Origin of the sequence: Neochlamydia sp. EPS4, assembly GCF_000813665.1 — a bacterium.
Lineage (GTDB): Bacteria > Chlamydiota > Chlamydiia > Chlamydiales > Parachlamydiaceae > Neochlamydia.
This window is the reverse complement of sequence record NZ_JSDQ01000037.1, coordinates 57,672-115,342: the sequence shown is the minus strand read 5'-3', so window position 1 is coordinate 115,342 and position 57,671 is coordinate 57,672. Positions and strand designations below refer to the sequence as shown.

General features: G+C 38.3%; 46 protein-coding genes, 1 tRNA gene and 2 pseudogenes (2 of these 49 cut by a window edge). 28 read left to right on the top strand and 21 right to left on the bottom strand.

Going from position 1 to position 57,671, the window contains the following annotated elements:
• Both glmS and glmM read right to left on the bottom strand, forming a co-directional pair.
• A protein-coding gene (gene glmS, locus DB42_RS03500; protein WP_044881751.1) for a glutamine--fructose-6-phosphate transaminase (isomerizing) crosses the window boundary here: on the bottom strand, nucleotides 1–154 show its beginning. Its footprint begins 1,676 nt before the window's first position; the window shows 154 of its 1,830 coding nt (coding positions 1–154); the start codon lies at nucleotides 152–154; its stop codon lies off the left edge, out of view.
• Nucleotides 155–175: 21 nt separating this feature from the next.
• The gene (glmM, locus tag DB42_RS03495) at nucleotides 176–1,543 is read right to left on the bottom strand and encodes a phosphoglucosamine mutase (RefSeq protein ID WP_044881750.1); all 1,368 of its coding nucleotides are present in this window, start codon (nucleotides 1,541–1,543) and stop codon (nucleotides 176–178) included.
• Nucleotides 1,544–1,904: 361 nt separating this feature from the next.
• Here glmM and pcnB point away from each other — a divergent pair, with 361 nt between their 5' ends.
• The 7 genes from pcnB (at nucleotide 1,905) to DB42_RS03460 (ending at nucleotide 7,984) form a co-directional block, all read left to right on the top strand.
• On the top strand, nucleotides 1,905–3,179 hold the full coding sequence (gene pcnB, locus DB42_RS03490; protein WP_044881749.1) for a polynucleotide adenylyltransferase PcnB: 1,275 nt from the start codon (nucleotides 1,905–1,907) through the stop codon (nucleotides 3,177–3,179).
• 20 nt (nucleotides 3,180–3,199) lie between these two features.
• Complete coding sequence (locus tag DB42_RS03485; protein ID WP_042243104.1) at nucleotides 3,200–3,943, top strand: prolyl oligopeptidase family serine peptidase; 744 nt, start codon at nucleotides 3,200–3,202, stop codon at nucleotides 3,941–3,943.
• Between the two features lie 212 nt (nucleotides 3,944–4,155).
• Complete coding sequence (locus tag DB42_RS03480; protein ID WP_044881747.1) at nucleotides 4,156–4,872, top strand: glycosyltransferase; 717 nt, start codon at nucleotides 4,156–4,158, stop codon at nucleotides 4,870–4,872.
• Nucleotides 4,869–5,573 (top strand): lipid-A-disaccharide synthase N-terminal domain-containing protein, encoded by a 705-nt coding sequence (locus tag DB42_RS03475; RefSeq protein WP_044881746.1) that lies wholly within the window; start codon nucleotides 4,869–4,871, stop codon nucleotides 5,571–5,573. The genes DB42_RS03480 and DB42_RS03475 overlap by 4 nt, the downstream gene beginning before the upstream one ends.
• Nucleotides 5,563–6,726 carry a lipid-A-disaccharide synthase gene (gene lpxB, locus DB42_RS03470; protein WP_044881745.1) on the top strand — a complete coding sequence of 388 codons (1,164 nt, stop codon included), beginning with the start codon at nucleotides 5,563–5,565 and terminating at the stop codon, nucleotides 6,724–6,726. The genes DB42_RS03475 and lpxB overlap by 11 nt, the downstream gene beginning before the upstream one ends.
• On the top strand, nucleotides 6,723–7,406 hold the full coding sequence (locus tag DB42_RS03465) for a lysophospholipid acyltransferase family protein (RefSeq protein WP_052435954.1): 684 nt from the start codon (nucleotides 6,723–6,725) through the stop codon (nucleotides 7,404–7,406). Before lpxB ends, DB42_RS03465 begins: the two co-directional genes overlap by 4 nt.
• Before the next feature lie 119 nt (nucleotides 7,407–7,525).
• The gene (locus DB42_RS03460) at nucleotides 7,526–7,984 is read left to right on the top strand and encodes a LexA family transcriptional regulator (RefSeq protein WP_044881743.1); all 459 of its coding nucleotides are present in this window, start codon (nucleotides 7,526–7,528) and stop codon (nucleotides 7,982–7,984) included.
• A gap of 142 nt (nucleotides 7,985–8,126) precedes the next feature.
• Here DB42_RS03460 and plsX read toward each other — a convergent pair whose 3' ends face one another.
• The 3 genes from plsX to DB42_RS03445 are packed head-to-tail and all read right to left on the bottom strand — an operon-like array spanning nucleotide 8,127 to nucleotide 9,842.
• On the bottom strand, nucleotides 8,127–9,143 hold the full coding sequence (gene plsX / locus DB42_RS03455) for a phosphate acyltransferase PlsX (RefSeq protein WP_155117407.1): 1,017 nt from the start codon (nucleotides 9,141–9,143) through the stop codon (nucleotides 8,127–8,129).
• Nucleotides 9,144–9,163: 20 nt separating this feature from the next.
• Complete coding sequence (gene rpmF, locus DB42_RS03450; protein ID WP_039386081.1) at nucleotides 9,164–9,343, bottom strand: 50S ribosomal protein L32; 180 nt, start codon at nucleotides 9,341–9,343, stop codon at nucleotides 9,164–9,166.
• 31 nt (nucleotides 9,344–9,374) lie between these two features.
• Nucleotides 9,375–9,842: a DUF177 domain-containing protein gene (locus DB42_RS03445; protein ID WP_039386093.1), complete on the bottom strand. Its 468-nt coding sequence runs from the start codon at nucleotides 9,840–9,842 to the stop codon at nucleotides 9,375–9,377.
• 539 nt (nucleotides 9,843–10,381) lie between these two features.
• On the opposite strand from DB42_RS03445, the gene DB42_RS03440 reads away from it, so the two are divergent.
• Both DB42_RS03440 and DB42_RS03435 read left to right on the top strand, forming a co-directional pair.
• Nucleotides 10,382–11,923 carry an Rne/Rng family ribonuclease gene (locus DB42_RS03440; RefSeq protein WP_044881742.1) on the top strand — a complete coding sequence of 514 codons (1,542 nt, stop codon included), beginning with the start codon at nucleotides 10,382–10,384 and terminating at the stop codon, nucleotides 11,921–11,923.
• Nucleotides 11,924–11,940: 17 nt separating this feature from the next.
• Entirely contained in the window at nucleotides 11,941–12,963 is a 1,023-nt protein-coding gene (locus DB42_RS03435; protein ID WP_238578982.1) for a 1-acyl-sn-glycerol-3-phosphate acyltransferase, read from the top strand.
• An 82-nt stretch (nucleotides 12,964–13,045) separates the two neighbouring features.
• On the opposite strand, the gene DB42_RS03430 is transcribed toward DB42_RS03435, so the two are convergent.
• Nucleotides 13,046–15,958 (bottom strand): insulinase family protein, encoded by a 2,913-nt coding sequence (locus DB42_RS03430; protein WP_238578981.1) that lies wholly within the window; start codon nucleotides 15,956–15,958, stop codon nucleotides 13,046–13,048.
• A 286-nt stretch (nucleotides 15,959–16,244) separates the two neighbouring features.
• Here DB42_RS03430 and serS point away from each other — a divergent pair, with 286 nt between their 5' ends.
• Both serS and DB42_RS03420 read left to right on the top strand, forming a co-directional pair.
• Nucleotides 16,245–17,522 (top strand): serine--tRNA ligase, encoded by a 1,278-nt coding sequence (serS, locus tag DB42_RS03425; protein ID WP_044881739.1) that lies wholly within the window; start codon nucleotides 16,245–16,247, stop codon nucleotides 17,520–17,522.
• 364 nt (nucleotides 17,523–17,886) lie between these two features.
• Nucleotides 17,887–19,164: a M18 family aminopeptidase gene (locus tag DB42_RS03420; RefSeq protein WP_044881738.1), complete on the top strand. Its 1,278-nt coding sequence runs from the start codon at nucleotides 17,887–17,889 to the stop codon at nucleotides 19,162–19,164.
• Between the two features lie 1,007 nt (nucleotides 19,165–20,171).
• Here DB42_RS03420 and DB42_RS10310 read toward each other — a convergent pair.
• The 6 genes from DB42_RS10310 to DB42_RS03380 all read right to left on the bottom strand — a co-directional run bounded on the left by DB42_RS10310 (nucleotide 20,172) and on the right by DB42_RS03380 (nucleotide 31,810).
• Nucleotides 20,172–21,236 carry a leucine-rich repeat domain-containing protein gene (locus tag DB42_RS10310; RefSeq protein WP_052435951.1) on the bottom strand — a complete coding sequence of 355 codons (1,065 nt, stop codon included), beginning with the start codon at nucleotides 21,234–21,236 and terminating at the stop codon, nucleotides 20,172–20,174.
• Nucleotides 21,237–21,523: 287 nt separating this feature from the next.
• A complete protein-coding gene (locus DB42_RS03405) occupies nucleotides 21,524–23,284 on the bottom strand; it encodes a leucine-rich repeat domain-containing protein (protein WP_202965070.1) in 1,761 nt (586 codons plus the stop codon).
• 387 nt (nucleotides 23,285–23,671) lie between these two features.
• The gene (locus DB42_RS03400; RefSeq protein ID WP_044881736.1) at nucleotides 23,672–24,145 is read right to left on the bottom strand and encodes a YkgJ family cysteine cluster protein; all 474 of its coding nucleotides are present in this window, start codon (nucleotides 24,143–24,145) and stop codon (nucleotides 23,672–23,674) included.
• Nucleotides 24,146–24,242: 97 nt separating this feature from the next.
• A complete protein-coding gene (epmA, locus tag DB42_RS03395) occupies nucleotides 24,243–25,196 on the bottom strand; it encodes an EF-P lysine aminoacylase EpmA (protein WP_042241411.1) in 954 nt (317 codons plus the stop codon).
• Complete coding sequence (gene efp, locus DB42_RS03390) at nucleotides 25,197–25,766, bottom strand: elongation factor P (RefSeq protein WP_039386112.1); 570 nt, start codon at nucleotides 25,764–25,766, stop codon at nucleotides 25,197–25,199.
• A gap of 623 nt (nucleotides 25,767–26,389) precedes the next feature.
• Nucleotides 26,390–31,810 (bottom strand): hypothetical protein, encoded by a 5,421-nt coding sequence (locus tag DB42_RS03380; protein ID WP_044881734.1) that lies wholly within the window; start codon nucleotides 31,808–31,810, stop codon nucleotides 26,390–26,392.
• A gap of 1,232 nt (nucleotides 31,811–33,042) precedes the next feature.
• Between DB42_RS03380 and DB42_RS10825 the strand changes: the two genes are divergently transcribed.
• The 4 genes from DB42_RS10825 (at nucleotide 33,043) to DB42_RS03370 (ending at nucleotide 36,140) form a co-directional block, all read left to right on the top strand.
• A complete protein-coding gene (locus DB42_RS10825; RefSeq protein ID WP_079979973.1) occupies nucleotides 33,043–33,219 on the top strand; it encodes a DUF1328 domain-containing protein in 177 nt (58 codons plus the stop codon).
• Between the two features lie 665 nt (nucleotides 33,220–33,884).
• A complete protein-coding gene (locus DB42_RS03375) occupies nucleotides 33,885–34,586 on the top strand; it encodes an MgtC/SapB family protein (RefSeq protein ID WP_044881733.1) in 702 nt (233 codons plus the stop codon).
• Nucleotides 34,587–34,757: 171 nt separating this feature from the next.
• Nucleotides 34,758–34,901, top strand: a complete 144-nt coding sequence (locus tag DB42_RS11155; protein WP_155117406.1) for a hypothetical protein — start codon at nucleotides 34,758–34,760, stop codon at nucleotides 34,899–34,901.
• A 459-nt stretch (nucleotides 34,902–35,360) separates the two neighbouring features.
• A complete protein-coding gene (locus tag DB42_RS03370; RefSeq protein ID WP_044881732.1) occupies nucleotides 35,361–36,140 on the top strand; it encodes a hypothetical protein in 780 nt (259 codons plus the stop codon).
• A 162-nt stretch (nucleotides 36,141–36,302) separates the two neighbouring features.
• Here the strand turns inward: DB42_RS03370 and DB42_RS03365 are convergent, their stop codons facing one another.
• From DB42_RS03365 to DB42_RS03350, 4 genes are all read right to left on the bottom strand, one after another.
• Nucleotides 36,303–37,775: an efflux transporter outer membrane subunit gene (locus DB42_RS03365; protein WP_044881731.1), complete on the bottom strand. Its 1,473-nt coding sequence runs from the start codon at nucleotides 37,773–37,775 to the stop codon at nucleotides 36,303–36,305.
• The gene (locus DB42_RS03360; RefSeq protein WP_044881730.1) at nucleotides 37,768–38,841 is read right to left on the bottom strand and encodes an HlyD family secretion protein; all 1,074 of its coding nucleotides are present in this window, start codon (nucleotides 38,839–38,841) and stop codon (nucleotides 37,768–37,770) included. The genes DB42_RS03365 and DB42_RS03360 overlap by 8 nt, the downstream gene beginning before the upstream one ends.
• A gap of 231 nt (nucleotides 38,842–39,072) precedes the next feature.
• Nucleotides 39,073–39,759 carry an ABC transporter ATP-binding protein gene (locus tag DB42_RS03355; RefSeq protein ID WP_042242691.1) on the bottom strand — a complete coding sequence of 229 codons (687 nt, stop codon included), beginning with the start codon at nucleotides 39,757–39,759 and terminating at the stop codon, nucleotides 39,073–39,075.
• 8 nt (nucleotides 39,760–39,767) lie between these two features.
• Nucleotides 39,768–40,925 carry an ABC transporter permease gene (locus DB42_RS03350; RefSeq protein WP_044881729.1) on the bottom strand — a complete coding sequence of 386 codons (1,158 nt, stop codon included), beginning with the start codon at nucleotides 40,923–40,925 and terminating at the stop codon, nucleotides 39,768–39,770.
• Nucleotides 40,926–41,139: 214 nt separating this feature from the next.
• Between DB42_RS03350 and DB42_RS03345 the strand changes: the two genes are divergently transcribed.
• From DB42_RS03345 to DB42_RS03335, 3 genes are read left to right on the top strand one after another with little or no spacing between them, the layout of a single operon-like run.
• The gene (locus tag DB42_RS03345) at nucleotides 41,140–42,075 is read left to right on the top strand and encodes an ABC transporter ATP-binding protein (RefSeq protein ID WP_052435950.1); all 936 of its coding nucleotides are present in this window, start codon (nucleotides 41,140–41,142) and stop codon (nucleotides 42,073–42,075) included.
• Complete coding sequence (locus DB42_RS03340; RefSeq protein WP_044881728.1) at nucleotides 42,065–42,847, top strand: ABC transporter permease; 783 nt, start codon at nucleotides 42,065–42,067, stop codon at nucleotides 42,845–42,847. Before DB42_RS03345 ends, DB42_RS03340 begins: the two co-directional genes overlap by 11 nt.
• A gap of 40 nt (nucleotides 42,848–42,887) precedes the next feature.
• A complete protein-coding gene (locus DB42_RS03335; protein WP_044881727.1) occupies nucleotides 42,888–43,166 on the top strand; it encodes a translation initiation factor in 279 nt (92 codons plus the stop codon).
• Between the two features lie 262 nt (nucleotides 43,167–43,428).
• Here DB42_RS03335 and DB42_RS03330 read toward each other — a convergent pair whose 3' ends face one another.
• Entirely contained in the window at nucleotides 43,429–43,842 is a 414-nt protein-coding gene (locus DB42_RS03330; protein WP_044881726.1) for a hypothetical protein, read from the bottom strand.
• 145 nt (nucleotides 43,843–43,987) lie between these two features.
• Nucleotides 43,988–44,275, bottom strand: a complete 288-nt coding sequence (locus DB42_RS03325; RefSeq protein WP_044881725.1) for a hypothetical protein — start codon at nucleotides 44,273–44,275, stop codon at nucleotides 43,988–43,990.
• A 73-nt stretch (nucleotides 44,276–44,348) separates the two neighbouring features.
• Between DB42_RS03325 and DB42_RS11685 the strand changes: the two genes are divergently transcribed.
• The 5 genes and pseudogenes from DB42_RS11685 to DB42_RS03305 all read left to right on the top strand — a co-directional run bounded on the left by DB42_RS11685 (nucleotide 44,349) and on the right by DB42_RS03305 (nucleotide 47,853).
• On the top strand, nucleotides 44,349–44,477 hold the full coding sequence (locus DB42_RS11685) for a hypothetical protein (protein ID WP_255359353.1): 129 nt from the start codon (nucleotides 44,349–44,351) through the stop codon (nucleotides 44,475–44,477).
• 217 nt (nucleotides 44,478–44,694) lie between these two features.
• A pseudogene (locus DB42_RS03320) lies at nucleotides 44,695–45,158 on the top strand (helix-turn-helix domain-containing protein).
• A pseudogene (locus tag DB42_RS11825) lies at nucleotides 45,159–45,726 on the top strand (PIN domain-containing protein).
• A 688-nt stretch (nucleotides 45,727–46,414) separates the two neighbouring features.
• Entirely contained in the window at nucleotides 46,415–47,002 is a 588-nt protein-coding gene (locus tag DB42_RS03310; protein WP_044881724.1) for a type IV toxin-antitoxin system AbiEi family antitoxin domain-containing protein, read from the top strand.
• A gap of 107 nt (nucleotides 47,003–47,109) precedes the next feature.
• A complete protein-coding gene (locus tag DB42_RS03305) occupies nucleotides 47,110–47,853 on the top strand; it encodes a nucleotidyl transferase AbiEii/AbiGii toxin family protein (RefSeq protein ID WP_044881723.1) in 744 nt (247 codons plus the stop codon).
• A 432-nt stretch (nucleotides 47,854–48,285) separates the two neighbouring features.
• Here DB42_RS03305 and DB42_RS03295 read toward each other — a convergent pair.
• From DB42_RS03295 to DB42_RS03285, 3 genes are all read right to left on the bottom strand, one after another.
• A tRNA-Leu gene (locus tag DB42_RS03295) sits at nucleotides 48,286–48,368 on the bottom strand.
• A 139-nt stretch (nucleotides 48,369–48,507) separates the two neighbouring features.
• Nucleotides 48,508–49,908 carry a hypothetical protein gene (locus DB42_RS03290; protein ID WP_044881721.1) on the bottom strand — a complete coding sequence of 467 codons (1,401 nt, stop codon included), beginning with the start codon at nucleotides 49,906–49,908 and terminating at the stop codon, nucleotides 48,508–48,510.
• A 93-nt stretch (nucleotides 49,909–50,001) separates the two neighbouring features.
• Entirely contained in the window at nucleotides 50,002–51,171 is a 1,170-nt protein-coding gene (locus DB42_RS03285; protein ID WP_044881720.1) for an SAM-dependent methyltransferase, read from the bottom strand.
• Between the two features lie 100 nt (nucleotides 51,172–51,271).
• Here DB42_RS03285 and DB42_RS03280 point away from each other — a divergent pair, with 100 nt between their 5' ends.
• From DB42_RS03280 to rho, 5 genes are all read left to right on the top strand, one after another.
• Nucleotides 51,272–51,964 carry a CADD family putative folate metabolism protein gene (locus DB42_RS03280; RefSeq protein WP_044881719.1) on the top strand — a complete coding sequence of 231 codons (693 nt, stop codon included), beginning with the start codon at nucleotides 51,272–51,274 and terminating at the stop codon, nucleotides 51,962–51,964.
• 33 nt (nucleotides 51,965–51,997) lie between these two features.
• Nucleotides 51,998–53,029, top strand: coding sequence for a S49 family peptidase (locus tag DB42_RS03275; RefSeq protein ID WP_044881718.1), 1,032 nt, complete (start codon nucleotides 51,998–52,000; stop codon nucleotides 53,027–53,029).
• A 161-nt stretch (nucleotides 53,030–53,190) separates the two neighbouring features.
• Nucleotides 53,191–55,875 carry a DNA polymerase I gene (gene polA, locus DB42_RS03270; protein WP_238578980.1) on the top strand — a complete coding sequence of 895 codons (2,685 nt, stop codon included), beginning with the start codon at nucleotides 53,191–53,193 and terminating at the stop codon, nucleotides 55,873–55,875.
• Nucleotides 55,869–56,474 (top strand): dephospho-CoA kinase, encoded by a 606-nt coding sequence (gene coaE, locus DB42_RS03265; protein ID WP_044881716.1) that lies wholly within the window; start codon nucleotides 55,869–55,871, stop codon nucleotides 56,472–56,474. Before polA ends, coaE begins: the two co-directional genes overlap by 7 nt.
• A 21-nt stretch (nucleotides 56,475–56,495) precedes the next feature.
• Nucleotides 56,496–57,671, top strand: partial view of a transcription termination factor Rho gene (rho, locus tag DB42_RS03260; RefSeq protein WP_039386142.1) — the 5' portion only. Its footprint extends 192 nt past the window's final position; 1,176 of the gene's 1,368 nt are visible here — the first part of the coding sequence; it begins with the start codon at nucleotides 56,496–56,498; the stop codon falls past the right edge of the window.

Sequence of the window (57,671 nt, the reverse complement as noted above, 5' to 3'; positions counted from 1 at the left end):
ATATTTTGCCTAGTTCTTTGCAATAGGCAATCTGTCCTTCTTTGATACCAGCCACACCCGCGGAGTCATAGCCACGATATTCAATTTTCTTTAGTCCCTCTAAAGCTATTTCAAGCGAGTTTCTAAAGCCTATATAAGCAAATATTCCGCACATAAATCATTCCTTTGAAGTCGGTTAAGAAGATCCTATTTCTTCTCTAACGCTGTTGCTGATCGTAAGCGCCATTTGCTGCACTTGTTTTAACTTAGGACCTTCTACCATTACTCGGCAAATATTTTCCGTGCCTGAATAGCGTACTAACACGCGACCTGCATCGCCCAGCATTTTTTCCACATTAGCGATAGCTTCTTGCACATTTTTAAGTTCATTTAAAGGGGGTTTGGACTGAATGCTTACATTGATGCAAGACTGAGGGTAACGTTGTACGATTAAAGCTAAATCTGACAGCTTAGAATCGGTCTCTATCATGATACGCAAAACTTGTAGGGCACAAACTAGCCCATCACCGGTAGTATTATGGTCTAAGAAAATCATATGTCCACTTTGCTCACCACCTAGATTAGCCTCATGCTTCAGCATATCTTGAAGGACATAACGATCTCCCACTTGCGAGCAAACCACTTCTATCTGTTCAGCTCTCATAGCCTTGACAAAGCCAAAATTTGACATCACAGTCGCTATTACTTTGTTATTCTTGAGAAGACCTTGTTTTTTTAAGTCCCGTGCACAAATTGCCAATATAGTATCTCCATCTACAATCTGCGCATTCTCATCCACCATAATCACGCGATCTGCATCCCCGTCTAAGGCTATCCCTACATCTGCCCGGTGATCGATCACAGCTTTTTGCACAGTCTCAGGATGTAAAGAGCCGCAAGCATCATTGATATTTAGACCATTCGGGCTATTACCATACACAAATACTTGGGCATCAAGCTCCCTAAATACTAAAGGTGCCACTTTATAACCTGCCCCATTAGCACAATCTAAAGCGATCTTTAAATTTTTAAGAGATAAACGACGAGGAAAAGTGGCTTTTACAAATTCTATATACCGTCCATCCGCATCGTTAATTTTGCTATTTTTTCCTATATCAAACTCAAGAGGGAGGCTATCTTCAAAGCTATTGGTAGTGATCAACTCTTCCATTTCAGCTTCCCAAGCATCTGGTAATTTAAAGCCTTCGGAAGAGAAAAACTTAATTCCATTATCATAATAAGCATTATGAGAAGCTGAAATAACAATACCAGCATCTGCACGGTAAGCTCTTGTAATAAAAGCTACCCCTGGAGTAGGGAGAGGCCCTACCATCAAAGTATCTACTCCCATGGAGCATAAACCAGCTATTAAAGCATTTTCAAACATATAACAAGATAGACGTGTATCTTTGCCAATGACTACCCTATGTTTACCATTGTGACGTCGAAAAATCTTACCTGCCGCTCGGCCCAAAGCTAAGGCAATCTCTACTGTCATAGGAGTATAATTTGCACGTCCCCGCACACCGTCTGTTCCAAAGACTTTTGTCCTTTTCTTTGTCATCAACCTCTCCCTAAAACTATAAATTAATCAAAAATCTAGACGGCAATCAAGAAAAATGATAGGTGAGTATATACAATTTTCTATTTATCCTACACTTTCTTTATGATAAAACTCATGGAGAAAAAAAATGATTTTGAAAATGGGCAGTAAAGAAGCTGGTTTATTTTTGAGTTTTATTAAACTAAGGGTTTGAAGTTGACTTTTGCGCATGGCTTGCTTAAAATATCATCTCATTGATTGAATAAGTTTTTTATAAAAGCTTTTTTATTACCTTAAGACCTTGTATAAAAGAGCGTGACAAAAGAAATAAACTTGACAACCTCATTATCTATAAACAGTTGATTAAGGAGAGCTAAAGTCTTTGCAAGCTAAAATTTTTCATGCGACAGACCATGAGATCGAGCATCACTTGATTGATAAAGATGCCCTTTATGTAATCAACCGATTGAAAGAAGCTGGCTTTAAAGCTTATTTAGTAGGTGGGGGTGTCCGTGACCTTCTTATCAAGAAAACTCCGAAAGATTTTGATATCTCTACCTCGGCCAAGCCCGAACAAATTAAGCAACTTTTCGGTAGAAGCTGTCTTTTAATTGGCCGCCGTTTTCGATTGGCGCATGTACGATTTGGACCTAAAATCTTAGAGGTAGCCACTTTTCGTTCAGGAGAAAATGATAGTGATCTAATCATTCAAGACAACGTATGGGGCACACCCGAAGAAGATGTCTTGCGCCGCGACTTTACTATTAACGGCTTATTTTATGATCCTACTAATCATAGCGTGATTGATTATGTGGGTGGATGGGAAGATATTCATCAAAGAATTTTAAGAACGATAGGTGAGCCTTCTACCCGTTTCAAGCAGGACCCCGTGCGCATGATCCGCTTATTGAAATTTCAAGCGCGCTACAACTTTACCGTCGTTCCCGAAGTACAAACAGCCCTACTTGAATGCAAAAAGGAGTTAATTAAAAGTTCACCTGCAAGGATTTTGGAAGAAATATTTCGCATGCTAGAATCAGGTTATTCCTCGTCTTTTTTTCACCTGATGTCCCAAGCTGGCCTATTAGAGCTTATTTTTCCCTGCTTGGCTCATTTTATTCAAAGCCATCAAGGAAACGAGATTTACCGCTATCTAACAACTGCTGACCAAATCAATCTTTATAGCAAAAGGACTCTAGATCGTTCTCTCCTAACCAGCAATATGCTTTTCCCTATCTTAGAGCAAGAAATTAAAACCCAATACCTTGACAAAGGACGTCACCCTCATATGGGTGAGATCACGATGCTTACATCCTCTCTCATTAAGGGATTTGTCACCTCCTCGTTTTCTCATTTTCCTCGCCGCCATAGCGCCGTGATGAATTTTATCCTGTCCACGCAATACCGTCTCACTCCTTTTTCTGGCAAGCGGCATTTACGGACAAAATTAGTTCACAATAAAGAATTTGAAGCCTCTCTTATTTTTCTAAAAATTCGTGCAAGCATACAGCCCCACCTGCAAGAAGCGTACATATATTGGCGAGACCAATACAAAAATGCAGGCCGCTCTTCTCAGGTTAATCGTTATTCGCATCCTCCAAAAAAGAGGCGATACGGCCGCCCTCCTCAACCTCAAAAAAAAGATGTCAAAGCTTAAGAAAATGATGAATAGAATCCATGAAGCGCAAAGAGGTTATAGCTTCTCCTACAACTTTACCCATCTATATGCAAGGAGAACCTCTTGCTGCCGGTCCTTTACCCGCTTTTTTTTATTTTGCTCTTTCAGCGGAAGAGAGTCTTTATCAAGAGCCTTACAATCAACCTATACTTTTTCTAGAAAAATTTCCTATACGCTGCTATTCGTTTACGCTTCCTTTTCATGGTCAGGGGTATGATTCTAATCAGGCGCTAGCCCTATGGATGCAGGAATTTGCAACTCATCCGCATTCTTTTTCTCATTTCCTACAAAGCTGTATAAAAAATATAGAGTATCTTATTCAACAAGGTTTCGTAGATGAAGAAAGGATAGCTGTAGGGGGGCTCTCGCGTGGAGCATTTATAGCTACCCATCTAGCTGCCCGAGAACCGCGCCTCAAATATGTCCTAGGTTTTGCTCCTATGACTAAACTTTCATCTTTAGAAAAAACAAACCACTTAGAGAAAGAATGGGACTTACATGGCCTTATCTATCAGCTAGTGAATAAACAATTTCGCTTTTATATAGGCAACCGTGACAACCGAGTTGGCACCTACGCCTGCTTTGATTTTATCCACCAGCTAGCTGAGGCCGCTTACCAGCAAGGGCACCGCTCTCCTGCTATAGAACTAATCATTTCTGCTTCTATAGGTTACAAAGGCCATGGAACTTTACCTCCTATCTTTAAAGAGGGAGCCGAGTGGGTTAAACATAAATTAATTTAGCAAAAATTTTAGCTTTATAACTGCATTTTAAGCTCTTTTACAGGATGCCAAGTGGGAAGAAGAAGATAAATTTAAGGCTAGCATTTTTTATTCCTCTTTTGCTTAATCTCGCCAGGTTTGCCTAACTTTAGATTCCTATTAAAAAACTTCTTGTCTAGGTAAACCTTAAGATGATATGATGCTTTCTTATTCATTAAAAGCCTAAGCTATCCATGACCATTCAATACTCAGTCGTTATCCCTCTTAAAAATGAGGAGGACAATATTGTTGAGCTCATTGAAGAACTTGAGCCCATCATGCTCAGTTTAAAAAAACCTTGGGAGCTTATTTGTGTAGATGATGGATCTACAGATCAAACGCTTGCTCTTTTAACTCACTTATTGCATAAAAAAAATTATCTAAAGCTGCTAATTTTTAAAGAAAACTATGGACAATCTAGCGCCTTTGCTGCAGGTTTTAAAGCCGCTAAAGGAGAATTTGTAATCACCTTAGACGGAGATCGACAAAATGATCCTGCAGATATTCCTAAACTCGTGGAAGCAATCAACAATTGTGACTTGGTATGTGGAGTACGCGTCAATCGTAAAGACCCTTTGTCAAAAAAGCTTATCTCCACAGTAGCTAACTTGATTCGGCGTTCAATTTGTGAAGATGGCGTAAGCGATACAGGTTGCTCTTTAAAGATCTATCGCACCTCTGCTTTGCATAGAATCAAAATGTATAATGGCATGCACCGTTTTCTTCCGGCCCTTTTTAAAATTGAAGGATTGGAAGTACAAGAAGTTGCTGTTAACCACCGCGAGCGTATAAAAGGCAAAACTAAATATAATTTTTTTAATCGATCTTTTAATACGATTGCAGATCTTGCAGCTGTACGCTGGATGAAAAAACGTCAGCTAAAATATCAGATTAATAAAGAATTACCATGAACGAGCAGTGGCGTGAGATCTTTTATCCCTTAGGATTTATAGCCTCTTTAGCTTTTGGAGCACGCTTTATCATTCAATGGCTTAGAAGCGAAATTAGCAGAAAAAGTGTAGTTACGCCTCTTTTTTGGAAGCTATCCCTGCTGGGAAATCTCCTTTTACTTATTCATTCCTTTATTCAGATGCAATTTCATGTAGGCATTGTTCAAGTCATAAATGCTGTTATCTCCTGGCGTAATCTTAATCTCATGAAAGAAACTTCACAGAGCATGCCCACAGTAAGGGTGATAGAAATCATGCTAAGCTTTCTGGCACTAACGACTTTAGCTTTTTATTTTCAGCACCTTTACTTAGCCGAGAATAAATCTGCCTGGTTACGTCTACCTAGTCATGCATGGAGTTCTAATAGCTTGCCTATCCATAATTCTTGGCATATTGTTGGCTTTATAGGCCTCCTTCTATTCAATTGTCGTTTTTGGATACAATGGTGGCAAGTTGAAAAGACGCATACAAGCCAACTCGGCGCTTCATTTTGGTGGATTAGCCTTTTAGGAGCTTCTTTTTCAATCGTTTACTTTATTCGGATCTATGATCCGGTTAATATTATAGGCCCTGCTCTAGGCATTGTCCCTTATATTCGTAATCTTATGCTTCTTTCTAAAAATCCTACGTATGAAACATGTGGGGAGGCTTATGAAAAGTAATGACAATCTCCATCCACATCTTTTTATTTTTGCTGGAGAGCCTAGTGGGGATTTACATGGTGCTCACTTAGTGAAAGCTTTTAAGGAGCTATATCCTAGCTGCTGGTTCAGTGGCGTGGCTGGCCCTGCTCTGCGAGAAGAGGGGATTGTCAATATTATGCCCATGGAAAAATTTGCTGTCATGGGTTTCTCAGATGTCATTAAAGCTTTGCCTAGTCTTTATAAACAATTTTATTATATACGCGATTATGTGTTAAGCACTTGTCCTGAATTAGTAATTTTCATCGACTATCCAGGCTTTAATTTACGCATGGCTCGTGCTCTGCGAAAAGCAGGATATAAAGGTAAGCTCGTCCATTACATCTGCCCTTCTGTATGGGCGTGGGGCAAAAAGCGTATCCAACATATGGCTAAAACATTGGATATGTTACTCACCATTTATCCTTTTGAAAACATAAGCTTTAAACCTACTTCCCTTAAAGTCCAATATGTCGGTAATCCCCTTCAAGAGTATATTTCCCAACATCTTTACGCCCCTTCTTGGAAAAGTCGCTTTTGCCCACCCGAGCATTTATTGATTTCCATCTTTCCTGGCAGCCGAGAAGCTGAAATCAAAAATAATCTTTCTAAGCAATTAGAGGCAGCTCTCCTTTTTCAAAAAGAAAATCCTTCTACAGCTTTTGGTATCTCTTGTTCTAACGCATCCCTTAAACCGCTTATTGAAAAGATCCTTAAAAAGCATCGCTTGCTTCATGCTTTTATTGTGGATAAAGCACACACCTATGATTTGATGCGTAATAGTCATAGTGCCATAGCCAAATCAGGAACAGTTACCCTTGAATTAGCACTCCACTGCTGCCCTACAGTGGTGGTCTATCAGCTCTCTACCCTTAATTGGTTGATTGCTAAATTTATAATTAAATTAAATCTACCTTACTATTGTATCGTTAATATACTCACTGGCCAGCGTTTATTTCCCGAGCTTATAGCAGAGGGTTTTACCCCTAAGAAGGTCGCAAAAGAGCTAGAAGACATTCATGCAGGCTCTTCAAGAGCACGTTGCCTAGAAGGCTGCCAGCAAATTGTTGAGCTTTTCCAAGGAACCCATGCCAGCCAGAATGCCGCGCAAGCTATACATTCTTTATTATCATGAAAGCTATTAAACGCTATTTTTCTCATTATTTGGTCCCTCGTGTACTTGCTTATGCCGGTAAAGCTTTTTTAAAACTTTTACTGATGACCTGTCGCATTCAATTGGAAGGACTGGAGGAATTTTGTAAACATGCTAAGCAGGGAAATTGTATTCTTATGCTTTGGCATAATCGCTTGATGTTGGTAGCGACTATTTTTCAGAGCTACACTCCGCAATTTAATTATACGGCTTTTATTAGCCAAAGTCGTGATGGGGAACCCTTAGCATTATTCGCGAATAGTTTTAAAAATGGGCGTACTATACGTGTTAAGCACAATGCAAAGCATGAAGCTTTAAAGGAAATGATCAACAGATTAAAAAATAGTTTGGATATAGTTTTAATTACTCCGGATGGCCCACGCGGGCCACGTTATCAAGTTAAGCCCGGTCTTGCTTTAGCAGCTAAACAGACAGCTGCTACCGTATTCCCTTTCAGCTGGTCAGCTAACCGCTTATGGCAATTAAAAAGTTGGGATAAAATGATGCTTCCTCAGCCTTTTTCAAAGATTTGTATGAAGATTGGCTCCCCTATATCCTATCCTGCTCACATTAATCTAGACCATTATTCTCATATGCTCGAAAATGCTCTTATAGATACCGATCAATCAGCTTATCTACATTTTAGCAATAAGCCTTTATAAATGATGATGAAACATTTTGATTCTTAGGGTGCCAGGCAACTAAAATCTATTGACAACAAGGTAATGATGAGTCATAACCATTCATTAAAACAGTTATTTTTTTTAAGAGTAGAAGATTTATGGAAGAGACTAAAGCTATTCAAGTGCCAGCAAGTGAAATTCAAAATATTTTAAAATTTATACAAAATAAATTTTATCGTATACCTCTTTACCAATATCGCATTAATGCTGGATTTCCCTCCTTCGGTGAAGGAGATATCGAAAAGAAAATTGATTTAAATGAACTTTTGATTAAAGAACCGGATGTCACTTTTCTTTTAAAGGTGTGTGGAGACTCGATGATCAATGCAGGGATTCATCATAATGATATTATAGTCGTTGATCGAAGTATAGAGCCCTCGGAAGGAAAAATTGTTATCGCTTCTTTGAATGGTGAATTAACTGTCAAACGTCTACGTCGCGTAGCGGATAGGCTGATGCTAGTCGCTGAAAACAAAGCTTATGCCCCTATTGAAATCACTGAGGATACAGAATTACGCATCTGGGGAGTGGCAATAAGCGTTATTCACGCTCTTTAAGAGCTACGTTAAAGAAAATAAAGCTTAACTAAAGACATGATCGGTAAGATGTTCAAGCTTTTCTTAAGCTCTTAATTTCATGGCTTTTAAGAGCTTTATCAAGAAAAAGTGTTTCCTTGTATTAAATGGATTAGAAAAATGCTCAATTTAAAGCATCCCTGATCTGCATTAAAAGATTATTTTTAATCATATGGCTAACACCTTTAATGCTATTAAAAAAAGCTTTAGTATTAGAATGTCCATGGCATTTAATAACAAGGCCTTCTACCCCACATAAAAGAGCTCCTTGGTATTCAGCATAATAGAAAAGAGTTTGTAAATACTCTAAAGGCTCTTGTAAAAAGTTTAGAGGATGATCCTGCCGAGTTTCCCTTAAATATTCAAAAATAAAATCCGCAAGTCCTTCGCTCGTTTTGACAAGAATATTACCTGTAAATCCATCCGTTACTAATACATCTACCTTTCCATAGAAAACTTCCCGTCCCTCTATATTGCCATGAAATTCCATGTAAGGAACCCCATCTATAGAGTGCTGGCAGACATCTTTTAAAAGTTGATAAGCTTTACGAACGACAGAAGTCCCTTTTTTAGATTCCGACCCAATATTCAGCAGCCCAATTTTAGGTATTTTTATGCCGCTCGTGCATTTTTGATAGGCAGCTCCCATGTAAGCATACTTTACCAAATGCTCTGCTTTACAGGAGACATTGCCTCCTACATCCACAATAGCTAAGGAGCCATTTTTTGTAGGCAAAGTTGCTAATAGAGCAGGTCGTGTGATACCAGGCAGTTTAGGCAAAGAAAGAGTCGCACTAGCAACTAAAGCGCCTGTATTACCAGCAGAAACTAAGGCATCTATCTGTTTTTTTTTGAGAAGCTTGATTCCTATAGCGATCGATGATCTTTTTTTCTGGCGTAGAGCAATCAGGGGGTCTTCCCCCATTTCTATGAAATTGGCCACAGGTAAAAAAGTTAAGCGATTGAACTTTTCTGCAGGCAGGCTTGTTTTTGCTTTAGCCCTATGCTCGTCGATAACGGATTGAGTAGCTAACGCTATAAGCCTAAGAGAGGGATCTAATTGATCAAGCGCTTGAATAAGAGCATCAAAAATTATCGTTGGCGAGCTATCGCTCCCCATTAAATCAATCCCGATGCGCAATATTCAAGTTCTCCTTTAAACTAAGCTTTTCGAGCCATGACAACACGCCCATTATATTGTCCACAAGAAGGACAAACTACATGCGGCAGCTTAGGAGATTGACAGTTAGAGCAATTAGCTAATTGTTTAGGCTTTTTTGCATGGTGTGCGCGCTTAGAATTTTTGCGGGCATTAGAGTGACGGTTACGTGGTACTGCCATGGGGTGTTAACTCCTCATCAAATTATTAAGTTTATAAGTGGGCAAAGGGACGGTACCCTTCATCTTCTGAATTACCGTCGGGAGAATCGCTATCTCGAAAAAATTTATTAAGCTCGCCCCGATGAGGGCATTGGCCGTTATTGCATTCCGCAAAAAAAGGAGCGGTCAGCAAAATGTTTTCTCTTAGCATCTCCTGAAAGTTGTAAATTCCCGATTTTATTTCTTCTGCCGGCACGGTATGATAAAAATTTTCTAATTTTATCGGTGTTTTTACCGCTTCATTGCAGATCACACACGGGAGAGTGGCAAACGTTTGAATGTCAAAATGTAAGACCAAATCGTTTTCTGCTAAATAAGCTTCCCCTTCTACGACCACTGGGTCAACAAAGCTTAACTCTTTTTCATGAATATCTAAAAACTCAGGGCCAAGCTTTTCAACAATAGCTTCTGCATGGCCATCTCTAAGTTGTTCAACATATATTTTAAATGCTTCGTTCATTCTTAAAATTCTACTCAAAGAGTGGATTTTTATCCAGTAAAAAAGCAAGCCTAGCTTTCCTAAGCTTGCTAAAGTCTGCCAAAGCCATCCACTTCTACTCATCTTGGTCTAAAAATTAACCTTATATTCTTAATAGTCTTAGCAATTAATTTTTTAAAAAGCAGAGGGTTGCTTTTTAATTATCCATTTTCCAAAGAAGCTTATTGGAATGATCGACCTTACTCTTTTTTCTAGCTAATAACGGCTTTATCGGCTATGATAGCTCTTTAAATCACGAAAGGTGTAAGGGCTTTTTCAATAGCCTAAATGCTAGGATGTTAATACCATAAAAGTTCAACATGTATCCAGGCATTTATTGTCTTTGGTAGATCACTTGAGTAAGCTTTTGGCCAGGCAAGGATGCTCCTACAGTTTTGCAAAGCTATCATGTTTTTCATACATAATCATGAAAGACGCTTAAGATAAAATGATCCTAGCCTATTGATCTCTAGACATCGCACGACTTAGCTCAAACACTTTTCGTCCAAAATTAGGTAATTATAATGGACGAAATCCTTTTAAATATTGAATCCAAAGAAATCCGCTATGCTCATCTGCGCCATGGCCAACTACATGACTTAATCGTAGAAAGAAAAAAAGAAAGACAGTTAACGGGCAACATCTACCGGGGCCAAGTTACTAATATTCTTCATAACATTCAATCTGCTTTTATTGATATTAATGAAGGAGAAAATGGTTTTATTCACATCTCTGACATCATTGAAAACACTAAAAAATTCGAGCAAGTTTATGAGATGGATTTTGATCTAGATTATGACATCAAAACTCTAGACGATAAGCAGCAGCAAAATTTAGATATCGAGCAGGTCATGAAAATTGACCAGAATGTTCTAGTACAAGTGGTCAAAGAGCCTATTGGTTCAAAAGGTGCACGTTTAACCTCTAACATTTCCATCGCCGGGCGCTATTTAGTCCTGCTTCCCAACTCCATTCACCGGGGTGTTTCTCGTAAAATTGAGGATCGCAATGTGCGTGAAAGATTAAAAAAGTTAATTCGCGCTTTTGAAATGCCCAAAGATATGGGCTTAATCTGTCGAACGGCTAGCGCGATTGCCACTCCTGAGATGTTGATTGAAGAAGCTAATGATTTGCTCAACACCTGGAATAATATCATGGAGAATTTCAAAAAATCCAGTGAACCCAATCTTTTATTTGCTGAATCCGATATTATCAAGCGTGCAGTGATCCATGCGGTCGATAAACGTTATGAAAGAATACTGGTAGATGACTATAACGTTTATCAAACATGCAAGCGCTTATACAGCCGCTACGCCAATGAGCATGCTCTATGCGTCGAATATTATCGGGATAAAGTACCTATGTTTGAGCGCTTTAATGTAGAGAGGGAAATAGAGAAAACTTTACGCCGTAAAATTTGGCTACCTAGCGGGGGTTACCTCTATTTCGATCGTACCGAAGCCATGCATACGATCGATGTCAATTCTGGGAGAAGCTCTAGTAACAAGACAGACGTAGAAGAATCGTTAGTAAGGATCAACTTAGAAGCTACGGAAGAAATTGCGCGGCAATTACGTTTGCGCAACGTGGGAGGGCTAGTCATTTGCGATTTTATCGATATGCGTTTACGTAAAAATCAACGCCGAGTTTTAGAACGCCTCAAAGAATTTATGAAAGAGGATTCGGCAAAATGCACAATTTTAGGAATGAGCGAATTTGGCTTAGTTGAGATGACACGCCAACGTAATCGAGGTTCTCTACACCAGACTATCTTCTGCAGCTGTCCTTATTGCGGAGGCAGTGGCCTTGTTAAAACGCACGAAAGCATCTCTATCGAGATTGAAAGGGCCCTTAAAAAAGTAATTGGATGCCATCAGCAGTTTGCTTTAAAACTGATCATTCATCCTGAACTAGAAAAATACTTAAAAGTTATTGACCAACAGTATTTATTTAAGCTGGCCGAAGAATTAAATGCGCACCTTCAAATTGCTACTGATGACAATATGCACATCAACGATTATCATTTCCTATCCACGATAAATAATAAAAAAATAGATGTCTGAGGTTTGGCATGGGCTACATGAAACTATTGAAGAGCCTAAAAAGCGAGGAAGCCCTTAACTCCAAACAATATGAAATTCTTGAAGGCTTTTACCTAAGTTTTACTCAAGCTGTCACTGAAAATAATAAGCCTATGTCAGCTTATGAACCTATTATCACCCAATATCTACAATTTGTCATTCAGGAAAACCAACAACCTTATGCATTTGAGCCTTATCATCGTGCCATTCGCACTCCCTATGACTACTACCGTCTGGGATTAGAAATGATGCGCCCTCTTATTGTCTTTGCTCATTCTAAAATCCACCACGCCCGATACATTGAAGAAATTGAAACGCATTTAGCTAATCAAGAAAATGTTATATTATTAGCTAATCACCAAATCGAACCTGATCCTCAAGTTATTTGTCTAATGCTAGAAAAAGACCATACTCGTTTAGCGGAGGAAATGATTTTTGTAGCGGGACATCGAGTTATTACTGATCCTCTAGCCATTCCGTTTAGTAAAGGGTGTAATTTATTATGTATTTTTTCTAAAAAACATGTAGAAAATCCTCCCGAAAAGAAACAAGAAAAGCTTCTTTATAATCAACGTGTCATGCATCAAATGAGCCAACTGCTTGCTGAAGGCGGCAAATGCATTTATGTCGCCCCCAGTGGCGGCAGGGACCGTGCCAATATAAATACCGGCCAAGTAGAAATAGCTCCTTTTGATGCTCATAGTATTGAGATGTTTTGGTTAATGGCTCAGCATTCTGGGAAAAAAGCCCATTTTTATCCTTTAAGCTTGTCCACATACGATTTATTACCGCCTCCTCAAAGTGTCGAGAAAGAATTAGGAGAAAGGCGCCAGGCAAAATGCGCTCCAGTACATTTATCTTTTGGACAGGAAATAGATATGATTAATTTTCCTGGGAGCCAACACTTAGATAAAAAAACTAGGCGCATAGCTCGTGCTCAATACATCTGGGAGCTTGTTATGCAGCAGTACTGTCTTACCAGAAGCTGCGCCCCTCTCCACCCTTTACGAGCAAGCTCATAGCAAGCATCTGATTGGTTTCCCTCTATAACCAATATCCTAGTAGCGCCCTCCTATTATCTTCAAAGATTTAAAATGCTTTTAATCATTCAAGCTTACGTTCCTTTTCCTCATTTCCCCAGCTAGAGGAAAATGTACTTTTTTGCTTAAGTTGCTCAGGCGTATTGATCAGAGTGTAATAAAGCCCCTTGGCTTTATCCATATGCCCTTTTATAAGCAAGCCTAGACGGCGTTTATTGTCTTTGCCTATACAGGCATGCGTAAAGCTTAGCAACTCACCATGCGTGAGTGCTCTAAGCGCTTGAATTCGTTTATCTATCCAATCAAAACGTCCCTCATACTTGAAGGCTAAGCTATGTAAAAGAGCTCCCAAGGATTCCATATTATGGGGAGGTTTCTCCAGCTCTTCTAAAAGAGAATTTTTAATTATTTCAAAATTTTTGAGAGTTAAATAGTTTTTTTCAATTCCCTGCAAAAAGCTTTCAATAAACAGTTCAAAGCGTGCTAAAAGATCGCGAGGATCATGAGTATTAGATTGTACAACAAATGCTAGAAATAGTTTACGTTCAATTTCTTCGGCTGCGCTAGAAATAAGATAACCTGTCTGCTGCCGAGTGCGTAACTCAGCAAAAAAGGGCTCCTTCATCGCTTTCATCAATATCTGCTGAGCAGCACGTTCTTTAAGTGTAAAGCTAGAATTTTCGATAGCTAATAAAGTGGCACTGCCTTGGACGGGAATTTTCATTTCCAAGAGAAGAGGGCCTTCCGCTGAAGATAAATTAATGATTTCAGCGTGTTTGTGCATTTGCTTGGGATAAGGCGCGCTATCTAAAGTTTTGATTAAGTTATCTGCATATTCTTTAGCCTGATTTTCAGTGACGTTTCCGTAAATCAATCCTTCGACAAAAGACTGCCTAAATAACGACTGGACATCTTCCTGGAACTTAGCAAAGGAAAGTTTACGTATTGCGCTTATTTTCTGATGCTCCGCGGCATATTTTTTATAAATCGTTTGTTGAAAGAGCTCTTTAGCTCTTTTTAAAGGGGCTCTCTTATTAAAGTTTTGATAACGCCTTAGCAGTGATTGTTTAATTATCTTAAACGCTTGTTCTGAAAGCTTTAGATCTTTTAGCTGTTTAAGAATTTCTTCAAATAAAAGAAAAGCATGGTCATTATAACCGGTGATTTTGAAAGCTAGCCCATACTCGGTACGTGCCACACTAAAATTTAAACCTGCCACAGTGGCCGCATAGCTAAATTTGCTAAGATTTTCTTCCACTGCTTTAATATAGATATCGCCCATCACAATTTTATTAGCATCCCCTATATCTATCGCAGGAGTTCTAATATTAAAATTCAAATAAAGTTGAGGAATAAGGAAATGCTGATCTTTTGCATAGTAAATCGTACCATGTTCTGAGTCTTCAATGAGGTGAGGGTGAGGCAGACGGGAAAGGTGTGTCTCCTTGCTAGGTAAGGCATGAAGCAAATCCAAAGATTTAGGTAAAAAAGGATTGGGAAGAGGCAAAGTAATCTCAGCAATAGGGGTAGCAGATGCCCATTCTTGCATTTTAAAAGGCTCTATAGCTTTCATTGCATAAGCCACCTGTAGCCACTCTTCTTGATGGGTAGGTTCTACTCCGGTCAAGGAAGAGGGCGCTTGAATCAAAAAACGACAGTTGGAGGGAGTCAAATAGTCCAATAAATTCTGAACATCTGCCTGGCTAAATTTTTGAATCACTTTAGTTTGCTCAGGATAAGTGGCTATATTTTCTCTAACTAAAAGGTCGGCATTTTTCATAGCCGCTGTGAACACCTCCTCGCGTTGTTGATATTCATAGTTGAGTAAGTTAATTTGTCTAACTTCATCATAGATATAACGAGGAAAAGGCTTTTCTTTCATCAGCGCTAGAGTTTGAAAACAACGTAAGATTATCCGATCAATAGATTGAACGCCTTTATCAGTAAGCTCCATTTGCACAAACAAAACTAAATTTTTTTCTCCTAGATTAAAGGTGCTGCATCCTAAATTTTCTGCTAATTTTTCGCGTTTCAATTGCGCTAATAAGCTCTCCTTACCTTCATGTCCTAATACCTGGCAAATCAAACGATCAGGGTAGGTATCTTTCATTTCAGCAAATTCTTGGGGTAAATCCCACACCAACGTCAATTTGCGTATATTTTGGATAGGGGTGATATAAAAAAGTTTAGCTTCCATGTCAGGATTGTTTAGATCCATAGGAGGAACATAACAAACCTTATGCTTATCAGCGACATCACCAAATTCATCAACCGTTAACCGTGTCATTTCTTCTAAAGGTAAGTTAGATACAAGTAATAAACGCATAATATTAGAGCTGTAATGCTCGTTATACCATGCTTTTAAGATCTCTTGCGAAGCGGCTTTTAAAGTAGTGGAATTTCCTATGTTAAAACGGTAATTAGGATGTCGAGGATTCTGTATATGCTTCATGACCATCACCTCGCGAACGTCATCGTTTTCATAGTTTTTAGCATATTCCTGATCAATAGCGTTCAATTCTCGCACAATCCCTGACACGTTAAATAAAGGCTCTTTAAAAAAGCTGGCAAAGCGATCTAGCGCTTGAGGAAAAGCTTCATTATCGATGGAAAACATATAAGCGGTGTGATCATTAGCAGTAAAAGCATTAGAAAATCCGCCATGTTCTGTAATAAAACGTTGAAATTCTGATTCGTTAGGATACTTCTTTGTCCCTAGAAAAAGCATATGTTCCACAAAATGAGCAAGGCCAGGATATGGGTCGGGATCTTGCCAACTACCTGCTCCTACAACCAGAGTTGCAGAGGATTGATCTGTTTGAGGATCGGAAATCAAAACGGCTTGTAGCCCATTGTTAAGTTTGATTTTAAGTACTTGTGTTTGAGAAAAGGTAGGAGTTTTGACCTTCAGTAAAGCTTTATCTTCAATCAAGGTATAGCCCTTATTTTCCAACGCTGGTAAAAGAGGGAAACCCAATAAAGAGCCTATACATCCTAAGGTAATTATTAAATAATTAATCTTCATAGCTTTGATGGTAGAAGGTTTAAAAAAAATCGAATATAGGGGATCGGACAAAGAGACTCAAGAAAAAATTGAGAAAATAGAAGAGTAGAAAATAGAATTAAAAAAGTTTAAGTTTAAGAGATGCGACGTCTGTCCTAGCTAAAACAAGTCTCGCTTGCTTCTTCTCTCCTCTCCTTGCCTTTTAAAGGTTTTACATTTTATAATAAACGAAAAAAAATAATCGAGGATGTTATCCCTTATGCTGGACATTAAGCTACTACGCAAAGATGCTAAAGGAATAGAGGCTAAACTAAAAACAAAAGATCCTAGCATCAATTTAACTATTGTGATGGATCTGGATACGCAATTGCGTACTCTAAAAACACAATTAGAGGCTTTAAAGGCCACACGCAATGAATTTTCTCAAAAAATTGGAGAGATGCGTCGCTTCAACCAAGATGCCAGCGAAATGGTTAAAGAAGTGGCTTCAATGGCCGATGAGATCCATTCGCTTGAGCATCAATGCCAGCAAGTAGAATATTCTTTTAATTACGAAATTTCTAAACTTCCTAACGTTCCCATGGAGGATATTAAGATTTCTGCTGATCCTAAGGAGAATGTTATCTTTAAAGAGGTAGGAAATAAAAGAGATTTTGATTTTGCTTTCAAAAATCATGTCGAACTTAATGAAAAATTAAAACTATTTGATTTTGAACGCGGTGCCAAAATCTCTGGCTCCGGATGGCCTGTATATCGAGGCTTAGGAGCACGTTTAGAGTGGGCACTTATTCAATATATGCTTAGTGTGCAAATCAAAAATGGTTTTGAACAATGGATACCCCCTCTTTTGGTAAGAAAGGAAATTGCGTATGGATCCGGGCAACTGCCTAAGTTTGAAAATCAACAATTTAAAATTCATGATGAAGATTACAATCTTTATTTGATACCTACCGCAGAAGTCCCTTTAAATGGACTTCATGCTCAAGAAATTTTAAATCCAGAAGAGCTTCCTCTGAAATATACTGCTTACACGCCATGCTTTCGCCGGGAGGCCGGAGCTGCAGGCTCTAACGAGAGAGGCTTAATTCGCGTCCATCAATTTAACAAAGTAGAAATGTTTTGCTTTTGCTCCCCTGAGCAAAGTTCTCTTCTTTTTGAAGAAATGTTAAAAAACGCAGAAGAAATTTTGCAAGGACTAGAACTTCACTATCGCATGGCCTTGCTAGTAACAGGAGACATGTCCTATGCTTCGGCTCGTACTGTGGATATTGAAGCTTGGCTGCCAGGACAGAATCGGTATTATGAGGTCTCTTCTGTCTCCAATTGCACGGATTTTCAAGCCAGACGTTCAAATATCCGCTTTCGCCGGGAAAAGGAAGGAAAACCTGAATTTGTTCATACACTCAACGGTTCTGGCTTAGCTACTTCGCGTTTAATGGTTTCTTTGCTCGAAAACAATCAAAATGTGGATGGCTCTGTTACTATCCCTAAAGTATTGCAAAGCTATCTAGGAGTAGAAAAGTTAGTCCCTCATTAAGATGGTAAACTACTTAAAACCCAAGCTTAATAAATATGATCTAAACTTTGCTAAGAAGATGAAAATTAAAAGCCACATCTCTTCATGTTTTTTTCACTGGGTTACAGGTAGACTTCTAAGGTTTAAAGCCTTCCTGCAGAGGCTAAAAATATTTGTGTGGTAGCTTTGTCTTAAGCTCCTTGAATGAGACTGGATAGGATAACCAAGAATGAAAAATTTAGGTAAATAATAAAAAAGATTAGAGAGATATAAATTAAAACTTTTATGTTTATTTCTTATCTTTTACTCTCGCTGATAGGCCATAGAAAATAAATTTTCTAAAAAGCTAATTTCCCCTAACTTATATAAAAAACGGACTCTCATCATGTCTAACTCGCTTATTGACGATTTAATGCTTTTACTCGATCAAGCTCCCACAGCTTGGCATGCAGTAGATTATATAGGCAGATCTCTTCTTGCTGAAGGATTTACTGAACTGGAAGAAGCCCAAGAATGGGAACTAGAAAAAGGCAAAGGCTATTTTCTTAAACGTAATGGGTCTTCTATTTGTGCTTTTATTATTCCTCAAGACTCGTTTAAAAAAGCCCACCTTATTGCCTCACATACAGACAGCCCCGGCTTCAAATTAAAACCTAACCCTGAATTTCGCCGCGATAATATGACGATGCTTGCGACCGAAATTTATGGAGCGCCTCTTCTCACCTCCTGGTTCAACCGAGACTTAGGCCTAGCGGGAAGGGTCTTTTTAGCTCATTCTAATAATGCAATTAAACAGGCGTTAGTCAATATTGATAGCCATCCATTAATCATTCCTCAACTTGCTATCCACCTTGACCGTGAAGCTAATGAAAGAGGCCCCTATTTTAACAAACAAGAGCATTTTTCAGCCTTGGCCGCTTTAGATGCAGATCCTCAGCAATCATACCTTTTGAAAATATTGGAAGATAATATAAAAGATTCTTTCGAGTATATCTTGAGCCATGATTTATTCTTATATCCTTTAGAGAAAGCTAAGCTTATAGGCCCTGAAATGCTTAGCGGTTATCGCCTAGATAGTTTGGCCAGCGTGCATGCAGGTTTGACAGCCCTTAAAACCAGCCATCCGCAAAAAAATATTCTGAATTTAGCTGTTTTTTGGAACAATGAAGAAATAGGCTCAAAAACAGCCCAGGGAGCTGACTCCCCTTTTCTTCTACAGATTTTAGAACGTATTGCCATAGCTTTAAAGCTTTCTAGAGAACAATTTTTGGCTCTGTTACCTCAATCTTTATGTTTATCTGTAGATTTAGCCCATGCCTTGCATCCCAATTACATGGAAAAACACGATCCGCGTCATGCTCCTTTAATGAACAAGGGCCCTGTAATTAAATACAATGCAAATCAACGCTATGCCAGCGACGCTCAATCTTCAGCTAGCATCGTCCATTTATGCGAAAAGCATGCCATTCCTTATCAATTCTTTTCATGTCGCAATGATATTCCTTGTGGTTCTACCATTGGCCCCCTCCAAGCTTCTCAAACGGGTATTACAACAGTTGATATAGGCTCACCTCAGCTAAGTATGCACTCTGCTCGTGAGCTTATTGCTACCCAGGATCATCTAGAAATGTGTCGCTTGCTAGCAGCTTTTTTGCAAAGTTAATTTAAATGAATGGAATGAAGAGATAAGAATAAAAGGGATGCCAATAATAGCTATTTTTATTGAGCCGTTTAATTTAATGAATAGGCCAAAAAATCTATAGTCTTTGCCTTCCTGCAAAATCTTCATTGTGCGACCTATTACTACTTCGTTAGGTTTAAGAGGTATCAAAAAATAGCCTTTTAGATGAGTCATGAATAGCTTGGCAAAAAGGGCAAATAGTAATGCAAAATAAGCTGTTAATTAATCTTCTTACTTGAGGCAGAGTCATAGAGATTTTTTTTTATCTTTTGCCTGGTATTTCAGTAAGGTTAAGAAGCTATAAGCCATAAAACATAACGTCAGATTAGGTCATCTGTCTTTTTTATAGATTTTCCGTTTAAAAAAAAATCTATAAAAAAGACAGATGAGCTAATCGAAAATTCGAGAAAAATTGCGAGAAAATGGTGAGAACTTCTTAAATCAGCTTAAGAAACCTACGCAAAAGCCAACAACACGCTGGGTGTTTTTCTGTTTTCTAGGCCTCCATATGGTCTTTATTGACCATAAAAAATTGCAAATTACCAATCTGAAAGAACGCCATAGAATTATCCTTAGATGCTTAGGGCCTCCTTACCAAAAATTCTATTATTCTGAAATGCGGTGAGAAATCACGGCTTTAAGTACCCCTTAGGTAGATGTTCAATGGTGCTAGAAGAGATAAGATTCATTGTATGGCCTCTTTTTAAGTTTTATGCATGCTTCTTGGTGGCTCGTAAGAGGCATTTATATACATGGAGAATAAGACAAAACAGGCAAATAACATCTAAAAGCAACTTAGCGGCATGCTTAGGCAAGCTAGCACCATAAAAACCATTAAAAATTCTTCTTATCCTTTATCAGAGAAGCATTAACTTCGGATGCTAATGGTTCTATAATAAGTCGGAAGGCTATCTATATTCTCAGAACCTTCTGGACCTATAGATATCTTCATTTTAACAAGCTAAATGCTGCAAATACATACTCTCCATTTATAACCTAAAACGTTGCTTTATTTTGTTAGGAATATTTTCCAGTGGATTTCGATCTAGATAAAGATTTAACTCGTTTGGCAGATGGCCTATTTCTGCTGGAAGGGAGGTAAGCTGGTTGCTGCTTAATTTAAGTTTTTCTAGCCGAGTAAGCTGCCCTATTTCTGTTGGAAGAGTGGTAAGCTGATTATTGTCTAATTTAAGCCTTTGCAGCTGCGATAACCGCCATATCTCTGCCGGAAGGGTGGTGAGTTGGTTCTTGTTTAAGTAAAGCCTTTGCAGCTGCGATAGCTGTCTTATCTCTGCAGGAAGGTTGGTAAGCTGGTTGTTTTCTAAGTGAAGTCTTTGTAGCTGAGATAGCTGCCCTATTTCTGCTGGAAGGGTGGTAAGATAGTTGTTTTCTAAGTAAAGGCATTGCAGCTGAGACAGCTGCCTTATCTCTGCAGGAATGGTGGTAAGCTGGTTGTTGCTTAATTCAAGCGTTTGCAGCTGAGATAACTGCCCTATCTCTGAAGGTAATAAGGTTAAGCCTATCCTTGCTACATTTAACTTCCTAATATCTTTGCTATAGCTTTCAATCCACTCCTTAAAAAGCCTGCCTCTTTCTTTTAAAGGTAAATTTTTAATTTCTTCTTTCCCTAAATATTCTTCTCCTCCCCGAAGTTCTTTCCATATTAAAAGTCGATTAATGTTTACAAGGTAAGAGCGGTAATTAGTGAGGGTAAAATCTCTTTTTTCTTCGATGCTTCCCTTAAATTCTAAAGGAGAAATAGACCTAGCTTGGGTAAAGGTTTGCCTGAAAATTGCATTTACCTTTGCTGCCTTTGAAAGCTCTTCTTCTAGCTTATAAATCCTATCTAAAACAAAAGTCTGCTTGTTAACGTCTCCTGCAAGAAAATGCATCTTACTTATTTGCTTATAGAGGGAAGGCATGACTTCTGTAGCCAGCAAATGTCGCCATCTCGTACAAACGCTAGACAAGGAAGGTGCGGCGCAAACCTTTAAAATAGGAACTAATATTTCATTAGGTAGATGTTCAATGGTAATAGAAGAGCAAGGATTCATAGCATGGTCTCCTTCTAAGCTTTATGCCTATTTTTATTTATCTTTTAGGGACATTCATATACATGGAAAAAGCAAAATAGGCAAGCTAGATTTAAAAACAGTTTAGCGGCTTGCTTAGGCAGGCTAGCAATGCAAAAGACCATTAGAAATTGTTTCTATCTTTTAGCAGAGTGACATCCTCTCCACCTCGGGATGCTATCGGAAGCTTAGCTATATTCTCAGCATCTTCTAAGCTCATCAATTTATTTCTTTACTACATAAGTTGTTGCAAATGCAAATTTTTCCAGTTATAGCCTAAAACGTTGCTTTATTTTCTCCGGAATACTTTCCAGTGGATTTCCATTTAGATTAACATTTAACCAGTCTGGCAGGTAACCTATTTCCGCAGGAAGAGAGCTAAGTCGATTATTATTCAAGTTAAGGTCTAACAGCTGGGATAGCTGCCCTATCTCTGCTGGAAGAGTCGTGAGCTGGTTGTTGTGTAAGTGAAGCCATAGCAGCCGTGATAACTGCCCTATCTCTGCTGGAAGAGTGGTGAGCCGGTTATTGTGTAAGTAAAGCCATTGCAACTGAGATAATTGCCCTATCTCTACTGGAAGAGTGGTAAGTTGATTGTTATTTAAGAAAAGGTATTGCAGCTGCGATAGATACCCTATCTCTGCAGGAAGAGCCGTAAGCTGGTTGCTGTTTAATTCAAGTCTTTGCAGTTGAGACAGCTGCCCTATCTCTGCCGGAAGAGTGCTAAGTTGGTTGTTTTGTAAATGAAGGCTATGCAGCTGTGATACCTGCCCTATCTCTACTGGAAGAGTGGTAAGTTGGTTATTATTTAATCGTAACTCTCGTAGCCGCGGTAGTTGCCTTATTTCTGCAGGAAGAGTGGCAAGGTGGTTATTATTTAAGTAAAGGATGTAGAGATTTGGTAGCTGTCCTATCTCTGCAGGAAGGGAGGTAAGCTGGTTGCTGTCTAAGTAAAGCCCTTCTAGCTGCGATAGCTTCCCTATCTCTGAAGGAAGGGCGGTAAGTTGGTTATTATTTAAGTAAAGGTATTGTAGCTGTGATAGATACCCTATCTCTGCAGGAAGAGTGATAAGCTTGTTGCTATCTAAGTAAAGTCCTTTTAGCTCCGATAGCTGCACTATCTCTGAGGGAAGAGTGGTAAGCTGGTTGTTTTTTAAGTAAAGCCATTGCAGCTGAGGAAGCTGCCCTATCTCTACCGGAAGAATGGTCAGTTGGTTATTATCTAAGTAAAGCTCTTCTAGCTGAAATAGCTGCCCTATTTCTGCCGGAAGAGTGGCAAGCTGGTTGCCTCCTAATTTAAGGGATTGCAGTTGCGATAACTGTCCTATTTCTATAGGAAGAGTAGTGAGCTGGTTATTATCTAAGTAAAGCTCTTCTAGCTGAAATAGATGCCCTATCTCTACGGGAAGAGTGGTAAGCTGGTTATTGTTTAAATTAAGCTTTTTCAGCTGCGATAAACACCCTATCTCTGGGAGTAGAAAGGTCAGGCCAGATTCAGTTAAATCTAAGCTTGTAATATCTTTGCCATATCTTTCAATCCAATCTCTAAATAGCTTTCCTTTTGCTTGCAAAGGCAAATATTTGATTGCTTCTTGGCCTAAGTGTTCTTCTCCACCAGGGATTTTTTTCCACATTAAAAGGCGGTTAATGTTTACAAGATAAGAGCAGTAATTAGTTAGAGTAATATATCTTTTTTCCTTAGGTTTATCTTTAAGCTCTAAATCTAAAGGTGAAAGAGGGCTAGCTAAAACAAAGGTTTGTCTAAAGATTGCATTTACCTTTTCTGTTACAGAAAGATCTTCTTCTAGCTTATAAATCCTATCTATAATAAAAGCCTGCTTGTAAACATCACCATGGGGAACATGCATCTTACCTATTTGCTTATAAAGGGTGGGCATGACTTCTGTAGCTAGTAAATGTCGCCATCTTGTACAAACGCTAAATAAGGAAGGTGTGACGCAAGCTTCTAAAATAGGAGCAAGTATTTCATTAGGTAGATGTTCAAGGGTGATAGATGAGCTAGGATTCATGGTAGGGTCTCCTTTAAGCTTTATGCCTATTTTTAGTTGCTTTTTAGAGGTATTCATATACATGGAAAAAGCAAAATAGGCAAGCTAGATATAAAAACAGTCTAGCGGCTTGCTTAGGCAAACTAGTCCTATAAAAGCCATTAGAAAAGTCTATGAGGTGCTTTTTTATAGAACATACCAGCTTTTTCATTGGATATCTATAGGCCATGGAGATGGAAGTTATAGAAAAAGCTTATAGCAGATCACAAAAACTACCCACCCTGGCACCAGCTATGATTGATGATAGTTCCATCCTAAGATAAAAAATTTAATGAATGAGCATCGATCAGCCAATAGCAAAGGTGGGACTATTTAAGCTTACCTAACAGCAATCTTAAATAAAAGCATTTAGCTTTTCTGTATCAATGAATTTTGATTGAGGTGGAGTTGTTGTTCAATTTTTTCATAAGGAACAAGGGCAGCTTCCTCATGGATGCCTTCGCAATATTGTGCCGCTGCTTTCCAACTCTCTTCCGAAGCAAGATTCTCTTTCCACCACGGAAAGGTGCGACATTGCCGTGGGCGTTCTTGATAGATAGAACATTTTTTATCTTTTAAAAAAATACAATCATATTCATTGTTAAAGTTTTTCTTTTCAATTAGTGAGTATCGATTCTCGCGCTGACGGGTGTATTTTTTCTTAAACATCTCTAAAGACATCTTTAACAGCTTAGCAACTGCCTGCATCTCTAGTTCTGTTATCCATACGTATCCTGGCGAGCCTGTGCAGCATTTACCACATTCAGTACATTGAAAACGTAAGCCTTCTTTATACCAAGGTAAGGATTTAGAAGTTTGGGTACTATCATTATTTTTATCCATTGCGTCCTCCTGCGACAGCCTTAAACAAATTTAAGCCCTATAAAACATAATAAGGTCTACCTATCAATGGCCAAACAATAGATCTAGCGGCAATTTCTTAAGCTGTAGCCCAAGCAAAGGGAATGACCTCGGCAATCGTAGAAGCCTGATGGCGTAGCATCATCAAGCGATCAAAACCTATTGCAACGCCACAAGCATCAGGAAAACCTTTTTTTAAGGCTTCCAAAAAAGCTTCATCAATGGGTAGCTGATTTTTGCCTAAACTATCCCTTATTTGATTTGCTTCCATCAAACGCTTACGCTGCTCACCTACATCTCCCAGCTCATGATAGCCGTTAGCAAGTTCTAAGCCGGCGTAATAAATCTCAAACCGTTCCGCGATCTGCTCGTCATTTTGCCATTTTGTCTGAGCGAGAGCCGCTTGGGTGGCAGGATAGTCAGTCAAAACACAAAGCTTATCTTTTCCTAATTGCGGTTCAACCACCATAGCTAAAATAAGATTTAAAAGAGCATCTTTCCCTTCTTTTTCAATCTGGACGTAGGGTTGAATACCTCTATTCTGCAAATATTCTATCAAATCAGGAATAGAAGCTTTAACATAATCTAAATTAGCGTATTCCTGCAGAGCTTCACGATAACTTATGGTGTAAGCAGGCAAGGGACCCAAGAACAGACGAACAAAATCTAAAGCTTCTGCAATCATAAATTCATAAGAGACACCTAAACGATACCACTCGGCCATCATAAATTCAGGGTTATGCTTACAGCTAAATTCAGCGTCACGAAAAACATGTGATAGCTGATAAATATCACTCATTCCTTCTGCAAGAAGCCTTTTCATCCCATATTCTGGGGAAGAATGCATATAGCGTATTTCAAGGTTTGCATAGCGGGCAGGAATTAAATCGATATTAGCATCAATAGAAGCCCCTTGAGTAAGAATAGGACAATCCACTTCTAGGATTTGTTGCTTGGCAAAAAACTCTCGTGCTTGGGCTAGCATGTAGGCCCGATCCCTAAGGATCTTGACTCTATTTAACTGGGCAGCCATCTATGAAACGCGAGAAACATATTCGCCAGTGCGCGTATCAACTTTAACTTTTTCACCCTGTTCCACAAAGATAGGCACCTGAATTTTAGCGCCACTTTCTACCACAGCAGGCTTCAACACACGACCAGAAGCTGTATTTCCTCGCGCTCCTGGAGAGGTTTCAGTTACAATCATGTCGATGAAAGTAGGAGGTTCTAGTGTAACCGGCTGCCCTTTGTAAAATACTATAAAATACAAATGATCTTCCATTAACCACTGAGCATTATCGCCTATGCTTACAAAAGGGATTTTAACCTGGTCAAATGTTTTATCATCCATAAAGACTACCCCATCGGCCTCTTTGTAAAGCATGCGCATTTCAGCTTCAACTACATCGGCCACATCTGCTTTATCTCCTGATTTAAAAGTCTGCTCAATCGTACGGCCTGTAGTAAGATGCTTTAATTTCACACGATTAAAAGCTTGTCCTTTGCCGGGCTTAACAAATTCATTGCTTACAATTGTATAAGGTTGTCCATCCACTTCCACTTTTATCCCAGCTTTGAACTCATTTGTACTAATTTGTGCCATAAAAATTCCTTAAACTCTGCTTTTTTTTAAATAATAGATAACAATTTACCATAAGTGAGATAGATTTGTCCAGTTGTACAAACAATAGATTACTTAAGTAGACGCTGTTACATTTTCTTGCTCCTGGCAAATGGCTATATGGCCAACGAAGACAAAAATTAATCTACCAGGCGATTAACTCCTAAACTTTAAGCCCCTTAATGTTATATTTACGCCTGCGCAAATTTAAGCTAATGATTAGCAGCTAGAAGCTTTCCCAAATATATTGGGGAGCATGAGTGCTCCTACTATGCTAGATCGGGCTTTTTCCAGCCTTCATCAATCTTTTAAGTACTTACTCTACCATCCTTCTGGCCAATTTGATAGTAGGTGTCCTGAAGCTAAAGGATAAACATCTTATCGACACCAAACTTCTGCTACGAAAAAAATGGATGATTAAAATAGTGAACGCGCTAGGGAAAAAACATATCTCTAATGAAATTCCCCTTTTCTTAAAAAGTGGGGGTCTAGCGAAAATCTATGAAGCCTACCCAAGAAGGCGAACTATGGAAGAAAATCGAAAATTTACAAAAGAAACCCTGGCTTACGTAAGGGAGGATAATAAAATGAAGCGAAAATTTATCTTAAATGAGAGTATTCTTATTCCTTAATAATAAGGAGGTTAGGGATTTTATAACCTCCGCATCGTCTACCAAATTGTGCAAAATATCGACATGAGTGAGCGACCTATTGCTTTCCACAAGGTTAGCTAAAGCAGTAGCGCCTTTGTCGCGTATCAGGTTAATCTTAAGAATAAGCTCGCTGATTGAAGGATTGTATTTTAAGGCTTTAGATAAAGCAAGAGCACCTTCATCCTCTATGCGATTATTTTCGAGAACAAGCTTAGTAATTGAGGTCTTGCCCTTTAGGGATTTAGCTAAAGCAATAGCGCCTCCATCTGCCAGTTGATTATTAGAGAAGTTTAGCTCTGTGAGCGAATAGTTTCTTTCTAAACTTTTAGCAAAAACGATAGATCCTTCTTCATTTAGTTGATTATCACTAAGTTCAAGAATGGCAAGCGAGGAATTACTTTTTATCCCCTCAGCAAAAGCCATGATACTTTGAGAGTCTAACGGTATATCATAGAGTCTTAAATGGGTAATTGAAGGTTTACCCTTTAGAGCTTTTGCTAAAGGGATTGCTGCCGGATAAGCTATCTCATTACCCCAGAAGCTCAGCCGATTGAGCGTCTGGTTATTTTCTATGACCTGTGCTAAAGCCATAGCAAATGGATAAGTTATTGGAAAGCCGGAAAGGTCTACCTCTTGAAGCGAAGAATTTAGCCTAAGACCCTCTTTTAAAGCTTTACATTCTTCTTCTGAGAGAAGCTCTTGGGTAATCTGAAGAGTGCGAAGAGTATTCTCAAATAAGGCTCTAACTTGCAAGGTAATCGCTAAAGAAGAAGGAGGGAGATTGTACCGCATTAGCAAGGAAGGATCGCGGTGAGGTAACGTTAAACTTCTAAGACGTGGATAGGTCTCGATGAGCAATGCAACCTGATGGGCAGGAAGATTTACGCATCCTTCTAAATCAAGCTCTTCTAGAGAAGGGGCTTCTAGCTGTAGAGAGGTTAATGCTGCATTATTTTTTAAAGCAAGAAAACGCAAGTTGGGAGCTTTTAAAGCCAGCTTAGAAAGACGCTTACAATTAGACAAATCAAGATAATTTAAGCAAGGCAATTCTACAAAAGAAAAAGATTTTAAGGCATCGCAATGACTAGCATCTAACTTGGTAAGAACCTTAGAAGCTTCTAATAACCGTTTTAAAAGAGATCTATCTAAAGATTTACAATTTTTTAAAGACAAACTGTTGAAAGAAGAAGCAGCCATAGCTTTAAGCAAAGCTAGCTCTTGCTTTTGCTTAGAAATTTTTAAGAAAGCTAGGGCAGCTTCACGTAAGCCATCGGTTAAAAGTTCTTGAAAAGGTTCGATATTTCCTTTTTTTATAGCAGCGGCGACCGCTTGAAGATGGCGAGGACAGCTTTGGCTGATCAGCATCTCTAGTTCTTTTAAAGCCTCTTGAGGCAAATAGCGCTTTTCATGCCTGGTTAGATCTTTAGCGGGTATATTGCTTGATTTTAAAAGTGAATTGGTAGTACTACTAGTTACTAAGCATTGCTGAGCTTTATCATAGAAATGTCCTGGTCCCTTCAGAAAGCGCTCGTAAGGAGAAGCTGTTGTATCTTGCAAAAGGTGGGCATAATATTTTCCCAGTGAAGGATCTAAGCGGAAGAGAAGTTCTAGAGGAGTTATCACGGCATTGCTTTCTATAGCATGCTGCATACAGGTAAGTTTTTGGTAAATTCTAACAATAGTTTTTGGAGGCAAAAGAATAGAAATCACAGGTTTTTGCTTGTTATAAGCATACACATAATCTCGTTCTTTTTCGTTAAAGAGACTCTCATAGCGCTGCTGCTGCTCATTGAGATTCTTTAGCCAAGTTTGCAATATTTCTAGGGGCTTAATTTTTAGGAAAAGTTTTCTCGTTTCAGAATGAAGAGCAGTGTGCATTTGATTTAAGCAAAATAAGATACATTTAACTTTCAGTTTTCCATCCTTGGAAAAAGAGGGAAGAAAAGCATGGTCGTTATCGATACTTACGATTTGGTCTTTTTTCTCACCTTGATGATTAGTAAAGGATTGCAAGATGTAATTATCGGGTTTACCATCCTCCGGATTAACTAACATAGCTAAGAGCATCATATTGTGCACCCGATGCAAATCTAGATTGGTTAAAGTGCTGCCTGCTTTTAAGACCTCATCTAAATTCTTTCCTTCACTTGTTTCTGAAACTAACAGAGGATAAGGGTGATGACGAATATTGTAGCATTTGAATAATTCAGTCTCGGGAACGCCATGCCCAATAATCAAGCGATGAAGCCTTCCTACCGCATACTCCATTCCTGCCATCTCAGGATAAGGCTTAAAATGAAGCTTACGATGCAGATAGCTAACCGCTACAACAGCACTGCGTCCATATGTACGAGGAAGTTTATAAAATTCTAAGCCTGCATCAAGCGGAAGTTGCTGCACGACGTGGGGATGTAACTTTGCTTTTCCGGAATCGACGCCTTCCCATTCAAATCCTTGACCCGTAGCTCTTGAAGTAAAGACAGCAAGAGAGCGTAGGTAAGCGAAGGCTGGTAATTGAGCTTCAAGGCAGGAAAGAACTTGCTCGAGATGAGGGTCATGGGCATGTTTATTAACAAATTTTAAAATCTTAGAGGGATGGGCTTTAGCACCAGCCCCATTTTTAGCTAGCTCAATGAATATAAAGAGGTTGTCTTCAGCCATAGCTTTTTCTAACGGCGTCTCCTCTTGACGAAGAAGATCTGGGTAGTCCAAATCCGCTCCCCTCTTAACTAGCTTGGCTAATAAAACACTAAAGCGGCAAGATGCATAAGAGGCACGGTTAATTAAAGGAAAAATAGGAGGAGAGCTCTGTCCGTCTAAAACATTAGGATCAAGCTTTTCGTGTGCCAACAAAAGTTCTGCGATTAAGAAAATCTGCGCTTCCTCCAAGTTAGGTAAGTGATAGATGCGCATAAGCTTATGTAAAGCTGTTTGTCCTGCTTCATCGGCTTGATTGATTTCAGCTCCTAGTTGAAGAGCTAGCTTAACCAAAGAAGCCCTACCTAGGTCGATAGCCGTAAACAACAAATTTTGCTTTTGTGCCAAGGAAAGAGGCAAAGGCGGACAAAACGAAAGATTAGCAACAGCTTTTAGTGGAGTAAGCTGGGTAAGAATACGATTGGACCAATCTAATGAGGATAAAAAAGCACCCACTTCTTCTTCAAGGGAGATCAGATACGGTAAAGCTTTGAGGGAAGATAAATGTGCAGAGCCGACCAGAGCTTCAACAGTTGTGCTTTGATGGTGCAGAGATAGTAAGGCGTCGAGTGGATTGGCATGTGTTTGCATAAGAACTTGGTAGCAGGCAAAGGCGGTCGGCTCTAAAACCTTAAAAAGATCATGGTGAGTGACTAAATCTTGCTTAAGCTTATCCTGCAATAGCTGCAGTTTTTTAAAAAATATAGTCAATAGTCCCTTCGGCAATAAAAGGGGAATATCCAACTTTTTTTCAGCTGTCTCATCTAAAAAATCTTTGTTTGTTAACTGCTTTTGGAGAATAAGCCTTTTATATTGTTGATTTCTTTGGTCTAGTCGCTTAATCCAGTGCAGCAAAAAATCGAGGGGGTTTAAATTTTTTAGAAATTCTTTATTTAAGGGGGCAATAGGTTGGTCCATGCATCCTTTCAGCAATAGAGGCAGGCATTTTAAATGAATTTCATGCCCTTTTTCTGCTGGAATAATCGCAGGCTCAAAAGCTTGATCATTATCAATGCAGACAAGCTTTAAGCCTTCTAGCTCTTGATCTTTCCAAACAAGTTCTACAATATAGTTATCGGCTTTGCCATCATTAGGTAGGATAAAGAGACTGGCCAGGATTAAGCTGCTAAAAGCCTCTTTATCAATTTTTTGTAATAAAGGTGGAAGATGACGAAAAAGCTCTTTTATAGATTTTTTAGGAAAAAGCTTAGCGATCCAGCGTAAAGCTAAAGGTAGCTCAACTAAAGAAGCTAAAGAAGCATTTGCAGCTAGCGTAGGATGTAACTTTAGTATGGTTAAAAGCTGCCAAAAATTATTTTCTTCCTTATTTTCTAAAAAGTCTTTACGAAAAATGTCCAGGCCTTGCTCGTCAGATTTTAAGCTAAAATCTCCTGTGCAGGAAAATTCTTTTAAACGCAACTCTTCTGGCAGCTGCTCCACCCATGTTTTATAAGCATGGAAAAGCTTTTCAGGAGCAGATGAGTAAGGCTTATGTGCTTCTTCTAAGAAATAAGGCCAGCTTTCAATAAGCTCTTCAGCCGTTAGTTCATCGCATAATAAATCAAAGATTTCTAAGATACTGATGAGGTCTACGAGCAAAATTGCTGGAGGGCGTTCGGCTTCAAGAGAATGACCTATTGTATAGCCCACCTGCACTGTATAAGACTCGTAGTCAGTAGCTTTACATAATCTCTCTGTAAGCTGAGGGTATTCTTTAAAGATCTGAAAAGAGGTTTTGCCTTGCCATAATTGCTCATTAAAGATCTGTTTGGCTTCCTCATCTGGTGAGGCGTGCCAATTGAAAATCCTAATATTTGAAATTTTAAGGAAAGAGGTAGGCGCGGCAATTAGAGATTTTGGCGAAAAAGCTTGGGTTAAAGAAGTAGCAGCATACTCCCAAGCCGGCTTCAAATAATCAGAAATAATTGCCGCTTTAGGATTACCTTTGCAATGTAAACCGCCTAAAGAAGCAACTGCATGCCTACCATGCGTATTGGTACGGCAAGGCAGCCCTAGATCATCCATAGAGAGCATAGCAAGAGCTTTATTTATATCGAGGAGAAGAAAACCCACAGAATCTCCACAGACCTGGGCTTTCAAGGCTAGTAAAGCTTCTCGCTTCTCTAAGGTGGAAGCCTCAAGGAGCTGGGTTATAAAGTTAGTATAATAGGTCTCTAAGATTTTTAGTTTATCTTTAAAAGAGGGAGTGGTAATTGAAGTGATAGTATCTGCAATAGTAGCTAAGACTCTATGAAAAGGTTGTAAACGTGGGTAGAAAGCCACGCTTATTCCCTGTTCAATTATCTCCTTTCTTTGTTCTTCCGTGACTATAAACCAAGGTAACTTAAGATTAGGCACAAGCTTAGCCAGTTTATTTCTTTCTTTGGCAGTATAAAGAGAAGATTCGGCATGAAGGTGGGCTATGGTTTCTCCTAGGAGATCTTTTTCTTGGCCTAAATAATTTATTAAACGCTCCTTTAAAAGCTTTTCTTCCTGTGTGCTTTTCATAGGCATTTGAGGCCATATTTGGGGGCAAAGAGGAGATAAAGAAGGAGTAGCGCAGTGTTGCTCTGTAAAAGGTGAAAAAGAGACATCGCTGTCAGAGCCTTCAGATTCTATGACGGGCTCTTGATGGAAAACGCGCTGCAAAGGGCCTAGCGGGTGAGTGATTTGCATATAAATTCTTTAACTTCTTTGATTGTTACTGAGAGGCTGTTTTTCCTGGAGAAGGCACTTTAGCTTATTAAATAAGCATCTATCTTTCTTCATAAAAAACAGTTTAAATCCCTAAAATTTTTCCCCAAAAATTAAAATTGAATTTTTAGAGATTTTTTCTTATTTCGTCAAGAAGAGGTTATTTTCGCGCCCTTATTTTAAATACAAGACAGCTAAAAAAATCTACTTTACAAAAGATATTTTTTAGTGAAACAGGGAAAAGAATTTGGTTTAGGATCTTAGGAGTATTTACGCCCACCTACCTTTTAGAGGGTCGGATTAGCTATAGCAACATCACTAATTTCCTTACTATCTAGCTCTTTAAAAACCTAACAACTATGGCAATATGCTAAAAGGCAAGCTTGCCAAATGCAACCAGCTAAAGGTAAAATTATTAATTGAGGATGCGACAAAAAAGGATCTTATGTGGATTAAAATAACATCAGTGGTTAGCATTTTTCCTTACCATTAAAGCAAAGTTAAGCTAGGAGCCAAGCTTTTTTTTCACGCACTCTTTGCTATAAAATTATGCTTATTCTGTAATTTTTATAGGCTGCGGAAGGCTAGTTTTTAGGTGGGTAATCTAAAAAAGTCCTTATCAAAATTTAAGGTATTTAATTTCCAATAGCAAGATAAAAAGATAGTCTTTATCTACAGACTTAAAAGCCCTTCCCCGTAACTTTATTTCTTCAGCTCCTTAAGAGCCGAGACGCATTTATAACCATTCTCTACATGATTGCTAAAACATTAAATTCTCATGCAGGAGGCTGCTCCAATCCCCATCAAGCTTAATTGAAGAAGGCTTTAAAATTGGCTAAAGAAGAATAGCATTTATTGCTTGCAAGTTCATTCGTAGCCCCTTCAACGTTTCTTGAATCTAAAGTTTTATCTTTAATAGCTCACATGAGAAGAAAATTTCTCTCTTCTAGAAAAGGCTTCTCACTTAAAATTTGAGACCTAAGTTATTTTGGTAGGCTGATTTAATATTAAAATGTCTCTAAGCCCTTGCAAGATAGCCATCAAGCAAAGAAGTTCTCGATGACATGCAAAAAGTCTTAATTTTTAGCCTTTAAAAAAATTCAAAGCTAGAAATATATTAAGTAAAGGCCTACGCATTTGAAAATGCTTAAAACAAAAACTGAATTTTTTTATATACCATCTTAGGATGATAAAAACTAACAGCGAGGATATATATGTTATATTGGTCATTAACATTTTTGATTATTGCTATCGTGGCAGGTTTAATGGGTTTCAGAGGTATTGAAGGCATAGCCGCTACTATCGCCAAAGTTTTATTCATCGTTTTTCTTATCCTTTTTATTATTACTATGGTATCCGGCTATGGGATGATGGGTACCCCTCAGCCTTAAATTAAAGGATAAGCAGCAATTTTTTCTAAAGAGATACTAAGTTACAGGCTTTACTAAATTTTTGTAGCTTGGTATCTACTTTAGAAAGCTAATCGCTTGAGACTTGCTAAACATAGACGCTTTAAGCTTTCAAGTATAAAAAATTTACTGAGAGAGCAAAACTTGCTAGAAAATTGGACATCTTTCTCACAAGTTTTTAAGCGATATAATTCCTAAGATTATTTTCACCTGCCCTATAGATAATCCTAGCATGATTGCATGCTTATAAAAAAATTTGCAACGTAAGATCTTCTTTCTAGGCCAACGGGATTTAGCCTGCCCTGGATTAAAATTATTAGCAACCCTTCAGGATAAAACCTTCAAAAAACAAGCTGGAGCACGGTAACCAAGTGGCTAATTATGAAAACTTTAACTGCCAGCAATTTCTTCTTTTTTTATCTCCTCTCTTTATTCTAGCTGCTAGGGCTCTAATCAAGTCAAATCGTATAGACGCAACCTGCCTTATTCACCCTTTTTCTCACCTTTTCTTTCGGTAGTCTATATGATATTCCCTCTAAAACTATGCAAAAAAACAAGCTTAAATCAAAATATTCTTGAAAGTATTGATAAAATATTATCCAATCAGTCTTAATCAACAAATGTAAACATACTAAAGGTAGATATTTATGCTTCCAGCCTTACCTGCAGAGGAAATGATTTTAAGACTTTTGCTATCAGGCTTGCTGGGTGGCTTAATCGGCTTTGAAAGAGAACGATTGAGCTGGGTCGCTGGCCTACGCACGCATATGCTTGTATGCCTAGGATCTACCCTTATCATGCTTGTTTCCCAGTACGCTTTCCATGAAGTCGTGCATGAAGGGCTAATTAATCTAGATCCTTCACGCGTAGCTGCCCAAGTGGTTAGCGGAATTGGTTTTCTGGGAGCCGGCACCATCCTTTTTTTAAAAAATGTGATCCGCGGCCTGACAACAGCAGCAAGCTTATGGGCCGTGGCGGCAGTTGGTCTAGCTATTGGAGGAGGGCTTTACTTGGCAGCAGTTAGCACAACCTTGCTTATTCTAGTCATCCTTGCTGGAATAAAACCTCTAGAAAAAAGATTTATCAAAAAAAATCGAGCCGTAGGTCTACGGTTTGGCGCCAAAAATGGTGCTATTCACTTAGCTTCCCTGCAAGAGATTTTAATCACTTTAAATAAACGTTATGATTCTAGCCGCCTACAAATAGAAAAAGTAGGAGATAAAGAAATTTTTCATTTATTGTTCAAGGCTGCTTCCCAAGCTCACTTTATAGAAATAATTGATGAACTACGTAAGCTAGAGGGCATTGAAAATATCGAACTTATTGATGATGCAGGAGCCTTCCCCTAGCTCTCAATAGATCTTTACCTTTCCTTAACCTTAAAACCTAACTTTTTTATTTTTGGTTATCCCGCCTTTTTGACCAACCTCTTTAGATTCAGAGTATAAATCTTTTAATGTCTCCAAAAAGAGGAGAAAGACTAAAGCCGCGAGACGGACAAACCTTAGAGGCACTAAAAAATGATGCTTCAAAATTTATTCAAGGCTAGGGAAAAAATGATAAAGGTAGGCAGCTCTACAAGAAGCTTGAAAGAAGATTTTTTCTCTAGGCAGCTAGCCTATCAGCGAGCAGGGTTAACCTCTACCCCCCCTGGAGATGAATAAGATAGCAAAATTTTGAATATCTCAAGAGCCATGTTGATAGCTTAGGGGATAAGAGCTAGTATATGCCCTACTATAGCAAACCAAGTGATTAGATCATTTACGACACAAGATTTCTATCAGTTATGGATATCTATAAACAGATAAGCGATCATAGGGAGGAAATCTACTTAAACTCTTGATAATAAGAAGATAATGCAAATCAGAAAGTGTGCAAGAAATAGAAAAGCAGATATTTGCAAACATTTTGACCTTGCAGATGCCCGCAGAATCCTATCTAAAGCTGAGCTTATCTCGTGATCGCTTGCATAAACCGGAATAAGTTTATTCTTTTCTCTTATTCGGAAAGAAATAATTTCCTATTATATATTTAAAAGACTGTTCATAATAAAATTATATCCTTAATTTATATAAACAAGTATAATAGTGTTTGAATGCTTATTTTTAACTCGTGGAGCTTCTATGGTTAATCCTCTTCATCAAGCTAGCCCAAGCCTTATGATTCAACAGCCTGCAGAATCTCAACAAAAGATTTTTCAGGGCTTTAACATATCTTCCGACGGAAAAAGTGCGGTAAAAATCCTCCGGGTAGGAGGTAAAGAATTAAAATTTACAGTCTTCTTTCCTAGTAATATGCAGACTGATGGCCGCCGTCATAAATATCTGCAGCATTTTAATGATGATCAATTGAATCGCTTGGGGCAGTATGCGCTTGACTTAGGACTGGGGCAAGCAAAAAAAGAGGCTCGAGGAAAATTAGAAGCTATTGTTCTAAACACCACCTCTTCTGGTAGCCTTAATGAAATATTAAAAAAATATAGCAAGCTAGAAGCACCTAAGCAGATCTCTGTAGAGTATTATAAAGAACGCCTTTATCAGCTGCAACACAGCGATTCTTTGGCTCAAGATAAAGAATTACAAGCTAAACTCAAAAAATATGAGGAAAAGGCAACTGCTCTTCAACAAATTCAGGAGATGTGGAAGAAAAACTTTTCTCCTTCTCAGGAACAGCCAGAAACTGTCACTCCTGACCAAGCAGAAGAAGAAACTCTTCAACAAGCAAAAGCTAGGCCTGCAGATGATCAACACGACGAAGAAAAACTGTTAAGCCAAAGAGATAGAAGAAAAAAAGAAGCTTTGCTGAAAAAAGATAAAAGCACCCCTCCTTTAAGACCTCCCCATAAAGGTAACGTTGAGGAAGAGAAAACGAGCATTGTGCACGAAGAAGCCGCCGCAAGCTAAAAGTCTCTTTAGTGGTTAGTCCTTATTTCTTAGAAGGCCAACTAAAAAGCAAAGCAGCTTACCTTTTTTCTATCGATTAACCATAAATATCTACTCTTTTATGCTCAATCTCTTACTTTCTCAAGAGAAGGCTTGAAATGAAGATTTAAGAGCCCTCTTGAATTAATTGGCTTTGCCTCCTAGGGCTTTACATAAAGTCACATAACTTAACGCATATTCTTCTTCCGCTACAAGCCATTGCATCTTCCGTCGATGAGCCTCGTCCTCTGCTAGATTAAAGGCAACGAAATCACCTATGCCCTGCTGGTAAAGAAGATGCGCTCTCTTTAAAGAACTAGCAGCATATGAATAGATATTTTTATTCTCTGCCAACCGCTTTTCTTCACTTTGCAGCGAATGTAAAGCAAGCTGAACCTCTTCCACAGCATTTAAAAGCTTTTGATGATAATGGGAAAAAGCCACTTTAGCACGCGCTTTATAGACATTTACGGTGGCTTTATTTTTGCCTGCATCGAATAGAGGAAAAGAGGTTAAAGGCTCGTATAGCCAATACAAATTTTTAAAACTTAAAATATCTGCGAGCTGCTTACTCATTCCCCCAATACTCCCTATTAAGGCAAAATGAGGTAGAGCCTCGGCCATTACTCTTCCAATACGATAAGTTGCAGCAGCTAGCTCGCGATCTGCCTGACGTATGTCGGGGCGCTGATGCAATAAATCAGAAGGCACCCCTAAAGCTACCTGAACCTTAGGCCGAGGCATAGGCGCATAGCATAAAAGATTTTCCTCAAAAGGCCATAGGGTCTCTCCCATCAAAGTAAGTAATCGGTGTTTATATTGCTCGAAATATTTCTTAAACTGTGAGATGGCGTTTTTACTTTCACAAATTTTTATTTTAACCTGAGCGATTGAGTCTAAAGAGGAATGATTAAGTACTAATCGTTCCTTTAAAAGATTAGCTCGGGCTTGCAGAATTTGCTGATAGGTTTCCTCAGCTAACAATTGATGTTGAATGCTTCTTAATCGAAGATATGCTTTTGAGATCTCTGCTGTAATTGAAAGTTGAATAGCCATCAAATTCTCATGGGAAGCCCCAAGTTCTGCTTTTCTTGCCAAATTTTCACTGCGAAGCCTTCCGAACAAATCAATTTCCCAGGAAACCATAGGGCCCAGATGAAAGAAATCATAACGTCTTTGGTTTTTGACATTTTGGGTTTTTAAGTAATTGATCAAGCTTGGTTGCTGAAAAAGAATCCCATCTTCTGGAGAGACTGCATTAGTATGACCCATGCCCATATGAACCATAGGGAAATAATCCGCTCTAGATTCTAACAATAAAGCTTGATATTCTTGAAGGCGTTGATAAGCAATATGAACTTCTGGATTATTTTCTAAAGCTCTATTGATCAATCTCTCAAGCACCGCATCGTGAAACGCTGCCCACCAGTTAGGTAACTCATCCTCTTCTTGGACCACTGAAGGCACTTGCTTAAGTAAGATCTGATCCTGCCCTATCTCCCAGTGATCAGGCAGCCTTATTTGAGGATTTTTATAAGCAGGGCCTATCCTCTGGCAGCTAGTATAGATACCACTCATCGCTATTAATGCTAGGCTGAGGTAAAAAAACTTATTCATGGTGGGTGTCATTTCTAGAATCTGGTATAAAAACATCCATTACTTGACCGACAAAAAAACATTTCTGTGAGGTTTTAAAGCGATAAATGAGCTGCACTACTCGCGTGTCTATACGTTCCATAATTGAGCCCGTAAGATTTTTCTTAGGAACCATCAGAGGCTTAATTTTTACAAAACTTAAAGGGATAGGCTTATGATTTTCTCCTCTAAAAAAACCTATTGCCTCTTGGTGAGGCCTAAGATAAGAGATTTCATCTTCATTAACCGACACCTCTACAAAACACTCTTCAATATCCCCTAAAATCATCAAAGGTTCTGCTTTAGAGGCTTGAGCTAACTCACCCGCATGAATGTTAACCTTTAATACCGTGGCCTCTAACGGAGCTCTTATTAAAGTATCATCTAACTTCTGGCGAGAAAGCTCTAAAAGAGCCTTTTGATACTCCACCTCAAAGTTTGCTGCATCCAAATCAGGTTGCCAAGCACCTGCCTTCAATTGCTGAAGTTGAGCCATTAAATAGTCATATTTGGCTCTTTCTACCTCTACAAGATAATTCTTTTGATTAAGTTCTCCGAGGCTTATCGCCTGCTTAGCTAGGAGATCTTGAGCTAATCGTTGTTGCCTTTCGGCTTCATCTAGTTCTACTTTAGACTGATGGAGAAGAGCTTGCTGAGATGTTAGGTTTTCACTTCTAGGAAGAGCTCGTAAGCGCTCTAATTGCGTCTCTGCCTTTGCTAAAGCTGCTTCGCTTGCTGCCATCTCATGAAGCAATTCTTTATTTTCTAATTGAAGCAGAGGATCACCTAGGCTTACTTTATCACCTTCATTAACAAAAACCTTATCAATTCTTCGCTCATTAGAAGCTCGGATAGCGACCTCTTCGCTTCTTGGAATGACTATGCCCATACCAAATATAGCATTTTTTCTAGCAATAAAATGTAAGTAAGGATCTTCTAAGTAATGAATTTTAGGCTCTTTTTTAAAAAAGACCATCCAGTTAGCTGCTAAAAGCCCTATAAAAGCTAATAAAGCTAAAACTATGAAATATTTTCGTTTTTGGTTCATCCCCTTGCCATTTTTTAAATAATCTTATTATTTGGCCCTTTTTAAGGTTTATAAAAAAACAGCTCTTTTTCTTATCTTCATAGAGGCTATCACCAGTCTTTAAACAACCTTTTTTATTTTTTAGCTCATCTTCTTTGTAAAGCTCCACAGCTTGCTCGGGAGTGGCTTTTTGCTATAAGTGAGAAGAAATTAAAAAACCTTCTCATTCTCCCTTAAAAAATCTTAAAAAAATTAATAGATTTTCTCGATTATTCCATCATTCAATTCTATGATGCGATCAGCGTACTCTAATATTCTTTTATCATGGGTAGCTACAATCACTGCATTTTTTGATTTTAAGGCATGCGTCTTTAATAAATTCATCACGATTAATCCGTTTGCATGGTCCAAAGAACTGGTAGGCTCATCGCAAATGATCAATTGAGGTTGATGGATAAGAGCTCTAGCTAAAGCTATCCGCTGCTGTTGACCTCCTGAAAGCTCCTGAGGCCATCGATTGGCTAAAGGAGCAATACCTATATCTGCTAGAGCTTCATAGGCACGATTTCTTGCTTCTTGTTTAGACTTATTCTGTAATAAAAGAGGTAATTCAATATTTTCAATGCAAGTTAAAGAGGGCATTAAATAAAAATTTTGAAAAAGAAACCCAATATTTTCGCATCTGAACTTAGTTTTCTCTTCCTCATTCAAATCGCGAGTATTTTTTCCAAAGATTTGGATCCTTCCTTTGTCTTCTTTTAATATGGTGCTTATGATAGAAAGAAAGGTTGTTTTGCCACATCCTGAAGGGCCCATTAAAAAAGCTAACTGGCCACTAAAAAAGTCAACGGTCAAGTATTTTAGGACCATCTGTTGCATCTTAGCAGTGCCATAACTTTTTACTACATCTTGACATCTAACAGCTATTTCTTGTGCCATATTTTTGTCTATTTGCTCATTACAATTTTAGGATCTTCTTTCAAAACTCTGCGGATACATATCCGGGCTGCCAATAAGTTAATTGAAACGATCGTGAAAGCTGCAAGTAATAAAATTAAGGGGGGAAATAGAAATGCAATCGTACCTTGCGACAAGATAATCATTTGACCTGCTAAAGTTGCAGCCCCTAATCCTAGCCCAAAGCCTATGATTCCTGCGACCAAAGCTTGGAAATATATCATCTGAGCTATGGTAAGCGGGGTGGCGCCCAGAGCACGGAGCATGGCAAAAAAGGGCAAAGAGTCAATCGTTAACATATAAAACATAATACCTACAATAGCAATGCCTAGCAAAAAACCTGAAAGGACTGTGGTTCCAAAATTAATCAACACGCCTGTACCTAAGAAATACCAGATGGAACGCCACTTAAATCCTTCTCGAGTGAAAGCTGAAAGCCCAGTTTGATCTTTTATATGTTGAACCACTTTTTCGACATTTTCTCCAGGCTGTACTCTGGCCAATATGAAACCTAAATGACGATTTTTAAAAGGCGTTAGATTTTTATACTGCTGATAGGCCATATACATAATTGGTTGAGGATAAAAGCCTAAGGTTAATTGAGCGATGCCCACAACGACAACGTACTGATCAGCTACTTCCAAACTATCCCCTAGCTTAAGATAAGAAGGTTTACCATCGGCCCCATCAGTCACTAAAGCTTTTTGAACAGCATGTTGGTCTAAAATAATGCCTCCCTCGTGTCGCAGGCTTTCCACCACCCCTTTAACCATATGTTGAGGAGCACCTAACAGAGAATTTTGATCGATTGCCACCACTTGAGCTTCATGGAACAACCCATTAGAAAGCTTTAAAGGTAAATAGGTCATCGACAACGGGGCTGCCCAAAGGATTCCAGGAACACTTCTAACCTTATCGATTTGGCTGTCAGACATTTCGCGTATTTTATCTATATGCTCAGTTCCTGGATCCATCACCCAAATTTCTGGGGTAGGTATGTCTGTGATGAGTCGATAGGAACGTTCCACTAGCCCTAAAAAAATAGCCGATTGCTGGCAAATTAGAAAACTGGAAAGAAAAATGCCAAATATAAGACCTAAAAATTTAGCTTTATCTCCTATTAGCATTTTAAAAGCTACTATGAGCATGATAAGAATCTCTAAGATATTTTAAAATTAGCGCTTGAAAAAAAAGCACTCGGCTTACAGCAAACATAGCAAACTTACCCTGTATAAAAAAAATTATAATCTTTAGCAAGCAATCATTTTAAAAAAATGGAAGCTTTGCTCTCTATTGAGGGAAAAGCCTAAAGAGTGATATAAGTTATTATCCTAGTTAATGTGAGGGAATAAAAAAGCTTATATGATTAATGTTCTTTCTGTTCAAAATCTTACAAAGATTTACCCGGGAAAAATTCCTTTTACAGCGATTGATAAAATCTCTTTTGATTTAAAAAAAGGAGAAATTTTAGGGTTGCTAGGACCTAATGGATCAGGCAAGACGACTACAATTCAAATGCTTTTGGGTACACTGGCCTACACTTCGGGAGCTATTTTTTATTTCCAACAAGACTTTGCTCAAACTCGTTCAGAAATCCTTGAGAAGGTTTCGTTTGCCAGCACCTACACCAGTCTTCCTTGGATTCTAACCGTTAAAGAAAACCTAGAAGTCTTTGGTCTACTCTATGGTCTTACCCGAAAGGAAAGTGCTATAAAATTTGATCCCCTCTTAGAACGCTTTGGAATCCTTGAAAAGAGGAATCAGCGGGTAGCTTCATTATCTGCGGGGCAAGTCACTCGGCTCATGCTAGTTAAAGCTTTTTTTACTGATCCTCAGATAGTGCTTTTAGATGAACCTACCGCTTCGTTAGATCCTGATATAGCAAGCGACATCTGTTCTTTTCTTCTTGAACAAAGAGATAAAAAGGGGCTTTCTATCCTTTTTTCCTCTCATAAAATGGAAGAAGTCATGGAAGTTTGTGATCGTACAATTTTCCTTAAAGAGGGTAAAATCATTGCTGACGATCTTCCCGAAAAATTAGCTAAAAGCATTTCAGCCGTTCACGTTAAATTATGCGTACATGCAGGCCTTAATCGTACCATAGCAGTAGCTGCAAATGCTGGTTTTAAATATAGTGTTGATCATCAAAATATCGAAATTCTCATCGAAGAAGATAAAATTCCTGCTTTTCTGCATGCTTTAAGTAAAGAAGGAGTAAACTATGCCACTATTAAAATAAAAGAGCCTTCTCTCGATGATTTCTTTCACCATATAGCCAAGAAGAACAATGAACTTTAGTAGAATCAAAGGTGTTTTCTTTCGTTATTATTATAATGCGATTAAAGGACCCAACCAGCTATCCGATATCTTTTACTGGCCTCTTGTAGATATTCTTCTCTGGGGCTTAACCTCACGGTGGATACAACATCAAAATCATGTAGCCAATCTTCCTTTGGTGCTTATGACAGCTTTAATCTTTTGGCAAGTGACCTGGCGTGGATCGGTGGATATTTCTATAAATATTCTTCAAGAGTTCTGGAATCGCAACTTAGTTAACCTTTTTTCTACTCCCTTAAAGATTTGTGAATGGATAATAGGAACGATATTACTCTGCTTATGCAAGCTAATTTTAACAGTAGCCTTTGGAGCAGTTACAGTCTACTTACTTTATACATTAAACGTATTTACCGTGGGATGGCCATTTATTCCTTTTGCTATCTTGCTACTTATGTTTGGATGGACCCTCGGCTTTGTTGCCGCCAGTATTATTATTTACTGGGGCCATCAAGTCGAAATGTTGGCTTGGATGATCGGTTTTCTATTTGCGCCTTTCAGTGCTGTATTTTATCCTGTAAATATCTTGCCCGCATGGGCCCAGAAAATCTCCTGGCTCCTGCCCTCCACCTATATTTTCGAGGGCATGCGAAGTATTTTAGATGAAAAACCCTTCCCTTATATCTACCTTTTTTATAGCTTAACTTTGAACGTTATTTACCTAACATTTTCTATTTTTCTTTTTAAATGGATGTTTGAAAAGAGCCGCCAAAAGGGTTTAGGGCGCTTAGAATAAAAGCTTTTACCTTGATCTAACACTGATTTAAAGAGGAAATATGCCTTTTACAATTGAAGGACAATGGGTACCCAGCAAACCAACTTCTTCAAAGCCTCCGAAAGGCGTAAAGATCCGTTTAGTCAAAAGAGGTAAAAATATTTTAACAACTATTTTAAATTTAAATATGACTTCTAACGAGCTCATTCATCTAGCCTCTCATCTCAAAAAAAAGCTTGGGTGCGGAGGTGCAATCAAGGATGCAGATATTGAAATCCAAGGAGATAACGTCAGCAAAGTTAAAAAAATTTTAGAGGAATATGGCATTAAATCTTCTTAAAAAATTCTTTTATTCTTTGAATCAAAGAAGGGGTTAAAGCTTACGCTTTAGATAAAATGAAAGCAAATTAAAAATAGGAAGAACCTAGGGCTTAAAAAGTTATGCTGATGAGTGTGCGCCACGAACTTTGACAAGCCAACGGCGGGTCAAAGATGCTGTATAAGAGACTAGGGAAGGCCCCTAGTAACCGATGACTTAGATATTAGGTTACAAACCACCTTAAGCTGCATGGGTAAAGAGTGCATGTTGTAGATGCAATATGCTATTGTAGACGTTGATCAAAAGATTTAGAAGGCTGTTTTATAATAGTTGCGATACCACCTATTACCAAAGCTACTGAGCAGACAGCACTTATAACTACGATCCCTTTTGGTATCGCTAAAATTAAGCCGGCTAATTTCATAATTTTAAATGTGGTATAGGTAGCTAAACTATAAGATACAATATTTTTAGCTCTGATAGGGATGGGACCTAAAAGTATCGTAGATCCAGGAATAACACGCTTACTTAATTCATAAACAACCTTTTCTGTTAAAGCAATACCCGCAAAACATATAGCTGCAGTGGAAGGATTAAGAATCTTTGCACCTTTAATGGCATTTACAAGATGAGCTCCTGCAAAGCCTTGAATAGCACAAAAAGCTTCGTCAAGTATTGGATATGAACTTCTAATCATAAAACAACTCCTAAATCAATTCTAAGGGTAAAGCACCGTTAAAGATGATAACTTATCGGGATTAAATAATATTTTCAAGCTTTTTAATTACAATGATGTAGATGTGCTTACTCAAACCGGGAGCTCATAACTTTCTTGGTGTACGTTAATTATCCTGCAATTTTTCCAATACAATAGAATATCCTAAAATAGAAATGAGATTTGCAAAGGATATAAGCGTTAGGTGATCCTTTTTGCCTGATCGGATGTCTTGAACGATAGAAGGTGATAAGCCTGCTACTTTGGCAAGCTTTCTAACAGAAATATGATCTTCCTCTATTAAAGCAATGATCAACTCAGATAATAAAAGCTCTTGGTGTTCTTCACCAATCCTTTTCTTACGAGCTGGATCTTGAGCAAGCCTTTCATGGGTAGATAAAACTTTTTTAGCCATAATAATTCTTCCGATTTGGCTCTTACCTTATATTAGAGAAGTGTCCTGGAATATGCCCAGCACCGGAGCGTTCTTGAACCAATTCATCGAAGGAATGAAACAGCTCTATGAACTTCAAGCCTTCTTAGATGTTCGGCTCCTTCGCCCTGGAGAGGTTCCTTCTAAGGTTAGAGAGGATTTACTAGTATTGATGGGAACTTAAAGAAAAAGTTGCTCTCCTTTATCTCCCTAATATAAATAGAACTAATATAATACCCATTACTCAATAGCAAGACCCTCCCTCACTTAGCGTGGTCCGAAAAAACCAAAAAGCTTTACCATCTATGACCTTACTGCCAATCTCGTTTCGATTATTTCTTACATTGCGAATAAATGCTATTATAAGAATAGAAGACCATTTAATAGGAGTATCTATGGTCATGCAATCTTTTCACTTACCTGAGCCTATTATGCCTAGCGAAAGCGAGGTAGAATTAGCTCGAGCTTCTAGCCGTATCCTTTCTTCCATGGACTTGCAGAAAGGAAAAACAGTTAAAATCCTACTTGAAACTGATAATTCTCAACAGAGTTCGGTTACCTTGCCTTTTTCAGCCTTTAAGCTGTTGATGACAGTGCTCACTCAAATGGCAGAAGGAAATGCAATCACGTTAATTCCTGTGCATGCGGAACTTACAACCCAAGAAGCTGCAGATTTACTTAACGTTTCACGCCCTTATCTGATTCGACTTCTAGAAGAAAAAAAATTCCCTTTCGTAAGGTAGGGACAAGACGCCGAATTCTGTTCCAAGATTTAATGGATTATAAGGCTAAAATTGACGCAGCACGTCGTAAAACTCTAGATGAGTTGGCTGAAGAAGCACAAAACCTGGATATGGGATATTAAATGGCTAGCTTTATCGTGATTTATGACTCATGCGTCTTGTATCCAGCTCCTCTAAGAGATCTTCTGATGCGATTCGCATTAACAGATCTTTATCAAGCGAAATGGACAAAAGATATTCATTGCGAATGGATGCGCAGCCTTTTAAAAAATCGATCGGACTTGACTGAAGAGCGTCTGGAAATGACACGAACCAAAATGGACTTACATGTCAAAGATTGTTTAGTCTTTGACTATGAAGAGCTGATTGGCAATTTGAAGCTACCAGATCCAGATGATCGACAGGTATTAAGCAGCCATCAATGCAAACGCACAAACTATTGTGACCCATAATTTATCGGATTTTCCTCCATCAGCTGTTGCCAAATATGGGATTGATGCTCAGCACCCTGACGAATTTCTAAGACATCTAATCGATTTGAGTCCCAGCAAAGTTATGAAAGCAGTGCAAGAAACCAGATTAAGCTTGAAAAAACCTCCAAAAAGTTCTGAAGAATACTTAGCTATACTGGAGAAGCAATCACTCCCACAAACGGTTGCTTATTTAAAAGATTATGAATGGCTTATTTGATGAGGCAACTGCATATGCAAATTAGACCGATGGATTCGGAGGACATTTTAGAGGTAAGCCAAGTACACAGGAAAGCTTTTCCTTGGCAGGCTCTATCTGAGGAATGGATTAAATGTAACTTTAATGCTTAACCTCGAATTAAGCTGTTCGTCGCAGCCGCTGAGAAAGAAATCTTGGGATATATCCAGTGGAGTGAGAAAATTGGGTTTCGCCAATAAGTAATCTTAGAATTAGAGCAAATTGCTGTACCTCCTACTTACCATTCGCACGGTATTATAACACGATTGATCTTACAAACACTCCCTCTGTTGCAAAAGGAATTAGATAATAGGCAGGCTCGAATTGAACATACAAGAGTTTTAATTAGGAAAGACAACGATACTAAAAAAGCTGTACTCAAAGACTTTAAAAGCTTTACCAGAGGTCCTTATTCCTCACTTATTTCTGCTGATGAATTTTAAGGATTTCCAAAAACGTCATTAGGGAACAAATAGGTCATGGAAACTGAATTAATCACCAAAAAACCTATCATTACGATTTCTCTTCCAAGAAGACTCTTCTATTTTAAAGGAAGTTGATAAACGCAACTCCCAGCATTTGTCAATGGGTATTTCTGGTTTATTTTTGAATAGATTCCCCAAAATGTACTCAATTGACATGAATGAGTGCATTTTGTAGAATCGCAAGTATGAAAAAATACGAAGATAAATTAGAAAAATTGTTAAACAGGCCTTTTTTTACTCTTAAAGAAGCGGAAAATCAAGGCATTCCAAGATGGTCTGTTATCTATTTAACTAAAAATGGTATCCTGGAAAAACTTTGTCCAGGGGTTTACCGATCCTCCACTTATGAACCAACAGTAGATTTTGACTGGGAAAACCTAGCTTTTACAGCAGCTAGTATTCCAGAAGGAGTGATCTGTCTCATTTCTGCTCTTTGTTATTACGACCTAACAGATCAAATCATGCGTGAAGCTTGGATCGCCATCCCCAATCAAAGACGTTCACCAAAACGTCCTAACGCTCATATTGTGAGAATGCGTAATACTGACCTTGGAAAGGAAACACTCACCATGGGAGAGTACACAGTTCATATTTTTGATAGAGAGCGAACAATTGTAGATGCTTTTCGTTACTTAAGTAAAGAAATCGCTCTTAAGGCATTAAGGCAATATTTTACATTAGCGGATATAAAGCCTGATTCAACGAAATTAATTGAATACGCGAACATTTTGCGCGTTAATATCAACCCTTATATTTTGGCTTATACCACATGACTGCTGATCTAGAAAAATCTCTTAAAGCTCGTTTGCGAGTGATTGCCAAAGAAACACGTCGGGATCCAGCTGACCTTTAGCAAAACCTTATTTTAGAAAGATTTCTTGTGCGCTTAGCAAAATCGAATTATAGAGAGCGATTTGTTTTAAAAGGCGCCGTATTATTGTCTAAATACATTAATCTAGGCCGAGAAACTAAAGACTTAGATCTTCTTGCCAATGGAGTTAGCAACAGAGTTGATGATCTTTCTCTTATATTTGAAGAAGTCTCAAAAATAGAACTCGATGATGGCTTTACTTTCCAAAATATTAAGGTGGATCAACTTACTCATCCTCATATGCGTTATTCTGGAGCTGAAATCAGCGCAATGGCTTACTTTGGGCAAATTAAGCGCAAGCTTTCAATCGATATTGGTTTTGGAGATATTGTTGAACCAATTCAATATTCGATTCCTTTGCTTAAGGGCGCAAAAGGAGCTATATTTGAATCGAGCGTGAATCTTTCCTGCTATCCTAAAGAATTCATATTTGCAGAAAAATTAGAAACCATTGTTTATCGTGGGTTTTTAAACAGTCGCATGAAAGATTTTCATGATGTGCATTCACTCATCCTCAACGAGTTTTCTGCTTCTTTTCACAATTTAAAATTAATTATAGAATCAGTTTTTGAGCATAGAGGTACGGCTTTAAAGCTTCCTATCGTATATAAAATAGCCGAATTACCGCAATTGAGGACATTTTGGCAAAGCTACTTGAACGGCTTAAAGATTGATGAGAATACTCTCCCTAAGAATTTTGATGATTTGCTTTCTAGGATCAATGAATGGTTAGCTAGCAAAAACATAAAATAAAAAGTTCGAAAGCTTGCTAAACTGAAGAGTCAACTAACCAGTCACGAAGCCAATCTGCTCAAGTTTGATCAACAGAGATTTGTAACTGGTGAATTAGAGGTAGACTCCTATAAACGCCTTAAGCGTCATACTTAAGACCAGATTAAGAAATTAAAGCGCGATATGGAAGATATAAAACTTACTGACACGGCTTTTGAAAAGTATAGCCGCTACGGAATTAGCCTTTTTGACCCACATGGATATTTACTTCCAAATGACACCCTTGGATGTGAAACGGAAAATGCTTGGTTCGATATTTCCAGGAAAATTGATTTTTGCAGATGGAAAGTATCGAACCGAAGGAATGAATCCAGCTTATCCTTCAGAAAACGAGTGGGTTACAAAAAGAAAACCCCAGAGATATTTTCATTTTTGAAAATGTCTCCGGGGATATGCCGATGACCGGACTCGAACCAGCACTTAGTTGCCTAAAGTAGATTTTGAGTCTACCGCGTCTACCATTCCGCCACATCGGCTAAAAAAATTAAAGATGATCATAATTCTTGTTAGCCTAAAACTGCAAGCAAAAAAGGTAAAAACTCCTCTAACAGCAATCCTATTCTTTCGATCGCTACCTAGGCTGGCTAGCCTCTCATTTATTTTTTAGCTTTTTTTTCATGCCGCAGTAGCGGCCCCTTTAGGTTGCAAATACTCACTATTCAATTGCTCTATAGCTAATTGGCTGGTGATTAATTGACGCCAAACCCATCGCAAGGGTCCAAAAACTGAAGCATAGGGCCTAGAATCGTAAAGGCCAAATAGCGCTCGATTAATAAAAAGTAAGGAAATGAAAAAGATAAAGGGAATGATGCCCACAAATCTTTGCATCTTTAAAGATAGGCTTGGTTTAGGATTAGCTTTGCAAAGAATAGCAATTTTTCTGCAAAACAACATTTTATTATGGATAGTATACTGTGCAGTAAAGCGCTGCTTTACAGTTTTTTCTACTGAGCAGATGACTTGATAATTTTTTCCGATATAACGCTGCCCAAACGTAGGAACTTTATCTTCACTATGGTGGAAATTATACATATGCGGACGGCGATGAGGCAGCCTTGTTTTAAGCTCATCCCATTTTTTCCCATAGGTTGCCGATATGCCTGGAGCATTGAAAGAGAAAACCCCATGAACTAAGCTAGGATTATCTATTGCTGTATAGCGTGCAAGAGCGCCGCCTAGGCTATGGCCGGTTACCAATGCATTCTTATTCTGTTCTAACCATTGAGTGATGTTTTGCTTTCCCCTTGCATAAGCAATATAACCCACCCCACGAGGATCAAAGTCGGCAGCTAATGTGGCTAAAAAACCTCTTTGCGATAATCCAATACGTGTTCCAGAAAAAGCCAAAATAGGTGGCGCCTTTTCATTTTCATCTACAGGTTTGAAACCATAAGCGTACATTCCCATCCATAGACGGATTTCACTTGCTTCATACTCTACCATGCTACCCTCAAAAGGAATTTGGAACCGCTCACCCTCTTTAGGATTAAAATAGGCCAATTGCTTGCCTACTAATTCTAGGGAAATAAGCTTTTCCAATTCGATATGGGGATCTTTCTTAAAAACCACTTTGTTAATAAGGTTTATTTTGTAAGCTTGATCAAATAGTTTTTGAATGTTAGCTTTTATTTTAGGCTCCCAATGTTTGTTAGCAATACTTGAAGAAAAGATGGAAAGCCAAGTCATTGTTTTGGAACCAACAGGCTTAATGGGTTTCACAAAGCCCAAAGACTCAAATTCGAATCTTATCTTTCCTAAAAGTTCATTATAATTTTCAAACACCTGACAAGCCTTTAGAGAACTTAAATTTTTTTGCTGCCCGCTTTTTATTCCAGCTTTATGAAAAGCATATCTTTTTAAAATTTTAGCAGCAGAGAGAGAAAGCTCGATCTTAAGCTCAGTCTTTAAATAAACATCCAAACTTTTTGACAGGGTTTTCTTATCTAAAGCTGAAGACTTTAATTCACCTCTAAGACAGGTTTCTGAAAATTGCGACCACGAAAAAAGATTAACCATAAAATAGCACTCATTTTATTTTTATATAAATAAATTAAGTGTTATTTTAATTGTTATTATTTAAATTCAGAATAAATTGATATTAATTTAATATTAAGACATCAACTCTTGAATAAAACACTTTTCCAAAAAAGGTTTTATTTCTAAAGTTTTTTTAAATTGATAGTATTGCTTTAAAAGCTCAGCGTGACGAGTCTGGTTGCTTGATTGCCGAATCGCACGAATCAGTAGATTCTTGGGAGTGTGTTCCATGTCGATGAATTCGATAACTTGAGTCTTGTAACCTAAAATTTCTAATAGCTTGGCGCGCGCTGCCTCAGTCACTAAAGCAGAAAAACGCTCTTTTAATATGCCATGGGATAAAAGAGGCTCTAAGCTTTCACATTGCACCTGTTTATATAGCTCATGTTGGCAGCAAGGAACTACCATAATTACTTGCGCCTGCCAGCGCACGGCTTTTTCTAAGGCTGCATCGGTAGCTGTATCGCAAGCATGTAACGAGACCATTAAATCTATCGGTTCATTTCCCATATAAGCATTGATATCCCCTTGTATGAAATGCAGATGAGTAAAACCTAATTTATTGGCTAAATTCTGGCATTGGACTACAACATCAGCTTTCAAATCTAATCCGGTAATTTGCACCTTGTACTTGAGTTGAAAATGTAAATAGTAATAGAGTGCAAAAGTTAGATAAGCTTTGCCACATCCAAAATCAACGATTTGCAAAGTTTTATCTTTAGCAAAATAAGGAACAATATCCTGGACCATTTCCAAAAAACGATTGATTTGACAAAATTTATCGCGTTTTCCCGGTAAAACTTTTCCCAAATTAGAGCTCACACCTAGCTCTTGCAAGAAAGGAATGGGCTCGTTTTCCTTAAGAATATAATTTTTTGAGCGGTTGTGATTGAGTAAAGGAGTAGCTTTTTTACTAGCAGGCTTATGAATGATAGTGGCCTCACCTTTTTTACTAATAAGTATCTGATAATCTTTAGAGACGGTACAAAAAAGAGCTTGCTTATAATGCTTTAAAGCCTCAAAAATTTTTTCTATTCCTTCTTCTACCGAATAATTTTTATGGATAACTTTTTGATTTTGCTGATGGCTAAATTGCAGTCTCCAATTATTTTTAATAGAAATAGGGCGAATGGTAATTTTCTGAGAAAAAATTCTATCTCGTGGGGAACTTAATATGGCCTGTAAAAAGCTATTTTCTTGTAAAAGCTCTTGAATCAAAGAATTTATTTTGTCTAACTGCATAATGGCTTAAATAATAAAGAATTTAGAATTTGAAAATAAGTCTTTTGTTTGCTTAAATTGTTTTTTTTATTACTCTGCTCTGTTAAATGAGAGGGTTTCCATGACACAAGAATTTTTAAGTAAAATCGATAATCAAATTCAAGATAAACATTTGCTTAAACATCCTTTCTATCAAGCATGGAGCCGAGGAGAGCTATCTAAAGAGTGTTTAGTAGAATATGCCAAAGAATATTATCAGCATGTAAAAGCATTTCCTCGTTACCTTTCTGCTCTTCATTCACACACTGAAGATGCCGACACAAGGCGCCATCTTCTTAATAATTTAATTGAAGAAGAAGCAGGTTTACCTAACCATCCTGATTTATGGAAAAGTTTTACGCAACAATTAGGTGCCAGCACTGAAGAAATAGAGGCCCATCGTCCCTCTCCAAGTATGCAAGCAATAATTCATACTTTTATGGAAAGCTGCAAAAACTCTAGCACCGCCGAAGGAATTGCTTCTTTATATGCTTATGAGAGCCAAATACCTTCTATATGCATTTCAAAAATTAAAGGTTTAAAAGAACATTACGGCATGCAAGAACCCAGCCATTGGAAATATTTTTCAGTACACATAGAAGCTGATAAAGAACATGCTGCTGTGGAAAGGAAGCTACTGGAACGCTATGCAAATAAAAGTAATGAAGCTTTAATCGCCGCCTCTGTCGAACGTACTCTCCTTGTTCTATGGAATTTTTTATCTAGTTTATGCACGCGCTACCAGCTGGCTTGTTCAACAAGTGAATCCATTTAAAATTTAAACAAAAATGTTAACAGGAAAAGTTTAATGAAAGACTCTATCATTCAATCAGCACTACGTGCTTTTCTAATTGCTTTATTTACCGTAATCGGAGGTTGCTTAGCCATTTTATTGATTATTTTTGGCATGAGTGCTTTTAATACCTCTACCTCTACTGAACCTACAAAGGATTTTAATATTGAAGTTTTAGCTAACGCTGAAGGAAAAAGAGAAGCGTTCTCTAGCCAACCTGTCATCTTAAAAATTAATATTAATGGGATTGTGGGCTTAGATAAATTAGATCAACATCATATTAGTCAAATGTTAATTCAATCACGTGAAGGTATCCTTAAGAATAATCTTGTTAAAGGCATCTTACTACACATACAAACACCAGGTGGGACTGTAACTGATGCGGATGGTATTTATCGAGCCCTTAAAGCTTATAAACATCAATATAATGTACCTATCTATGCATTTGTAGATGGCATGTGCGCCTCAGGAGGCATGTATATTGCAGCAGCTGCAGATAGGGTTCTTGCAACTGATACGAGCATTATTGGTAGCATTGGCGTAATAGCCCCTTCCGTCCTTAATATTTCGCAACTTCTGGAAAAGCTAGGTATTCAATCCTTAACTCTTTATGCAGGTAAGGGTAAAGATGGTTTAAATCCTTTACGGCCTTGGCATGCAGGTGAGGAAAACAATTATAAAGAACTTATCGATTACTATTATAACGAATTTGTAAATATTATGACCGCTAACCGTCCTCAGTTGGATAAAACCAAGCTGATTCAGGAGTATGGAGCCAAAATTTTTCCTGCTCAACAAGCTAAGGAATTAGGCTATATCGATGAAAGCGACGTAACTTTAAACGAAGCTATTTCTCAACTTGCTAGGCAAATGAGTATTGAAGGTCCCAATTATCGTGTAGTTCAGATGCAGAAAGAGACCTGGATTAGCGAAATTTTTAAAACGCAATTAAAAGCTTTGAATGGTCCCATAAAACATGAATTGCAAATTTCACCTGCCTATGATCCTAGGTTATTAGGTCAATTTCAATATATGTTTCGCCCTTAAAGCCCTTATACCTAAGCAATTTAAGTAGCAGTTTGCTTTAGGTAAAATTTAAATGCAAAATTAAGGTGAGGTTAAGAATCCCCTGAACTCCTCTTAAAGTTTGCATTTAAATTCAAAACCCCTCTCATCTAGAATAGTAGTTAAAGGTCTTAAAAAGGTTTATGATGAATGACATTTATATCATTGATGCATCGGGCTATATCTATCGCTCTTATTTTGCTATTCGAAATATTACGAATCACCAAGGAGAGTCCACGAATGCCTTATTTGGCTTTATCCGTTCGGTCTCAAAACTCATTATTGATTTCCAGCCTTATCATTTAGTGGCGGTCTTTGATGGTCCTCGCAGCATTAATGCACGTACTAGTATCTATGCCGACTATAAAGCCCATCGACCCGATATGCCCCCTGACCTTCTTTATCAAATCCAATGGGCAAGAGAATACTGCGCGCTGCGAGGCATCCCTATTTTAAATATTCCTGAAGTAGAGGCTGATGATACAATGGGAAGTATTGCAGTATGGGCCTCTCAACAGCAACAAGCCAAGGCGTATATTTGCACAAGCGATAAAGATATGTGTCAGCTAGTAAATGATCAAGTCTTTATTCTTAATACTTTTAAAGATAATCTAATCATGGGAGCCCAAGAAATTGAAGCAGTTTATGGAGTGCCTCCCCATAAAATTATTGATTTTTTAGCTATAACAGGTGATGCCTCCGATAATATTCCGGGTCTTTCAGGGTTTGGCCCCAAAACTGCTTCCGCACTTTTACAGCAATTTGGCTCGTTGGAATACATCTTGGCCCACCCGGAAGAAATTCCCGGAAAAAAAAAGCAAGAGACCCTCATTCAAGAAGCTGAAAAAGCCCTTCTTAGCAAGCAACTTGTTACCGTCAACACTCATGTAAGTATTCCTCGTGAAGAAAGCTTCTATCGCTTGATTCCCTGCCAGAAAGAGCAGCTAAAAAGCTTTTATATCAGCAAAAACTTTAACTCTTTACTTAAAGAATTAGAAAAAGAGATACCCTCCTCGAATCCACTTGGATTAAGTGCAAGCGACGAACAGGTCGCCTATCAGTGCGTAGATGATGAAGAAAGCTTGAACGCTCTTGTCGGTGAACTCATGCTTCAAAAGGAAATTTGCTTTGACACAGAAACGACCTCGATACATGCCTTAAAAGCAGAACTGATAGGCATAGGTCTATGTTACCAACCTTCTCAAGCATGGTATGTGCCTGTTAATGGTCAGCTGGGCCTTGAAAAAGTAGTTCAGACTTTAAAGCCTCTTTTTGAAAATTCTTCTATTGGCTTTTATGGCCATAATGTTAAATACGATCTCCATGTACTTAGCCTTTACGGCATTCAAGTGGCCAACATTGCCTTTGATACTATCTTGGCCTCTTACTTGCTTAACTCGCACAGGCGCCAACATTCTCTCGATACCCTTTCTTTAGAATACTTTGGTAAAGTGAAAATATCCATCGATTCCTTGATTGGAAAAGGCAAAAAAGCCATTACCATGCGTGAAGTGCCCCTTGAACAAGTGATGGCCTATTGTTGTGAAGATGTAGATTTCACATGCCGTCTTAAGAAAGTATTGAAAAAGCAGCTGCAGGAAAGAAAATTATATTCTTTATTAAATAATGTTGAGTTACCTCTTCTTAAAGTTTTGTTAGAGATGGAACGGCAAGGAATTTATTTAGACAAAGAATTTTTAAAGAATTTTTCCATAAAGGTTACTGCCCAAATTAGAGTGCTTGAAAAAGAAATTTATTTAATGGCAGGCGAGGAATTTAATTTAAACTCCCCTAAGCAAATGAGCGATATTCTTTTTAACAAACTAGGCATACAGCCTCCCAAAAAGACTGCCACAGGCAACTCTACCAGTGCCGAAGTTTTAGAATTTCTTCAACACCAATATCCTATTGCTAGTAAATTGATGGAATATCGCATGCTAGAAAAGCTGCGCTCCACCTATGTAGAAACTCTACCCTTAGAAGTTAACCCTAAAACCCATCGCATCCATTGTACCTTTAATCAATCTGTAGCTGCTACAGGCAGGCTATCTTGCCAAGATCCTAACCTACAAAATATTCCTGTGCGCACCGAGTGGGGCATTCAAATAAGGCAAGCATTCCGTCCTGAAAAATCAGGGTGGAGCTTTCTAGCTGCAGATTATTCGCAAATTGAGTTACGCCTTCTTGCTCATTTAAGTGAAGATCCTACCCTTCTGGAAGCTTTCCAAAGTAATCAAGATATTCATTTAAGAACCGCTGCAGCAATTTTTAATGTCCCTCTTGAACAAGTGACAAAAGAGATGAGATATCAAGCTAAAACGGTAAATTTTGGAGTCATTTACGGCCAAGGCCCTTTTGGGCTTTCCCAAACATTAGGGATTGATGTTAAAGATGCTAAGCTTTTTATTGAGATGTATTTTAAGCAATATAGCAAGGTTAAAGAATACCTAGAATCCGTTAAAGAATCGGTACGTAAGCTAGGAAAAGCAGTCACTCTTACAGGCCGCGAAAGACTTATTCCAGAAATTAATAGCAAAAACATGCAAATCCGGGCAGCAGCAGAACGGCTCGCTGTCAATGCCCCTATCCAAGGTACGGCAGCCGATCTGATCAAGCTAGCTATGATACAAATTAATGAAAGGCTTCACAAAGAAAGAAAATTAGGTTACATGGTTATACAAATTCATGATGAATTAATTTTTGAGCTTCCTGACTTTGAAATTCTCTCGATAGAGCCTATGGTTCGTGAAATCATGCAAAATGTTTTTAAATTAAAAGTTCCTTTGATTGTAGATATCAGTATTGGCAAAAATTGGAAAGAATGTTAGCATTGTCTAAAGTTGCCGTAACGGGCGGTCTTTCGTGTGGCAAGACATCAGTCTGTCATTTCTTTAAGAGGTTTGGCGCTTACGTAGTAAGTGCAGACGATATTGTACACCGACTGCTTTCCCCTACCACGAATCTCGGTCAGCACGTTATTCTACTAATTGGCAGCGATATAGTCATAAATAATCAAATCGATCGTTCTAAAATTTCACAAAAGGTATTCAAACAACCCTTATTGCTTAAATCTCTTGAAAGAATCCTACATCCTGCAGTTCAAGATGAAATTAAGAAACACTATGATTTAGCTAATCAACAAAAAATCAGAAAGAAATTATTTGTAGCTGAAATTCCTTTGCTTTTTGAAGCTAGGTTAGAAAATTTTTATGATACAGTGATTAGTGTCGTAGCTGATTCAGACAAAAGTAAAAAGCGTTTTCAAAAAGCTACAGGAAAAAGTATTGAAGAATATGAAAGGCGCTCAGCAAGGCAGTTGTCTATCGATGAAAAAGCTCATAGGGCTGATTATGTTATTGTCAACGATAGCAACCTAGACGATTTAGAAATTGAAACAAAAAAATTAATGAACATTTTAACCCATTAAATTTAGGAGTCTGATTCTTAAATGGATCCAGAAAACACTCATTTAGAGACGCCCTACTCTACCTTTGAAGAGGGCGAAGAGAATCAACAACAGCACCCATCTATCAACACGACAGCTATTGTTCCCCCTGGCGAAACAATTAAAATCGCTGAAATTCAACGCATGGATATCGACCAATTAAACGCGTTTAGTAAAAAAATTGGCCTTAAACACCTAGGATCTCTTACTAAATCTCAAATGGTTTTTGAAATCGTCAAGGCGCTTTCAGAAAATCCTGCCGAGATTCTGTATGGCGAAGGCGTATTAGAAATTCTGCCTGACGGATTTGGCTTTCTACGCTCCCCCAACTATAACTACTTACCTTCCGCAGAAGATATCTACGTTTCCCCAGCGCAGATTAGGCGTTTTGATCTGAAAAAAGGTGACACCCTTTCTGGGACTATTCGGCCTCCTAAAGATAAAGAAAAATACTTTGCTCTTCTCAAAGTGGATAAAATTAATGGAAAAACTCCAGAAAAAGCCCGTGAGCGAATTCTTTTTGAGAATTTAACAGCTCTGTATCCAAGCAAACGTATGGTCATGGAAACAACAAAAGACAAGCTATCCACGCGTGTTTTGGATCTTGCAGCTCCCATTGGTAAAGGCCAGCGTGGACTAATTGTAGCCCCCCCTCGTACAGGTAAGACGATTATCCTTCAAAATATTGCTAATGCTATAGCTATTAACAATCCAGAAGTCATTGTTATCGTCCTCATGATCGGAGAAAGACCTGAAGAAGTTACAGACATGCAGAGAATTGTTAAAGGAGAAGTCGTTTCCTCAACTTTTGATGAACCCCCTGAGAGACACGTACAAGTAGCAGAAATGGTCATCGAAAAAGCAAGGAGATTAGTCGAGCATGGCAATGATGTCGTTGTTCTGCTAGACTCTATCACAAGGTTGGCCCGTGCCTACAATACGATAGAACCTCATTCCGGGAAAATTTTGACAGGCGGTGTAGATGCTAATGCTTTACATAAGCCCAAACGTTTCTTTGGTGCCGCAAGGAATATCGAGCAGGGAGGTTCGCTGACAATTATTGCTACTGCATTAATTGATACAGGGTCCCGTATGGATGAAGTTATTTTTGAAGAATTCAAAGGTACAGGTAATATGGAGCTAGTGCTTGATCGACGTTTAGCTGAACGACGTATTTAT

Excerpts from the sequence above, each read along its gene's own strand:
- glmM (WP_044881750.1), bottom strand. The coding sequence starts at position 1,543 with ATGACAAAGAAAAGGACAAAAGTCTTTGGAACAGACGGTGTGCGGGGA.
- DB42_RS03485 (WP_042243104.1), top strand. The coding sequence starts at position 3,200 with ATGAAGCGCAAAGAGGTTATAGCTTCTCCTACAACTTTACCCATCTAT.
- DB42_RS03480 (WP_044881747.1), top strand. The coding sequence starts at position 4,156 with ATGACCATTCAATACTCAGTCGTTATCCCTCTTAAAAATGAGGAGGAC.
- DB42_RS03475 (WP_044881746.1), top strand. The coding sequence starts at position 4,869 with ATGAACGAGCAGTGGCGTGAGATCTTTTATCCCTTAGGATTTATAGCC.
- lpxB (WP_044881745.1), top strand. The coding sequence starts at position 5,563 with ATGAAAAGTAATGACAATCTCCATCCACATCTTTTTATTTTTGCTGGA.
- DB42_RS03465 (WP_052435954.1), top strand. The coding sequence starts at position 6,723 with ATGAAAGCTATTAAACGCTATTTTTCTCATTATTTGGTCCCTCGTGTA.
- DB42_RS03460 (WP_044881743.1), top strand. The coding sequence starts at position 7,526 with ATGGAAGAGACTAAAGCTATTCAAGTGCCAGCAAGTGAAATTCAAAAT.
- rpmF (WP_039386081.1), bottom strand. The coding sequence starts at position 9,343 with ATGGCAGTACCACGTAACCGTCACTCTAATGCCCGCAAAAATTCTAAG.
- DB42_RS03445 (WP_039386093.1), bottom strand. The coding sequence starts at position 9,842 with ATGAACGAAGCATTTAAAATATATGTTGAACAACTTAGAGATGGCCAT.
- DB42_RS03435 (WP_238578982.1), top strand. The coding sequence starts at position 11,941 with ATGAAACTATTGAAGAGCCTAAAAAGCGAGGAAGCCCTTAACTCCAAA.
- serS (WP_044881739.1), top strand. The coding sequence starts at position 16,245 with ATGCTGGACATTAAGCTACTACGCAAAGATGCTAAAGGAATAGAGGCT.
- DB42_RS03420 (WP_044881738.1), top strand. The coding sequence starts at position 17,887 with ATGTCTAACTCGCTTATTGACGATTTAATGCTTTTACTCGATCAAGCT.
- DB42_RS10310 (WP_052435951.1), bottom strand. The coding sequence starts at position 21,236 with ATGAATCCTTGCTCTTCTATTACCATTGAACATCTACCTAATGAAATA.
- DB42_RS03405 (WP_202965070.1), bottom strand. The coding sequence starts at position 23,284 with ATGAATCCTAGCTCATCTATCACCCTTGAACATCTACCTAATGAAATA.
- DB42_RS03400 (WP_044881736.1), bottom strand. The coding sequence starts at position 24,145 with ATGGATAAAAATAATGATAGTACCCAAACTTCTAAATCCTTACCTTGG.
- epmA (WP_042241411.1), bottom strand. The coding sequence starts at position 25,196 with ATGGCTGCCCAGTTAAATAGAGTCAAGATCCTTAGGGATCGGGCCTAC.
- efp (WP_039386112.1), bottom strand. The coding sequence starts at position 25,766 with ATGGCACAAATTAGTACAAATGAGTTCAAAGCTGGGATAAAAGTGGAA.
- DB42_RS03380 (WP_044881734.1), bottom strand. The coding sequence starts at position 31,810 with ATGCAAATCACTCACCCGCTAGGCCCTTTGCAGCGCGTTTTCCATCAA.
- DB42_RS10825 (WP_079979973.1), top strand. The coding sequence starts at position 33,043 with ATGTTATATTGGTCATTAACATTTTTGATTATTGCTATCGTGGCAGGT.
- DB42_RS03375 (WP_044881733.1), top strand. The coding sequence starts at position 33,885 with ATGCTTCCAGCCTTACCTGCAGAGGAAATGATTTTAAGACTTTTGCTA.
- DB42_RS11155 (WP_155117406.1), top strand. The coding sequence starts at position 34,758 with ATGATGCTTCAAAATTTATTCAAGGCTAGGGAAAAAATGATAAAGGTA.
- DB42_RS03370 (WP_044881732.1), top strand. The coding sequence starts at position 35,361 with ATGGTTAATCCTCTTCATCAAGCTAGCCCAAGCCTTATGATTCAACAG.
- DB42_RS03365 (WP_044881731.1), bottom strand. The coding sequence starts at position 37,775 with ATGAATAAGTTTTTTTACCTCAGCCTAGCATTAATAGCGATGAGTGGT.
- DB42_RS03360 (WP_044881730.1), bottom strand. The coding sequence starts at position 38,841 with ATGAACCAAAAACGAAAATATTTCATAGTTTTAGCTTTATTAGCTTTT.
- DB42_RS03355 (WP_042242691.1), bottom strand. The coding sequence starts at position 39,759 with ATGGCACAAGAAATAGCTGTTAGATGTCAAGATGTAGTAAAAAGTTAT.
- DB42_RS03350 (WP_044881729.1), bottom strand. The coding sequence starts at position 40,925 with ATGCTCATAGTAGCTTTTAAAATGCTAATAGGAGATAAAGCTAAATTT.
- DB42_RS03345 (WP_052435950.1), top strand. The coding sequence starts at position 41,140 with ATGATTAATGTTCTTTCTGTTCAAAATCTTACAAAGATTTACCCGGGA.
- DB42_RS03340 (WP_044881728.1), top strand. The coding sequence starts at position 42,065 with ATGAACTTTAGTAGAATCAAAGGTGTTTTCTTTCGTTATTATTATAAT.
- DB42_RS03335 (WP_044881727.1), top strand. The coding sequence starts at position 42,888 with ATGCCTTTTACAATTGAAGGACAATGGGTACCCAGCAAACCAACTTCT.
- DB42_RS03330 (WP_044881726.1), bottom strand. The coding sequence starts at position 43,842 with ATGATTAGAAGTTCATATCCAATACTTGACGAAGCTTTTTGTGCTATT.
- DB42_RS03325 (WP_044881725.1), bottom strand. The coding sequence starts at position 44,275 with ATGGCTAAAAAAGTTTTATCTACCCATGAAAGGCTTGCTCAAGATCCA.
- DB42_RS03310 (WP_044881724.1), top strand. The coding sequence starts at position 46,415 with ATGAAAAAATACGAAGATAAATTAGAAAAATTGTTAAACAGGCCTTTT.
- DB42_RS03290 (WP_044881721.1), bottom strand. The coding sequence starts at position 49,908 with ATGGTTAATCTTTTTTCGTGGTCGCAATTTTCAGAAACCTGTCTTAGA.
- DB42_RS03285 (WP_044881720.1), bottom strand. The coding sequence starts at position 51,171 with ATGCAGTTAGACAAAATAAATTCTTTGATTCAAGAGCTTTTACAAGAA.
- DB42_RS03280 (WP_044881719.1), top strand. The coding sequence starts at position 51,272 with ATGACACAAGAATTTTTAAGTAAAATCGATAATCAAATTCAAGATAAA.
- DB42_RS03275 (WP_044881718.1), top strand. The coding sequence starts at position 51,998 with ATGAAAGACTCTATCATTCAATCAGCACTACGTGCTTTTCTAATTGCT.
- polA (WP_238578980.1), top strand. The coding sequence starts at position 53,191 with ATGATGAATGACATTTATATCATTGATGCATCGGGCTATATCTATCGC.
- coaE (WP_044881716.1), top strand. The coding sequence starts at position 55,869 with ATGTTAGCATTGTCTAAAGTTGCCGTAACGGGCGGTCTTTCGTGTGGC.